This is a genomic window from Falsiroseomonas tokyonensis, assembly GCF_019024325.1.
Classification (GTDB): domain Bacteria; phylum Pseudomonadota; class Alphaproteobacteria; order Acetobacterales; family Acetobacteraceae; genus Falsiroseomonas; species Falsiroseomonas tokyonensis.
On the sequence record NZ_JAFNJS010000008.1, the window covers coordinates 55,997 to 113,099 of the forward strand.

Genomic DNA, 57,103 nt, shown 5'->3' on the forward strand with positions numbered 1-57,103 from the left:
GCCGAGGGCGCCGCCGCCGCCACCCTGTTCTTCGCCGCCCTGACCGGCGGGCGCATCGGCCTCGGCTTCGTGGTGGACCGCATCGGCGCCGACCGGCTGTTGCGCCTGCTGGCGCCCGTCGCGGTGCTGGCGGCGCTGGGCTTCGGCAGCGGCCTGGCGGACCTCGCCTTCATTGGATTGCTGGCGGTGGCGCTGGCGCCGGTCTACCCGACCATCATGGCCCGCACTCCGGCCCGGCTGGGTGCCGCGGCGGCGGCGCAGGCGGTGGGGCTGCAGGTCTCGGCGGCGACGCTGGGGGTGGCGGTGGTGCCGGCGGCGCTGGGCCTGGCGGCGGATCTGGCGGGCGCGGCGGTGGTGCCCTGGCTGCTGGCGGCGATGGCGGCGGTGGTCGGTGTGCTGATCTACCGGCTGCCCACCCGCCGATGATCCTTTTCCGAGTCGGCCTGCTGCTGCTGGCGGCCCCCGCGGCGGCGCAACTGCCGGGCGTGGCGGACAGCACGGCGCGCCGGCCGGCACGGGTGGCGGAGGCGCCCTGGTCCAGCCTCGTGCGGGTGCAGTCCGAGGCCGGCGGCCGCTGTACCGGGGTGCTGATCGCGCCGGACCGGGTGCTGACCGCCGCGCATTGCCTGGTGGCGCGGCGCACCGCGCGACTGCTGCAGCCGGGTCGCGTGCATGTGCTGGCCGGCTACGACCGCGGCGATTTTTCCGCCCATGCCACTGCCACCGCGCTGCGTGTGGGCCCGGGCTTCGACCCCGCCACCAAGGGCCCGGTCGCCGCCGATTGGTCGGTGCTGCGACTGGAAAAAGACCTGCCCGGCCCGGTGCTGCCGCTGGCGGCGCTGCCGGCGCCGGGCACGGCGGCCATGCTGGGCGGCTGGCAGCAGGACCGCGCCCATGCGCTGCTCGCCGATACCGCCTGCCGTATCGAGGCCGCGCCGCGCGATGAAGCGGGCCGCCGGCTGCTGCGCCACGACTGCGCCGGCACGCATGGCGTTTCCGGCGCGCCGCTGCTGGTGCGGCAGGGACCAGGCTGGGCGGTGGCGGGCCTGACGGTGGCGGCCAGCCGCACGGCCCGCGGGGGCCTGGCCGTCGCCGCGCAGGAGGACTGGCTGCGGTAGTAACGCGCCTCAGCCCGGCTGCAGCCGCACCGCGGCAAGGCGCCGCGCCAACACATCGAGGTCGAAGGGCTTGGTGACGACGACCGCATCCTCTGGCAGGGCGACCCGGGCATAGCCGGTGACGAAGACCACCGGCAGTCCCGGGCGGCGACGCTGCGCTTCCTCGGTCATCATGCGGCCGTCCATGCCATTGGGCAGGCCGATATCGGTCACCAGGATATCGGGCCGCAGCCCCTCCTCCAGCAGGCGCAGCGCCGTCGGCCCGTCAGTCGCCTCGACGACGCGATAACCCAGGTCGCGCAGCCGCTCGGCCGCCGGCATGCGCACCGCGGTCTCGTCATCGACCAGGAGCACCGTCACGCCCGGCCGCCCGGCGCGCGGCGTGGGACCGGCATCCTGCGCTTGTTCCGCGAGGGGGGTGGCGGAGCGCGGCAGCAGGAGCTGGATCGTCGTGCCCTCGCCCGGCCTGGAGGCGATGCGCAGTGTGCCGCCGGATTGCCGCACGAAGCCATGCACCTGGCTGAGGCCGAGGCCGGTGCCCTCGCCCTGCGGCTTGGTGGTGAAGAAGGGCTCCAGCACATGTTCCAGCACCTCGGGTGTCATGCCCGTGCCGGTGTCCTGGATGCGGATCGAGACGAAGTTGCCCGGCGCGATCTCCTCCCCCGCGATGACCTCCGCGGCTGGGAGAACCAGGTCCTCGGTGGCGATGGTCAGCTGTCCGCCGCTGGGCATCGCGTCCCGCGCATTGATGGCAAGGTTGAGGATCGCGTTCTCCAGCTCGCTCCCGTCGCAGACCACGTGCCCGGCGCCATCGCGCAGATGGAAGGCGATCTCGATCGCCGGCCCCATGCTGCGGCGCAGAAGGTCGCTCATGCCGTGGATCAGCGCATCGGGATCGAGCGGCCGCGGATCCAGGCGCTGGCGCCGCGCAAAGGCCAGCAGGCGCCGCGTGAGGCCGGCCGCCCGCGCCGTCGCATCACCGGCCACCTGCAGGTAGCGCATCACATCCTCGGCCACGCCCTCGGCCAGGCGGCGCTTCGCCATGGCGAGCGCGCCCGTCACGCCCTGCAGCATATTGTTGAAGTCATGCGCAATGCCGCCGGTGAGGTGGCCGATCGCCTCCAGCTTCTGCGACTGGCGCAGGCTGGCCTCCGCCGCCATCAGCTCGCCCGTGCGTTGCTGCACATGCTGCTCCAGCTCCTCGGCGCTGCGCTGCAGCGCGTCGCGGGCGCGCATCTGGTCGTCGATATTCGAACAGGCGCCGATCCATTCGACCAGGCCGCCCGCAGCGTCGCGCAGCGGCAGGCCACGCGTCTGGAACCAGGCATAGTGCCCGGAACCGGCATGGCGCAGCCGAAAGTCGGCCTCGTAGAAGCCACGCGCCTCCGCCACCTCCCAGGCCGCCCTTGCGGCCGCGCGGTCGGCCGGGTGCACGGCCTCCAGCCATCCCGCATCCTGGCTGGCCGCATCGTCCTGGCCGGTATAGGCGGTCCATTGCGGACTGGCCCAGGTCCAGCGGCCGAGCGGGGCGGAGCGCCAGACGAGCTGGGGCAGGCCCTCCGCCAGGGTGCGGAAGCGCTCGTTCTCCGCCTCCCGCGCGGCGGCCGCCTGCGCCAGGTCCGTCACGTCCTGCACGATGCCCGCCGCGCGGGTGATCGCGCCGGCCGCGTCGCGGATCGGGAAGCCAGTGTCGCGCAGATGCACCAGGCTTCCGTCCACAGGCCGCACCACGCGGTAATGCGCGATGGCCGTCTCCCCGGCCAGGGCGCGCGGCAGCAGGCCGCAAAGCGAATCCCGGTCGTCCGGATGCACGAGATCGCGGAAGCGGCCGAGATCGGCCAGGATGGCGTCGCGTGCTTCGCCAAAAATGCGCTCGAAGGCGGGCGAGAGGTATTCCAGCCGCGTGCCGTCGCCGGAGACGATCCAGAGCACATCGGCCGAGTTCTCGGCAAAGCCGCGAAACCGCGCCTCGCTCTCGCGCAGCGCGTCCTCGGCCTGCTTGCGCGCGGTGATGTCGCTGAACAGGACGGCGACGCGGCGCAACTCCGCCGGCCCGATCCGGCAGGCAGAGACGTCGTACCATCGCCCGAGCGCCGCGGCCCGACGCGTGAAGCGCTCCGCGCCGCCGCCACCTGCGATGCGGCCGTAGATCTCGAACCAGTCCGCCTCATGGTCCGGCATCAATTCGCGCATGCGCCGGCCGATGACGTCGTGCAGGCCGGTGTGGCGCTCGAAAGCGGCGTTCACCTCGATGAAGCGGTAGTCGTCGGGCCGGCCATCCGCGCCGAACAGCACCTCGATGATGCAGCAGCCCTCGTCCATCGCCTCGAAGAGGGTGCGGCAGCGCTGCTCCTTCTCGAGCGCAGCCTTCGCGGCGCTCCGGTCGCGCAGCATCCAGAGCAGACCGGCGGGCGCCTCCGCCTCGCCCGCGCGGATGGCCATCGCCTCGATCGCCGCCCAGACGCGGCGGCCATCCTGCCGCAGCAGCCAGCCCTCACGCGACACGCGCGCGCCCGAAGACGCGGCGGCGATATCGGCAGCCACCGCGCCGCGCGCGCGATCCTCGGGCGGCAAGGCCTCGGCGAAATCCATCGTCAGCGCCTGCGTCGCGTCCCAGCCGAGCAGCTGGCGCGCGCCGCTGTTCCAGGCGAGCACCAAGCCCTCGAGGTCGGTGGTGATGATGGCGCAGTCGATCGCGCTTTCGATCACCGCGCGAAGATCGGCCTCCCGCAGGGCAATGGCGGCGCGCGATGCCACGAGCCCCGCATTGGCGCGTTCCAGCGCGGCGACCGCCGACTGGGCGGCGATCAGCCGGGCCTGCCCCTCCGCGATGCGCTGGCCCAGCGCGGCGCCCATCGCCGCGGCGCGCTTCCAGGCGACCCCGGCATCGAGCTGGGCCGCCGCCGTCCTTGCCGCGCTGGCGGCGCCTTCGCCGGCATGGCTGAGCTGTTCCGCCGTCCGGGCCTCATCGCGCTGCGCCGCCAGGCGCCGTGCCTGATCGAGTTCCTGGCGAAGCCGGGCCACCTCGCCTTCGAGGGCGGTGCGGGCCGCGCGGAGTTGCTCCAGCTCGGATGGCGGGGCGGCCGGTTCAGCCACGGCAGGTCGTCGGCGCCGATCGGCGCCCTTGCGGCAGACGCAGGGTGCGGCGCGTGGCTTTTGCGCTGCGGTTGAGAGCGGAGGTCAGGCGGCGGTGGATCGGGGCGGCGAGCCGCCGCGTCAGCGGGAGGGTGCGGGCCGCAGGGCGTTGCAGGTCAGGTCTCCGGAAAAGTCCGCCGTGGATGCAGCACCGGCACTCCGGGCTTGTCACCCGCTATTGTAACCGCTCGCGAATCGGTGATCGTGTTCGCATTACGAGTCAGGTGGCGGCGGCGCGCGGCAGGATGGCTTGCGCCATCAGGCAGCGCGGGTGCCGGCGGGCGGGCTTGCACCGGGCTGGGCGCCTGCCGGCGCGGGGGCCATCAGCCCCAGCTTGCGCAGCAGCGTATCCCGCTGCACCGGCTTGCCCAGGTAGTCGTTCATCCCGGCCTCCCGGCATTGCCGTTCGAATTCCGGGCCCACGGCGGCGGTCAGGCCGATGATGCGGGCTTCCCGGTTCGGGCCGGGCTGGGCGCGGATGGCGCGGGTGGCCTCCAGCCCATCCATCACCGGCATCTGCAGGTCCATCAGGATGGCGTCGTAGAGCGCACCGCGCGAGGCCTCCACCGCCTGGGCGCCATCCCCCGCCACATCCACCACCGCGCCCGCGCGGGACAGGACGGTGCGCATCACCAGCTGGTTGGTGGCATTGTCCTCCACCAGCAGGATGCGGATCTGCGGCCCTTCCACCGGCTCCGGCACCGGGGCGGGCGGCGCCTCGGGGCGCGGGGTCAGCGCCAGCAGCAGCGCATCGCGCAGCCGGGACGGCAAGGCGGGCTTCAGCAGCAGTCCGTCCAGCACCCCCTGGTGGCCGGCGCCCTGGCCGGCACCCTGGCCCCCTCCCAGACCGGGCGAATGGCCCTGCGCCTCCCGCGGATCGGCGGAGCCGGAGGCGCAGAGCAGCAGCCGCGGCTGGCCGAAGGCCTCCCATTCCTGCCGGATGCGCCGGGCCAGGGCCAGGCCATCCCCATCCGGCAGCTGGCCGTCCAGCACCACCGCCTCGAAGGGCCGGCCCTGGCTGGCCGCGGCCCGCAGCGCGGCGAGCGCCGTGCCGCCATCCGAGACCGCGGCCGCTTCCGCCCCCATCCCGGCCAGCTGGCGCACCAGGATCTCCCGGTTCAGCGGCAGGTCGTCCACCACCAGCACGCGCCGCCCCGACAGGCCCGCCTGCGGCTGCTGCTCGCCCTCCACCCGGCCGATCTTGACCGTGAAGCGGAAGACGCTGCCGCCGCCATTGCGCACGCCGGCCAGCCGCGGCACCGCCTCGATCCCGCCGCCCATCTCCTCCGCCAGCCGCTTGCAGATGGCCAGCCCCAGCCCGGTGCCGCCGTATTTCCGGCGGATCGAGGCATCGGCCTGGGTGAAACGCTCGAACAGCATCGCGATCTTGTCGCGCTCGATGCCGATCCCGGTATCGGAGACGGAGACGCGCAGGCGCCAATAGTCCAGCTCCGCATCCACCGAGATCGCCACCTGGATCCAGCCCGTCTCGGTGAACTTCACGGCGTTGCCGACCAGGTTGAACAGCATCTGCCGGATGCGGCCCGGGTCGCCCATCACCCGCGCCGGCAGGTCGGGCGACAGGGCGCAGACCAGCTCCACCCCCTTGGCCGCGGCGCGCGGGGCAAACAGCTCCACGATCGTCGCGATTTCCGCCTCGATATTGAAGGGCACCGCCTCCAGCTGCAGCGCGCCGGCCTCCAGCTTGGAGAAGTCGAGGATGTCGTTCAACACCATCATCAGGTGCTCGGCCGAGCCCTGGATGGTCTCCGCATAGCGCCGTTGCAGCGAATCCAGGCGCGTATCCAGCAGCAGCCCGGTCATGCCGATCACGCCGTTCATCGGTGTGCGGATCTCGTGGCTCATCGACGCCAGGAATTCCTCCTTGGCGCGGGAGGCGGCGACGGCGTGGCGCTCGGATTCCGTCAGGCGCTGGCCCTGCATCTTCAGCGCCTGCGCCTGGCGCACCAGCAGCCACAGCGCCACCAGCGTGACCACCGCGGCGGCGGCGACGCCGGCGGCCAGCAGCGCGCCCAGGCGATGCGCGCTGTCCAGCACATCCTCCCGGTTGCGCGCCACCTCCACCACGAAGGCGCCCTGCCGGGTGACGGCGAAGGAGGCGACGACCTCCGCCCGGTCCTGGTCGAGGCCCGACCAGGTGCCGGATTCGCGCCGCGGCAGGAAGTCCCGGAAGACCCAGGAGGAGGCGTTCAGCTCCCCCACCCCGTCCACCCGCCCGTCCGATCGCGCCAGCAGCAGCCCCTGGAAGGAATGGATGCGGATGGCGGCGCCGAAGCTCTCGGCATGCCGCCGCGCCACCCCCACCAGATAGTCCGGGTTGAGGATGGCGACGATGCTGCCCAGGAATTCCCCGCGCGGGCCGCGCAGCGCCCGGCCATAGGGAATCGCGTAGAGCCCGCCGGCCTGGCCCACCGCGCGGCCGGAGGGGCCGAGGTAGCGCCCGGCCTCCGGCGCGCCGAGCCGCACCGCCTGGCCGCCGAAGCGCAGCAGGCGGAACCACTCGCGATCCGCCACCGAGGCCTCCCGCAGCCCCTCCACGGAACTCGCCAGGATGAAGCCCTGCGCATCGGTGATCAGCAGCGCGCGCATCTGCGGCACGTCGCGCACCCGCGTGGTGACCTGCCGCGCCACCTGGCCCGGCTCCAGCTCCGCCAGGCGCTCCGTCGCATCCACCAGGACCAGGTCCACCGTCTGCATCGCGCGGGTCAGCTGGTCCGCCAGGCCCGCCGCCACGCCCTGGGTCAGGCGCTCCGCCTCCGCGATGGCGTCTTCCTGGCCGCGATGCATGAGGATGCTGTAGATGCCGACCAGACACAGGGCGACCAGCCCGACGGCAGCCGAGAACAGCAGCCAGGGACGTGGCTCGGAGGGGCGAGGAGCACCGAGGCCGAGCGAACGCCGCAGGGCGGAACGGAGTGGGGTGATGCGCGGGACCATCTTTGCGACAGTTCTTATCGGCCTTTCCGTCTTAATTTGCGAGCGCGGAGACACGGCCCGGGCGCAGATTTTGGATGCGAAACATTACCATCAGCCCATGGGCACGCCTGCCGCCGCGGTCACCCTCGCCAATGCGGCACAATCCCCCCGTCTTTCCACAATCAGGGCGCGTGGTGAGCTGCAGGTCTGCATCTGGCCCGAGTATTTCGCCATCTCCTACCGCAACCCCAGGAATGGGGAGATGGAGGGGTTGGATATCGACATGGCGCGCGCCCTGGCCACGCGGCTCGGCGTGCGCCTCAGCTTCGTCGAGACGAATTTTGCGGAATTCATGGACCGGCTTGAGGATGGCGGCTGCGACATCGCCATGATGGCGGTCGGCGTCACCCCGGCCCGGGCGCGGCGCGTCGCCTTCTCAAAGCCCTATATGGCCAGCCCGGTCTATGCGGTGACCACGCGCACCAATACCCGCATCCAGTCCTGGCCGGATATCGACCGCGCCGGCAATGTGGTGGCGGTGGCCGCCGGCACGGTGATGGAACCGCTGATGCGCGAGACGCTGCGCAATGCGGAGGTTATGGTGGTCGCCCCGCCCCGGACGCGGGAGGGGGAGATCCTGTCCGGCCGCGCCGATGTCTTCATGTCGGACTTTCCCTATACGCGGCGCATGGTGCTGATGCATGACTGGGCGCGCGTGATCGACCCGCCCGGCCGCTTCGGCGATACGCTCTATGCCTATGCCATGGCGCGCGGCGATGCCGCTTGGCTGGCCGAGGTGAATGCCTTCCTGGAGGGCACGCGGGTGGATGGCAGCCTGGCGCGCGCCGCCCAGCGGCACGGGCTGACGCCGATCATGCTGCCCTGACGGTCCTTACGGGTCCGCGATTTCGGGTAGCGGGGCGTCGGGGCGCAGCGCAGAATATATCCCGTCCAAGCCAAAAAGATTCGGGAGGATATGCCCATGCTCACCCGCCGTTCCCTGGCCGGCCTGCTGCCGCTTGGCCTGGCCGCGCCCACCCTGGCCACGCCCGGCCTCGCGACCCGCGCGCTGGCCCAGGCCAACGACTATCCGAACCGGCCGATCCGCCTGATCGTCGGCTTTGCCGCCGGCGGCGGCACCGACCTCACCGCGCGGACCATGCAGCCGAAGCTGCAGGAGGCGCTGGGCGGAGCCAATATCGTCATCGAGAACCGGCCCGGCGCCGGCGGCAACCTGGCGACGGAAATGGCGGTCCGCGCCGCGCCGGATGGCTATACGCTGCTGATGGGCACGATCGGCGCCCTGGCCATCAACCCCACCATCTACAGCAACCTGCCCTTCAACCCGCAGACCGACCTGACGCCGATCAGCATGTCCGGCTCCATCCTGAACGTGCTGGTGGTGCCCTCCGACCGCCCCTGGCGCAGCGTGGCGGAGCTGGTGGCGGCGGCCAAGGCACGGCCGGAGACGCTGACCTATGGCTCCTCCGGCGTCGGCGGGGCGGGGCATCTGGCGGGCGCGCTGCTGGACCAGATGGCGGGCATCAAGACCATCCACGTGCCCTATCGCGGCGGCGGGCCGCTGATGAACGACCTGGCCGGCGCCAAGATCGACTTCGCCTTCTCCACCGCCCCCACCGCCATGCCGCAGGTCGAGGGTGGCCGGCTGCGGGCGCTTGCGGTGCCGACGCTGCAGCGGTCCGAGCTGCTCCCGAATGTGCCGACGGTGGCGGAGCTGCTGCCGGGCTACGAGGTGGGCAACTGGTACGCCCTGGTCGGGCCGCGCGGCCTGCCGCCGGCGGTGGTGGAGAAGCTGAACGCGGCGATGCGCCAGACGCTGACCGATCGCACCATGATCGCGCATCTGGCGCGGCACGGGGTCGATCCGCTGGCCTCGACGCCGGAGGAGCTGGGCCGCTTCATCCGCGACGAGACGGCGAAATGGGCGCCGATCGTGCGTGCCACGGGGGCCTCCGCCAACTGAGGACCGGGTCGGGGCGGCCCCATTTTGGCAGGCCGCCCTTACTCTCGCGCCGGTTTTCCGCTAACCCGCCTGCGCCATGCGCCAATTCCTGGACTTCGAAAAACCCATCGCCGAGCTCGAAGGCAAGATCGAGGAGCTGCGCCGCACCACGGACGCCGGCGGAATCGACGTGGCCGAGGAGGTCAGCAAGCTGCGCGACAAGGCGCACAAGCTGCTCCAGGCGACCTATGCCAAGCTCACCCCCTGGCAGAAGGCGCAGATCGCCCGCCACCCGGAACGCCCGCACGCCTCCGACTACATCAAGGGCCTCATCGAGGACTTTTTGCCATTGGCCGGCGACCGGGCCTTCGCCGATGACAGCGCCGTCACCGGCGGAATGGGGCGGTTCCGTGGGCGCGCGGTCATGGTGATCGGCACGGAGCGCGGGCACGACACCGAGAGTCGCGTAAAACACAATTTCGGCATGGCGCGGCCGGAGGGCTATCGCAAGGCGCGGCGGCTGATGGAACTCGCCGGCCGCTTCGGCCTGCCCATCCTGTCCTTCGTCGATACCGCCGGTGCCTTTCCGGGCATCGAGGCGGAGGCGCGCGGCCAGGCGGAAGCCATCGCGCGGGCCATCGAAGCCGGACTCGACACCCCCGTGCCCTTCGTCGCCACCATCATCGGGGAGGGCGGGTCGGGCGGCGCCATCGCGCTGGCCGCGGCCGACCGAATCCTGATGCTGGAGCATTCGATCTATTCGGTGATCTCCCCGGAAGGCTGCGCCAGCATCCTGTGGCGCGACGCCGCCCAGGCCGCGACGGCGGCCGAGGCACTGCGCCTGACGGCGGAGGACCTGCGCAAGCTCGCTTTGGTGGATGCCGTGGTGGCGGAGCCGCTGGGCGGCGCGCATCGCGACCCGGCCGCCATGCTGGCCGCCGTCTCCCGCCAGATCTGGGACAGCCTGGAGCCGTTGCTGGCGCTGGATGGCGCCACCCTGCGCGCCCGGCGTCGCGAGAAGTTTTTGGAGATGGGGCGCGCGGGGGTCGTCTGACCCGCCGGCGGGTGGTTTGATCCCGCCCGCATGACGCCTCCCCCCGATAGCGGTCCCTCCCCCGCCCCCGCGGCCTCGCCGGCGGAATTGCGGCGGCTGTTCTTCCGGGTGTTTCCGGCCGTGGGGCTGGCGATGTTCGGCGCGGCGCTGGACCAGACCATCGTCGCCACCGCGCTGCCCGCCATCGCCCGCAGCCTGGGCGATGTGGAGCGCATCTCCTGGATCGTGGTGCTGTACCTGGTGGCCAATACCGTGGCCGCGCCGGTCTATGGCCGCCTGGGCGACGCCTTCGGGCGGCAGCGCATGCTGCTGGTGGCGCTGGCCGTCTATGCGGGCGGCGCCACCCTCTGCGCCTTCGCCGGATCGCTGGGCACGCTGGCGGCGGCGCGGGTGGTGCAGGGCTTTGGCGGCGGCGGGCTGATCAGCCTGTCCGTCGCCCTGATCGCGGAGGTGGTGCCGGCGCGCGAGCGTGGCCGCTTCCAGGCCTATATCGCGGCGGTCTTCACCACCGCCTCCGCCCTCGGGCCGCTGCTCGGCGGGCTGCTGGCCGAGCATTTCGGGTGGCGCAGCATCTTTCTTCTCCAGCTGCCGCTGTCCTGCTTGGCCGCCTTCCTGGCGGTGACGCGGCTGCGCGATGCCGCGCGGGGTTCGGCGCGGGGGTTCAGCTTCGACTGGTGGGGGCTGGTGCTGTTCGCGGTCTTCGTCGGGCCGGCGCTGCTGGCGCTGGACCAGGCGCGGCGGCTGGCGGCGGGGCCCTTGATGAACGCGGCCGTCCTGGCGGCGGTGGCGGGGGTCGCGCTGTGGCTGCTGCTGCGGCAGGAACGGCGCGCGCCGCATCCGCTGCTGCCGCTGGGGCTGCTGGGCAATGCCACCGTCTGGCGCTCGAACCTGATGTCCTCCTGCGTCGCCGGGGCCTTCGTCGGCACGGTCGCCTTCCTGCCGATCTATTTCGCCGCGGTGCGCGGCCTGTCCCCCACCGCCGCCGGCCTGGCGCTGCTGCCGCTGTCCGCCTGCGCGGGCTTCGGCGCGATGATCTCCGGCACGCTGCTGGCCCGCACCGGGCTGGTGATGCGCTGGCCGGGCATCGGGCTGAGCCTGTCCACCGCCATGCTGCTGGCCTTTACCTTCGGCCTGGGCGCGCTGCCCCTGCCGCTGATGGCGGCGATGCTCGGGCTGGTCTCGCTCGGCTTCGGCATGTCCTTCCCCATGGTGCAGGTGGTGGTGCAGGTGGCGGCGGGGCCGAAGCTGCTGGGCTCCGCCACCGCCTCCGTCCAATTCACCCGTTCGCTCGGCGCGGCCACCGGCACGGCACTGCTGGGCGCGGTGCTGTTCGGCGCCCTGACGCTGGCGGGGCCGGAGGCGACGCGGCTGTTCGTGCTGCTGGTGAACCAGGGGCCGGCGGCGCTGCAGGCGCTGGACGGGGCGACGGAAGCCGCCTTCCGCGCCGACATGACCATGGCCTTCCGCGCCAGTTTTGCGACCGCTGCGCTGCTGACGGGCTTCGGCGCCTGGATGTCGACGCAGGTGCCGACGCGGCGAGTCTGAGGCGCTGTCGCATTTCTGAGAAACCAACCGTTCTTTAGCCTTTCTCCCCTAATTGTGGCGGGCCCATGCGGGCCGCAGCCCAGCCCGTGCCGGATGCAGGCCCCCCCCTGGCCTCAACCTCCGGACCTGAGCCGCCGCCCCATGATCAAAGCCCTTCTACGCCTCTCCATCGCCCGCAAGCTGGCCCTCGCCTTTCTCGTCGTGATCGTGGCGGCGGGCGGGGCGGGTGGGCTGACCTGGCTGCGCCTCGACGTCATCGAGCAGGCGGCGCGGTGGAATGAGCATACCCACAAGGTGCTGGAACGCGCCGACCAGCTGGTCGGCGCCATGGTGGACCAGGAAACCGGCGTGCGCGGCCATCTGCTGAACGGCGACCCGGCCTTCCTGGAGCCCTATCGGGCCGGCGGCCAGGCCTATGCGCGGGCGCTGGCGGATATCCGCAGGCTGACCTCGGACAATGCGGCGCAGCAGCGGCGGCTGGACGAGGTAGACCGCGCCGCCCAGGCCTGGATGACCGGCCATGCCGCCCGGCAGGTGGCGCTGATGGCGCGCGGCGACGAAGCCTCTCGCGCCGAGGCGCGGCGGATGGAGGAGCAGGGGCTCGGCAAGGCCTCGATGGACGCGCTGCGCGCCAAGGCGGAGGAGCTGAGCGCCGTGGAGGAGCAGCTGCTGGTGCAGCGCACGGCCGACATGCAGCAGGCCTTCACCGATGCGCGGCTGATGCTGGGCTTCGGCACGCTGGCCGCCGCGCTGATCGCCCTGGCCTCCGCCCTGGCCCTGTCGCGCAGCGTGGCGCGGCCGATGTCGCGGCTGGCCGACCAGGTCTCCCGTATCGCGGCCGGGGACCTGACCGTCACGGTGGAAGGCGACCAGCGGCAGGACGAGGTGGGGGCGCTCGCCAAGTCCGTCGCCGTGCTGAAGGAGAATACCGCCCGCGCCCGCGCGCTGGAGGCCGAGGCCGAGGCCGAGCGCCTGCGCGCCGAGGAAGCGCGCCTCGCCGCGCAGCGCGCCATCGCCGATGAGCTGGAGCGCACGGTGGGCAGCGTTTCCGCCACCCTCGCCGGTGCCGCGACCGAACTGCAGGCCACCGTCGGCACCATGACCAGCGGCGCGGAGCGCACCGCCGAGCAGGCGATCGCCGCCGCGGCCGGCGCCACCCAGGCCAGCGCCAATGTCCAGACCGTGGCGGCAGCGACCGAGGAAATGGCCGCCACCGGCGCCGAGATCAATCGCCAGGTGACCGAGGCCGCCGAGACCGCGCGCCGCGCTTCGGAGGAGACGCGCGCCACGGATGCGACGGTGCGGTCCCTGGCCGAGGCGGCAGGGCGGATCGGGGAGGTGGTGCGGCTGATCGGCGATATCGCCGCCCAGACCAACCTGCTGGCGCTGAACGCGACGATCGAGGCGGCCCGCGCCGGCGAGGCCGGCAAGGGCTTCGCCGTGGTGGCGAGCGAGGTGAAGACCCTGGCGTCCCAGACCGCCAAGGCGACCGAGGAGATCAGCGCCCAGATCGCCGCCATGCAGAGCGCGACCGACATGGCGGTGGGCGCCATCCGCGGCATCGCCACGACCGTGGAGCGATCCAGCGAGATCGCCGCCGGCATCGCCACCGCGGTGGAGGAGCAGGGTGCGGCGACGCGCGAGATCGCCCGCAATGTCGGCGAGGCGGCTTCCGGCACCAGCGAGGTCTCGGCCCAGGTCGAGGGGGTGAATGCCGGCATCACCGAAACCTCCGCCGCGCTGCGCGACCTGCGCCAGGGCACGGAAGACGTGGCCCGCCAGGGGGAGACGCTGCGCGCCGAGGTCGGCCGCCTGGTGGGCCGCCTGCGCGCCGCCTGATCGCGCGGCGAAAGGTGGGGGCTGGCCATACCATCGCCTGGATTGGCCGGAGGCCTCCGGGCAGGTCAGCTCCGGGGGCCTCAGGCGCAACCCCGAGATGCGGATCCTGGAGCCGTTTCACCGACACCGAGGACGGTGAAACGGCTCTAGCTTATTGTTTAACCGCATTTTCCGAGTCGCCTTGCGAAGCTGCAAGGCTTGAAAAAGCTCTAGAAAACGTTGCGCCCGGTCATCCCGATCAGAACCGTGCGAAGCATGATCTGGATGTCGAGAAGGATCGACCAGTTGTGGATGTAGTGAAGGTCCAGGTCGATGCTGCGGCGGGCATTGTCAGGCGACCGCAGCGCGAAGCTGCGAAGGCCCAAGGCCTGCGCATGCCCGGTGATGCCGGGCTTGACGCGATGGCGCTCGGCGTAGCGCCGGACAAGGCCGGAGAAGCGCTCGTTGCCGACCAGCATATCGGCCACATAGGGGCGTGGACCCACCACGGACATTTCGCCGCGCAACACATTCAGAAGCTGCGGTAGCTCGTCGAGGCTCGTGCGACGCAGGATTGCGCCCACCCGGGTGATCCGGGGGTCTCTCCGCCCCATCGTGCCGCGGGTCGCATCATCCTGCGGATCGATGTGCATGGTGCGGAACTTGAGGATCTGAAACGGCTGGTTCTCGAAGCCGAGCCGCGTCTGGCGGAAGATGGCCGGGCCCTTGCTTTCCAGGCGGATGGCGGCCGCGATGAGCAGCATCAATGGCGCCAGGAGAACGAGAGCCAGCCCGGCCACCACATAGTCCTGCATGATCTTGAGCAGGCCCTGGGATCCCTTCAGGGGACGCGCCATGACCTCGAGCGCCCGCAGATTGCCCAGGGACACGATGCGCCCCTTGCCATGGGAGGCATCGTTCTGCGGCAGCGAGACCAGGATATCGGCCGAGATCCAGCCGAAATTCTCGATCAGCCACAGCAGGTCGGTCGTAGGGGACGACCGGTCCGCGATGTAGACGACGTCGATGGCATGCTGGCTCGCATAGGGCCCAAGCGCCTCGAGCGGCCCGACCACCGGAATGCCCCCGATCGAGCCCATGGCCCAGTCGTCGCGATGGGCGCGAAACACGCCGCAGAGCTCGTAGGTCTCCACCCCGTCGAAACGCCGCAATTCGTCGATGAGACGGGTGGTCACCTCATTGACGCCAACGATGACGACCCGGCGCCGCATCAGGCGCTTGAGCGCATCGGAGCTTAACCACAAGCCGTGCAGCCGGCGGCTGACCAGAAGGGCCAGCAGGGTCATGCCGAACCAGAGGGCCAGAAACGCGCCGAGGTCCGGCGTGCCCGGGGCAAAGTTGAACAGGGCGATGGAGGTGGCAAGCCAGCCCGGGAGAAGAGCGATCACCAGAAGCAGACCAGACTGCAGATGGTTCGCATAGCGTTCCACCCGGTAGGCGCGCAGGCGCTCCATGATGATCAGGAATATCGCCACCTGGATCAGGGACGATACGAAAACCTTCTGCAGGGACAGCGCCTTGCCGGCATCCAACATGTCGAAGGTGGCGGCGAGCAAGGCCACGGCGAGGACGATGGAGACGTCCGAGAACCGGACGAGCCTGTTGATCAAGCCGAGCGTCCAGCGGATCGCGGTCGCCGGCTTGCCGCCGCCTGCGGCCAGGCCCGCGGATGCAGGCGGCGCCAAAGCCAGCTAACCGCCCTCAGCCTGGGCGCCCAATTTCGAGACAACTTGTTCCGCCCGGTTCCAGACGCGGGCCAAATTGATCGGCCGGCCGCTCAACGCACCATGTCTCCAAGTTTGCGCCTGGGTAGGCAGGCTTTAACCTCTCATACACAGGTACAAGAAGCCCTCGGACGAAACAACGTATAAATTCATAGATTGTTATTAAATTTGAGCATGGCGCCGCGCGCCGAAGGCGCGGCGCGTCCACCGCCATCCCCGCGGCCGGGTTGCCTTGCCCCTTGGTGCCGTGGCTACCAGTAGGCTCCGCGTTCGATCTGGGTGACGGTTGGCGGGGCTTCGGCGCCGCTCGGCCTGACCCAGGCGGGTGTCGCGCTGTCGCGGAAGAACTTTTCCTTGTCCCAGCGCCGGCCACGAATGCCGAACAGGACCTGCGTCGGGCCGCCCATGTGGAAGCCGACCGCACCGCGGCGCTTGGCATGCGCCGCCATCAGGATGGAGATGCCCCCGGCCCCGATCAGAAGCACATCATAGGCTTCTCGCTCGACAGCGGCGATCATCCGCTCAAGTCGCGCTTCCCAGCTTGCGTCGCTGGGCGCCACCAGTCCGGGGGACAGGGGCATTTCGATCGTCCGCAGGTCGAAGGCCGGCAGGACATCGCGACCCGGCCAGATTTCGGCCCGGCGCCGATATTGTCGTTCGATGGTCGTCGCGAAGGGCGATACGACCGTGACCCGCTTCCCCGCGAGGTGCGCCGACCAAGGGTTGTCGAAATACCAGGGATCAAGCGCCTTCAGCTTGATCAGCTTGGCATTCGGCGCGTAGCGCTTCACGACCTGGGCTTCGCCCGAGTAGCCCATGAGTCCCATGATATCCAACTGACCGACAGCCTCGGTCAGCGCCTTGCAGAACCTGTCGAGCGAGGCATCGTCGGCGGGGAACAGGCCGACATTCAGGAACATCTGGTGGCGCAGCCGCGCCGGATAGGGCAGTCCTTGTTGACGTGGCCCCAGGAAGAAGCCGGCTGCCTCCGCTTCAAGTCCGCCGATCTTGCCCACCCCCAACGCGCCTCCGCGCGCCATGGACTCCGCGAGGAGGGTCTGTCCTGCCGCTTCGGACGGAATGACTCGAGCGCCAAGGCTGCGGATCCGGCTGTCCAGGATATGCTGCCGGCCCCACTCGTAAACCGGATGCAACGCATGCCACAGGATGGGGCGGTCGCGCACGAATTGGGCCAAAGCACGCCGGATTTCCATGCGCCTGCGATAACCCAGAGCGAAATTTCTGAACAGTCCCCTTTTTTAAGTGTGACTTGTCGCAAGGATGATGACGGACCTGCGTCATCTTGAACAAGGCACCCCACCCGCGACGGCTGGCTGCATCCGCGCCGTCAGGGATGCGGGGCGACGGTGATCGGCGATGCGTGGCGAAGCTGCGGCGTCTCGGCCAGGCGCTGGCTCTCCGGCAGCGCAGGACTGCGCGCCGCAGGATGGGCCGCCTGGGCCATGCACGAAGATGGCCGATGGGACAGGACGTCTCGTAAGCCGAGACGATTTGCATCAGGCAAAGTTGATCGCTAACTTCGGTTCAAGCAGTTGGTGGCTGGGAACAACGTGGGTGCCATGTCCAGGCGAGCGGGCGATGTGCGTCGGTCGAACCGCCGAGGCACGCACGCCTTTGCCGGCCGGCGCCGAGGCCTGTCCGAACAAGTGGCCGGTTCCACACCCAGGGGTTGCTCACCACCATCATCGAAACGCCGCGCCCGATCTCGGGATCGCGCGCTGATCGTCCCGGCCGAGCAGGATCCCCTCGCCTTCCGCAGGCGCACAACGCGCGCGCGGAAAAGGATGGCGTCCTGATGGATCTGGTTCCGGCCAACGGACGGGGCAGCTCCGCTAGGATCCGGCATGAGTCCATCCCGACCCTGCCGCCCCAGACCGTCACGCTGCTGTCGATCAAGGATCTCGTCACGACGGTCTTCGTTCGGCGCCGCCTGATCCTGCTGGCCTTCATGGCACCCCTTCTGATCGCCACCGCGGCCGCCCTGCTGCTGCCCGTGCGGTGGCCGGCCTCTGGCCTTCTGCTGGTCCAGGTCAGTCGCGAGAACACCGGCGCGCAGGACCTGACCGGCAACGGGCCGACGGTCGTGAGCATCGAGGTCCCCAAGGTCGTGCAGTCCGAGGTGGAGATCCTGCTCTCCGACGTCGTGCTGCGTCGCGCCTTGAGCGGCGATGCGCTGACCAGCATCTTTCCGGATGGCGGCCGGCGGCTTTTCGGTCTGTTGCCGCCGAGCGAGCTCTCCCTCCCGCGGGCTGCGGAACGGCTGCGCCAGGCGCTGCTGGTGCTGTCCTCGAACACCTCCAACGTCGTGCGCGTCCAGGCCTCGCTGCCGCAGCGGGAACAGTCCATCGCCGCGCTGCGCGCCGTCTTCAACGCCTATCTGGCGCACCGCCAGCAGATCTTCGCCCAGTCCGACTCGGCGCTGCTCTCGGTGGAAACGGAACGCATGGCCACGACGCTGCGCGAGTTGGACGAGCAGATCGTCCGCCTGCGGTCCGATCAGCAGATCCTGGACCTGCCGCAGGACATCCTGATGGCCAATCGCCGCATCGAGAATGCGACGACCCGGATCGACGCGCTGGCCGAGCGGAAGGCCGCGACCGATGCGCAGCTGCAGGCCGCCACCCGCCGCCTGTCCGCCTATCCGGCGCGCGTGGTCGCGGCGGCCGAGACGACGAACCTGGCGCCGAATGACGATAGCCGCAACGAGTTGACCCGGCTGCTGCTGGAACGCCAGCGCATGGCCCAGCAATACGCCCCCGATTGGCCGCCGCTGCGGGCCCTGGATCAGCGCATTGCAGCCCTGCAGGACAATATCGCGAGCAATCGCCGGACCCGCTTCGAGACGGTGCGGGAGGTGCGCAACCCGGCCGTGGAGCAATTGTCGCTTCGTATCGCCACGCTGCAGGTGGAAGCCGATTCCATCGGCCGCCAGATGGCCGAGCTGGTAAGCCAGCGCGGAGAGGCGGAGCAGCGCGCGGCAAGCCTTCTCGCAGCGGAATCGATGCTGCGCGACCTGGCGCGCCGCCGCGACGTGCTCGAGACCTCCTTCCGGCAGGTTGCCGGCCGCGAAACCGGCTTGCGCATCTCGGAGGACGCCCGGCGATCGCGCTCACCCTCCGTCATCGTCGCGCAGCCGCCGCAGGCGACGGCCCGCCCCCGCGACCTGCGGGCCGCGCTTCTGGTGGCCGGCCTGTTCGGCGGGCTTGCAAGCGCCGGCGCCGCCGCGGTGCTGCTGACGATCTTTCGCCGCAGCTTCGCGACGACCGATGAGGCCAGTCGCGGACTTGGCTTGCCTGGCCTCGCTTCTATCCCGCCGGGTGCCAAGCTCGCTGGCGGGGCGACCATGCCGCAGATCACCGATCTCGCCGCGATGCTCCTGGATGCGCGGGCGAGTGGTGAGAGGCTTTCGATCGTTCAGTTCGTCGCCACTGGCGACGAGGACGGGCGCAGCGCGATCGCGCTGACCGTCGCGGCCGAATTCGCGCGCGCCCGGAACCTGCGGACGCTGCTGGTCGATCTGCAGTCGGATGGCCGGCCGTTTCTCGCCGCCATGGGGTCGCACCCCGTGCATACGGACCAGGATCCGGAACAGCTGCTCGCCTTCAACACGGCGCTTCCCAATCTCTGGATCGCCTATAATGCACGGGGGAGCCTGCTCGGCGATCCGCATGCCGGCACTGAGCGCACCGTGGCGCTGCTGGAGCGACTTCGGCGGGAGCTGGATGTGGTGGTCCTGGTCGCGCCGACAGATGCCAGTGGATACGCCATGCGACGACTGACGGCGCTGATCGATGTGAATGTCCTGGCACTGCGGGCGGAACGGACCGACAGAGGGGTTGCCAGGGCCGCCTGCAGGGCCGTCCTGGCGGCGGGCGGGCGTCTGGCGGGTTTCGTCATGTCGGGGGAGCGTGCCGTGCTGCCGCCGCGCATCGCCCGGCTCGTCGCATGATGCGCCTTTCGCTGGCCTGCGGCCTGCTGCTGCTCGGCGCCTGCGCCTCGGGCACCAGCAATTTCGAGACGACGCAGTCGATCAATGTCCAGGAGTATCGGCCGGAGGGCTTCGCCCGCTGGACCGACACCCCGGCGCCCTATCGCTTCGGCCCGGGCGACCGGGTGAAGGTGCAGTTCCTGCTGACCCCGGAGGTGAACGAAACCGCGCTGATCGCGCCCGATGGGACGATTTCCATCCGCGTCGCTGGGCGCGTTCAGGCGGCCGGGCTGACGACGCTGGAACTGGAACAGGCCGTCGCGCAGGCCTCTCGGAACGTCCTGACCACGCCGCTGGTCACGGCGGGGCTGGAGGAGGCGGGATCGGCCGTCGTCTTCGTTGGCGGATCCGTGCGTCGGGCCGGCGCCTATCCGCTGACGGGCCGCCAGGGCCTTGTCGAGCTGGTGACCCTGGCCGGGGGCTTCGATGAGGCCGCGCGGATGGACCAGGTCGTGCTGATCCGCCGGTCGCCGGATGACCGCCCGATGCTGCGCACCGTCAATGTCCGGGCCTTCCTGTCCGGCAGGGCGCCCATGACGGATGTGCCGCTGGCCTCCGGCGATATCGTCTTCGTGCCTCGTTCGCGGCTGGGCGAAGTGGGTTTGTGGGTCGACCAGGCCCTCAACCGCATCATTCCCTTCTCCCGCTCCTTCTCCTACGCGGTCAATCGCAACAATCCCACGGGTGGCAATTGACCCTGCGTGAGATCACCCTTCTTGAGAGCATCCCGGTCGCGGCCCTGGATCTTAAGCAGGCGGCGGCGCTGATCTCGGCGCGCGATCCGGCGCTGCCCTTCGCGACGGTCATCCCCATCAACGCGCAGCTTCTCGTCATGGCCAATGCGCCAGGCTCGGCCATCCGGCCCCCCATGGACCAGGCGTGGCTTCGCCTGAATGACAGCCGGATCCTGGCCGCGTTGCAGCGCTGGGCGACGGGCGAGACGGTGCCGCTGGCGCCAGGCAGCGACCTGTGCGTGGAAATGCTGAACCGGGTGATCCGCCCGGATGACGCCGTCACGGTCATCGGCGGCGGTCCCCAGCTTGCTCCCGTGCTGCAGGCGCGCTTCGGGCTGCGCAGGCTGGCGCAACACGAACCGCCGATGGGCTATATGAACAACCCGGCGGCGCGCGATGCCGCGATCCATTTCATCGAGTCACACCCCGCACGCTACATCTTCGTCGCAACCGGGGCCCCCCGGTCCGAGCAGCTGATGGCGGCGGTCGCGGCACGAGGCCTGACGCGGGGCGTCGGCATGGCAGTCGGCAGCGGATTGCTGTTCGCCGCCGGCCTGTCCAAGCGCGCGCCTGCCTGGATGCGGCGATCCGGGCTGGAATGGCTGCACCGGGCCCTGTCGGAGCCGAAGCGGCTCGGCGCGCGCTATGCATCGGATGCGTTGCCGCTGCTGGGCCTGGCGCTTCGCGCCCGGCACGCGCATCGCGCCCGGATGGCTTCGGCATCCTGAAGATGCGTGCGCGGCGGCGGGGCGGCCTCGCCTTCGCGCTGGCCTTCTCCGACCAGGGGCTCTCGGCGCTGCTGTCGCTCGGCACGACGCTGTGGCTCATCCGTCGCGGCACGGCGGAGCAGCTGGCGACCTATGTGTTCTGGGCCAATGCGGCGCTGGTATTGGGCACGGTGATTGGCGCCATGACCACGGTCCACCTCTACCGCCTGCCGCCAACTGCCGGAAGACGGGGCACCGAGCGTGCGATCAATGCGGCGCATCTCAGCCTCACGCTGCTTGCATCCCTCGGCACCTTCCTCGTCGTGACGCTGCTCGGCCCACCCTTCGGTCTTGCTGCGGCCACCCTGTTCGTCGCGGGTTCCCTCATCGGGCTGCATGCGCGCGCCTTGGCCGCGAGCCGCGGGACCATGGTTCATGCCGCGGCCATCTCGGCGGCAGCCATGCTGGCGGTGGGTGCCGCCATCGCCATGGAAGCCTGGCGCAGCCAGTCGCCAGACCTGACGCTGCTGCTGGCCTGCAATGGGCTCGCACAGGCCACTGTCGGGCTATGGGTGGTCTGGCGCCTGTGCGGAGGGTTGGCGGTCGCGGATCTCGGCTTGCCGGCGCGGCGTCGCCAGCTTGTGCTTGCGCGCAGATCGGGCTGGTCGCTGCTGGCGGGCGCCGGGAACGAGGTGTTCACCCGCCTCTACATCTTTGTCGTGCCCGCCTGGTTCGGCGCCACGGCCCTGGCGGCGCTGGCGGCCGCGCAGACCATGCTGCGCCCGGCCACGCTGCTTGCGGGCGCCTTCGGTGCTGCCAGTCGCGGGCCCCTGGTGGCGCGGCGCCATGCGGGGGACACGGCTGGCTTCTGGCGCATCCTGCTGCTCGGCGCCGCCTTCCCGGCGGCCATGACTTTCGTCGCGGGCTGTGTCGTGGCGCTGCTCTGGCCCTGGATATCGGCCCTGATCTTTGGTGGCCGCTATCCGGGGCTTGAGGCAGAGGTGCTGCTTTGGACGGGGGTCCTTGTCCTCGGCTGCTTCTGGGTCGCGGGGCTGGCCGGGCTGCAGGCGCTGGGCCAGCTTCGCCACCTGGCGCAGGCGGAGCTGGGCGGGGCGGCGCTGTGCGGGGTCATGATGCTGCCCATGCTGGTGCTTTTCGGCCCGCGCGGGGCCTTGGTCGCCATGATGATCGGCGGCCTCCTCCAGGTGGTTCTTCTGGCACGGGGGATCCGGCGTGGCCTGTGAGGGGACGGGGTGAACGTCGCAGGCTTGCGCCTTCCCGCTCCATCCCGGGGTTGTTATGAGACCGGTCGGAATTCTTGCGGGGCCTTGTGCCCAGGATGGCTCGTCACATGCTCAAGGCAGCGGCACGCTCGATGCTGCAGTTTCTCGGCCATCGCTACCCGCTCTATAGCGGCTGCGGCACCTTGGCCAATTCTGCTCCATGGCGCTCCATCATGGCGGGGCATGATGAGGAGGCGGTCGCGCGGGTGCGTGGCACCCGGGCCAGGCTGATCGTTCCGGTCCAGGATTTCATCGGCGCGGCTGTCCATTCCTTTGGGGATCTCGACCCCAAGGTGACCTGGGTGGTGCGCAGGATCCTGCGTCCTGGCGACACGGCGCTCGATATCGGTGCCAATCTGGGCCTCGTGGCGGTGGCCATGGCCGATGCGGTGGGTCCGCAGGGGCGTGTGGAAGCCTTCGAGCCGCAGCCACGTTTCGCGGCCCTGGCACGCCGCAGCGCTGCGCTGAACGGCTTCCGACACCTCACGATCCATGACGTCGCGCTTGGGCGTCGCGACGCAACCGTGCAGCTTCATATCCCGCGACATAACAAGGGCACCGCCTCGATCGCCAGGGTCGAAGGCGCGGAGGATGTCATCGAGGTGCCGCAGCGTGCAGCGGGTGCCATGCTGGCTTCGCTGGGCCTCGGGCCGATCCGCCTGCTCAAGATCGATGTCGAAGGCTACGAACCCGAGGTCCTTGGCGGAGCCGAGGCCTATCTGCGGCGCAATCCGCCGGATGCGATCCTGTTCGAGTTGAACGAGTATGCGGGCGCGTTCCACGACCAGCCGCTGGTCGGGCAACTGGCGTCGCTCGGCTACCGGTTCGCCGAGATTCCCAAGTGCCTGTGGCGCATGCGACTTCGGCAGGTTCGGTCCAACGAGCTCGGGAAGCTGGCCAACGACATCCTTGCCGTGCGGCACGATGCGACGGGCGATGCCATTTTTGCCGCGACGAATGCGGCATGACAGACCATCGCAGCAGCAGCAGCCTGTGGTGGCTTCTGCTGTTCTCGATGTTCTTTCAGATATTTCACTACAAGCAGGAAACCGGCCCGCTCTACTACCTGGCAAAGATCTGGCCGCTACTCATCTTTCCGCTGATCGTTTACGGCGTTCTGCTTCAAAAATTGGTCGATCGCGTGCTCTACATCGTGCTCGGCCTCTATACGATGGTTCTGACCCCTTTCCTCTCGATGATCCATCTGTCCAATGGACTGCTGGATGCCATCTTCTCGACGGTCAAGGCCTGGCCGCTGACCTTCTACTTCTCCGTGGCGGGGCTGTTGGTATTGCTCCGGCCGTCGGAAAGTGGCGTGGCGCGTGGTGCGCTCGGCGCGGGATTCATGACATTTGGCGTGCTTGGAATTCTTTGGGTCGTCGTGCCTGAGGAATGGTACCAGCCCACCGTTTTCGGCGCCAATATGTTTTCCTGGGATGAGGGGCGCGGCAATTATATCCGCATGCCCATGATGCTGGCCATGGTGGCGCTCTTCTACGTCGGACATTGCTTTTCGCGGCAATGGCGGCCGTGGCAGTTCCTGCTGCTGGCCGCGGGGCTGGCCATGATGGTGGTGATGTACAAGGCGCGGCTGCCCACCGGCGTGGCTTGCCTGATCCTGCTGATGATCATTGCGATCCGCTTGCCAAAGATCTGGCTATGGGGGTTGGGCGCAGTGTCCACATTGCCTGCCATTGCGCTGATCATCATCTTCGGCCCGCTCGTCCCGGATCTTATCGCCACGACCTTCGACGAATCTCTCTTCATCCGTCTCCGATCTTCACGCATCGCATTGGACTGGATCCTTCAGGATCCCATGCGGCTTATCCTCGGCTCCGGTTCCGTATCGAGTTTTTCCGACCTCACCATGGGGGACTATCTAGGGTACGCGGATTTTTTTCTTGCAGATATCGGCTGGCTCGGCGTGCTGATGGAATATGGGGTGATCGGTACGGGATTGATTGTCGCCATTCATCTTCGCGCCTTGATGGTGACGCGCGCGGTCAGGCGCGGCGATCCCTTTCGAGAGGCGCTGGCGAGTTATGTCTTGTTCGAGATACTGTGTTCCGCGGTCTATTCCGTGATGTATGCGCCAGGGCCCGTGGTCACCGCTGCGGCGCTGGCCTGGTGGTTCTCGCTCCGCGATGACGCCGGCTTGGCGCGAGGGGAGGCCTCGAGAAATCCCCTTCCTGGTATGGGTGGAGAGGGACCCGAACCCGAAGCGCTCGGGTTGCGCGGTCGAACCATTTAGCGGGGGATTTCCGGCCGGGCGAAGGGCACGAGGGATGATGCGCGCGAGGGCGATCCAGCCATCCTGTTCGCTGACAAGCGCGACGACAGTAGCCCAAGCGGCGAGACCTGGGTGACGCTGCCGGCCTGCCGGAGCTACTGGCCGGGCAGAACCGACATCTCCGGCCCAGGTTCAGCCCTGCCCAATTTCGAACTCCGCTTTCGCAAGGAATGCTTCAGCAACCGCCGACAGCTTCCTCGGCTGGCCGCACCCATCGCACTCCGTGCTCTGGGTCAGGCGTTCACTCACCCTGACGTCAGGCCCGCCCGTGGCAGTGCTTGTACTTCTTCCCCGACCCGCAGGGGCAGGGCGCGTTGCGCGGCGTGGCGGCCCAGGTGGCGGGGTCGTTCGGATCCACCACCTGCGCCGTCATCGGCGCACGTGCCGGCTGGGTCGCGGTGCCATAGCCGGCAGGCGGCGGCCCGTCGGCATATTCCAGCTCGTCCAGACCGCCCATGCCGCCCATGGCGCCATCGGGCGCCGGGTGGCGCATGTCCATCACCCGCACCGGCTCCGGCATCGGCGGCGGCGCATCGGGACGGATGTCGATGCGCATCAGCACGCTGGTGGTGCGTTCCCGCAGATCCTCCAGCATGCTGTTGAACAGGTTGAAGGCCTCGGACTTGTATTCGTTCAGCGGGTCGCGCTGGCCATAGGCGCGCAGGCCGATGCCCTGGCGCAGATGGTCCAGCGCCAGCAGGTGTTCCTTCCAGACCGCGTCGAAGATCTGCAGCAGCAGGGACTTCTCGACCATGCGCATCAGGTCGACGCCGACATTGGCGACGCGCGCGGCGTAGCTTTCCTCCGCCGCCTTCACCAGGCGCTCGCGCACCTGGGTCTCGTCGATGCCTTCCTCCTGCGCCCAGGCTGCCACCGGCAGGTCAAGGCCCAGCACGTTCAGCACCTTGTCCTGCAGCCCGGCCAGGTCCCACTGCTCGGGATAGGCGTTTTCCGGGATGGCGGTATCGACCAGATGGCCGATCGTCTCCCGCCGCATCTCAGCCACCGTCTCCGCCACATCCGGCGCCATCATGAAGGACTTGCGCTGGGCATAGACCTCCTTGCGCTGGTTGTTCATGACGTCGTCGTATTTCAGCAGATTTTTACGAGTATCGAAGTTGCGGGCTTCGACCTTCTTCTGCGCCTTCTCCAGCGCCTTGTTGATCCAGGGATGGACGATGGCCTCGCCTTCCTTGAGGCCCAGCTTCTGCAGCATCCCGCCCATGCGGTCGCTGCCGAAGATGCGCATCAGGTCGTCTTCGAGGGACAGGAAGAAGCGGCTGGCGCCCGGGTCGCCCTGGCGGCCGGACCGGCCGCGCAGCTGGTTGTCGATGCGGCGGCTCTCGTGGCGTTCGGTGCCGATCACAAGCAGACCGCCGGCGGCCTTCACGGCGGGGCGGATCGCCTCGACCTCGGCCTTGTGGCGGGCCAGCGCCGCCTCGTATTCCGGGCTGTCGCTATTGCCGACCTCGGCGCGGGCCAGCATGTCGGCATTGCCGCCGAGCTGGATGTCGGTGCCGCGGCCGGCCATGTTGGTGGCGATGGTGACGGAGCCGGGGCGACCGGCCTGGGCGACGATACCGGCTTCCTGCTCGTGGAAGCGGGCGTTCAGCACCTGGTGCGGCACGCCCTTCTGCTTCAGCAGCTCGGAGATCAGCTCCGACTTCTCGATGCTGGTGGTGCCGACCAGCGTCGGCTGGCCCTTTTCCCGCGCCTCGGCGATGAGCGCCGCCACGGCCTCGTATTTCTCGCGCGCGGACTTGTAGACCTCGTCATCGGAATCGATGCGGGCCACCGGCACGTTGGTGGGAATCTCCACCACTTCCAGCTTGTAGATTTCCGCGAACTCATCGGCCTCGGTCGAGGCCGTGCCGGTCATGCCGGCAAGCTTCGGATAGAGCCGGAAATAATTCTGGAAGGTGATGGAGGCCAGCGTCTGGTTCTCGGGCTGGACGGTGACGCCTTCCTTGGCCTCCAGCGCCTGGTGCAGGCCCTCGGAGTAGCGGCGGCCTTCCATCATGCGGCCGGTGAATTCGTCGATGATCACGACCTTGTCCTGCCGGACGATGTAGTCGACGTCCTTGGTGAAGAGGACATGCGCGCGCAGCGACTGGTTGGCGTGGTGCACCAGTGTGACATTGGCGCTGTCATACAGCGCGCCCTCGGTCAGCAGCCCGGCCTCGGTCAGCGCCGCCTCCAGCGCCTCCGTCCCCGCCTCGATCAGATGGACGGTCTTGAACTTCTCGTCCTTCTCATACAGCGAGGTGTCCTTCACCAGCTCCTTCATCACCGCGTTCACGCGCTGGTACAGGTCGCTGCTGTCGTCGGACGGGCCGGAGATGATGAGCGGCGTCCGCGCCTCATCCACCAGGATGCTGTCCACCTCGTCGACGATGGCATAGGCGAAGTCCCGCTGGACCATCTCCTCCAGCCGGTACTTCATGTTGTCGCGCAGGTAGTCGAAGCCGAATTCGTTGTTCGTGCCGTAGGTGATGTCGCAGTGATAGGCCTCGCGGCGCTCCTCGTCCGACTTGCCATGCACGATGGTGCCGGTAGTCAGGCCGAGGAAGCCGTAGAGCTTGCCCATCCATTCCGCGTCGCGGCTGGCGAGATAATCGTTCACGGTGACGACATGCACGCCCTTGGCGGGCAGCGCATTGAGATAGACCGGCAGGGTGGCGACCAGGGTCTTGCCCTCGCCGGTCTTCATCTCGGCGATGCGGCCGTCATGCAGCACCATGCCGCCGATCATCTGCACGTCGAAATGCCGCATGCCCAGCGCACGCTTGGCACCCTCGCGCACGGTGGCGAAGGCTTCCGGCAGGATGTCGTCCAGCGTGCGGCCGGCCGCGAGCTGGGCGCGGAATTCCGCGGTCTTGCCCCGCAGGGCCTCGTCGGACAGCGCGGCGAGCGCGGGCTCCAGCGCATTGATGGAGGGCACCCGCGCCTGGAAGCGCTTCAGCGCCCGGTCATTGGCATTGCCGAAAACGGCGCGGACAAGGCGTTGGAACATCTGGGAAAGCTGTCTCCGACCCGCACTGAGAAGACCAGCAGCGTCACGGGGATCGCGCCCGGGCGTCGGGGGCGCAAGGCCCAATTCGGGCTGGGGCGCGAGGCCGGAGAGATAGGCGCCCGACCCTGCCGCGTCAACGAGAGGCGCCGGAGCGCCCGCTCCGGCCCGCCTTGTGGCGCCCCCCCGCATCGGCCATCTTCCGCCCACCATGACGGAAACCACCCCGATGCGCCGCAAGGCTTCGCTCCTCGCCACCCTGCTGCTGAGCACGGCCCTGGCGGCAAGCCCGGCCTGGGCCCAGGCCCCCGCCGCGCCGGCCCCCGCCCCCGCTGCGGCCCCCGCCGCCGGCCAGGACCCGGTCGTGGCGCGCGTCGATGGCGCGGAAATCCGCCTGTCCGAGCTGCAATCCGAGGCGACCCGCCTGCCGGAGGAGCTGCGCGCCATGCCGGCGCCCATGCTGATGCCGCTGCTGCTGGACCAGCTGATCACCCAGAAGGCGATCACCGCCGCCGCCCGCGCCCAGGGCCTGGCGAACGACCCCGAGGTGCAGGCCCGCCTGCGCCGGGCGGAGGAGGAGGCGCTGCAGCAGGCCCTCATCACCCGCGCCGTGGCGCCGCAGATGACGGATGAGGCGCTGCGCGCCCGCTACCAGCGCGAGGTCTCCGGCCGCCCGGCCGAGGAGGAGGTGCGCGCCCGCCATATCCTGGTGGCCAGCGAGGCCGAGGCCCGCACGGCGCTGGCCGAGGCGCGCCGCGCCGGCGCCGACTTCGCCGAGGTCGCCCGCCGCCGTTCCACCGGCCCCGGCGCGCGGGAGGGCGGCGACCTCGGCTTCTTCAAGCGCGGCGACATGATCCCGGAATTCGCCACCGCCGCCTTCGCCATGCAGCCTGGCCAGATCTCGGAGGCGCCGGTGCGCACCCAGTTCGGCTGGCATGTCATCAAGGTGGAGGAGCGCCGCGCGGTGCCGCCGCCGAGCTTCGAGGATGCGCGCGAGGCGCTGCGCCAGCGCGCCTTCGAGGAAGCGGTGACGGCGGAGGTGGAGCGCATCCGCGGCGCTGCCCGGATCGAGCGCTTCGCCATGGATGGCAGCCCGCTGCCGGCCACGCCCGCCCCCTCCCTGCTCGACGGCGCCGCGCCGCCGGCTGCCCAACCTCGTCGCTAAGAGACCAAAAAGATGGCTGGCAAGGACCTTCCCGTCTCCCCGCTCGCGCTGCCGCTGCCCGAAATGCCCGCCATCCCGGGGGTGCGCCTCGGCTCCGGCCGCGCCGAGATCCGCTACAAGGCGCGCGAGGATGTGACGATGATGGTCTTCCCCGCGGGGACCAGCGTGGCCGGCGTCTTCACCCGCAACAAATGCCCCGGCGCGCCGATCGACTGGTGCCGCGCCGCGCTGAAGGGCGGCCGCGCCCGCGCCCTGGTCGTCACCGCCGGCAATTCCAACGTCTTCACGGGGAAGGCCGGCCGCGAGACCTGTGCGCAGACGGCCAAGGCCATGGCCGAGCTGGCCGGCTGCAAGCCGGGTGAGGTGTTTCTGGCCTCCACCGGCGTGATCGGCGAGAAGCTGCCGACCGAGAAGCTGGTGGCCGCCCTGCCGCCGCTGTTTGGCCAGCTGAAGGATGATGGCTGGGCCGGCGCGGCGCGGGCCATCATGACCACCGACACCTTCCCCAAGGGCGCGACCCGCACGGCGAAGATTGGGGAGACGACCGTCACGGTCAGCGGCATCGCCAAGGGCAGCGGCATGATCGCCCCCGACATGGCAACCATGCTGTGTTTCCTGGCCACCGACGCCAAGGTGCCGGCCGCGGCCCTGCAGGCGATCCTCGCCAAGGGCACCCAGAAATCCTTCAACTGCGTGACGGTGGATAGCGACACCTCCACCAGCGACACGGTGCTGCTCTTCGCCACCGGCGCGGCGAAACACCCGCGCGTGCCGGCCGAGGGCGGCAAGATGCTGAAGGATTTTGCCCGGGCGGTGCATGAGGTTCTCATGGACCTGGCCCTGATGGTCGCGCGCGACGGCGAGGGCGCCCAGAAGCTGATCCGCATCGACGTGACGGGCGCGGTGACCAACAAGTCCGCCCATCGCATCGCCATGAGCATCGCCAATTCGCCGCTGGTGAAGACGGCGATCGCCGGCGAGGACGCCAATTGGGGCCGCATCGTCATGGCCGTCGGCAAGGCCGGCGAGCCCGCCGATCGCGACCTGCTGTCCGTCGGCGTCGGCGGCACCTGGATGGCCCGCGAGGGCAGCGTGGTGCCGGGCTATGACGAGGCGCCGGTGATCGCCCATATGAAGGGGCGGGAGGTCGAGATCACGGTCGACCTGGCGCTGGGCCGCGGCAAGGCCACCGCCTGGACCTGCGACCTGACGCATGGCTACATCGACATCAACGGGTCTTATCGGAGCTAGGCTCGACGAGCCCCGCCGGTCAGGCCTCGACCGGCGGCAGGCCACTCCGCTGCAGGTCGTCCACCGCGGTGCCGATCAGCTCGGCGAAATGCTGCGCCTCCTCGGCCGCCTTTCGCCAGCGCTCCGCCTCCTGGGCCAGGTTGCGCTGCCGGGCGGCGCGCTCCATCGACAGGTACAGGTTCCGCCGGTCCCGCTGCGTCCGGAAGGCGATGCCCAGCGCCTTCTCCAGCGATTCGGCCTGATGCGCCACCAGCGTCCGGGCGCCATAGGCATGGCCGATCTGGCAGCGGAAACGGGGCCAGGGCGCGTCGCCGACCTCGTTCAGCACGCCGCCGCATTCGGGGCAGCCCAGGGCGCTCGGCCGGCCGACGGTGATGATGTCCTCGCTCATGGCCGAGATCTCCTGCCGGGATATGCGCGCCTCGAGCAGAAGCTCGGCGGGGATGGGGACCGGGGGCGGGGCGGGATCCTGCGCCAGGCGCCGTAGCAGTTCCGGCAGCGCGGCCACCGGCAGGCAATGCTCCGCCTCGGCCCGCTCCCGCGCATTCCGCGGCATGTCGGGCCATTCGGCATCCGCCGGGTCCTGCACCACGGTGCGGCCGCCGCAGCGTCGGATCGCCACCAACCCTTCCGAGCCATCGTCCAGCATGCCGCTCAGCACCACGCCGATCACCCTGTTGCCGCAGGAAACGGCGGCGGAGCGGAACAGCGCATCCACCGCCGGCCGGACCCGGTTCTCCTGCGGCCCGCGGCGCAGCAGCATCCGCTCGCCCCGATCGTCGAGGAGCAGGTGGTGGTCCGGCGGCGCGACATAGATGCGTCCGGGCTGGATCAGCTCGCCCTCCACCGGATGGCTGGCCGGCAGCGGGCCGACACGACCCAGGATCTCCGGCAGCGTGCTGCGCGCGCCGGGCGGGATGTGCAGCACGACGAAGAGCGCCGCTGGCAAGTCCGCCGGGAGGCCGCCGCAGAGCGTACGGAGCGCGCCGACGCCGCCGGCCGAGGCCCCCAGGACGATGATGTTGTGATTCACGGGTGGCCCCCTCGGGCGGGCGCATATGCGCTGTACCACCAGGCACAACCCCGGCCGCGCCCTGGGGTTGCCTGGCACGCTCACCATGGCCACCGCGACCATCCTGCCACACTGCGGCAGTTCTGCCGCAAAAGCCGGATCGGGCCATGACGCGGGGGCCTCGATGGCCCATACAGGGGTGCCGCCCCGCCGGTGGGTCGGCACGGAGTTGGACCTGCGACTTCCGCATGGCGATATTCATGGTGCCCCCCACGACGCCCCCCGAGACCCTGGACCTGCCGGGCGACGACCCCGGCAATGACCCCTTGGCCCCCCCGCCCTTCCAGCCGCTGCGCACGGATCGGCTGACGCTGCGCCCCCTGCGGCCGGAGGATGCGGCGGAGCTGCACCGGCTGGTGAATGACTGGGAGGTCGCGAAAACCCTCGCCCGCGTGCCCTTCCCCTATCCGCGGGCGCTCGCCGATGACTGGATCGCCTCCACCCGCGCCCAGATGGCCGAAGGCACCGCCTGGCACCTGGCCATCACCGGGCTGGAACAGGCCGGCGAACCCGGGGAGCGGGAGGTGCTGGTGGGCTGCATCGGCCTGACCCGCAATAGCGCGAAGCGGGAGGCCGAGCTCGGCTACTGGATCGGCCGCCGCTTCTGGGGCCATGGGGTGGGGCCGGAGGCGGCCGCGCGAATCGCCAGCTGGGCGCTGGCCAATCTGGAGCTGGACCGGCTGGTCGCCTCCGCCCTGATCGAGAATGGCCGCAGCCAGGCCGTGCTGCGCCGCATCGGGTTCCGGGAGACCGGCGAGGGCGTGCGCGAATTCCTGGCGCGCGGCGGGACGATGCCGGTAAAACTCTTCGAAATGACCCGCGCCGACCTTCCCCCCGCAGTGGCCGAGGCCGCGCCCGTGCCGGAAGGCGCGGCGCGGCACATCCTGCTGGTCGCCGCCTGCGCGCTGATCGACCCGGATGGCCGCGTGCTGCTGGCGCGGCGGCCGGAGGGCAAGCCGATGGCGGGCCTATGGGAGTTCCCGGGCGGCAAGGTGCATGCGGGGGAGACTCCGGAAGCCGCGCTGATCCGCGAGTTGAAGGAGGAGCTGGGCATCGATGTGGCCGCCAGCTGCCTGGCCCCCTTCACCTTCGCGAGCCACCCGCTGGGCGAGCGGCACCTGGTGATGCCGCTGTATCTCTGCCGCCGCTGGGAAGGCCGGGTGCAGCCGCTGGAGGGCCAGGCGCTGGCCTGGGTGCGGCCGAACAAGCTGGCCGACTACGCCATGCCGCCGGCGGACAAGCCGCTGGTGGCGATGCTGCGGGATTTCCTGTAGCGCGCGCCACCCGCCCGGTGATATCATTCGATGATATCATCTGATCGATAGGCAAGATATGGGCCAGATCCTGATCCGGAACCTGGATGAAGCCGTCATCGAACGGCTCAAGAGCAAGGCGCTGGAACGCGGAACCTCCCTGGAGCATCTGGCCCGAGAGACCCTGACCGAGGCCTCACTCGCCTCCGACCGAGCGGCCTGGATCGCGCGAAGCCGTGCCCTTCGCGCGCAGACGACGCCGGACCCGCAATGGGACAGCACCGCGGAAATCCGCCGGGCGCGCGATGCGCTCGCGGCGCGATGGACGGGTGACGAAGCAGGCCCTGCCGGCTCGTGAAGCGCATCGTCGTCGACGCCTCGGTCGCCGTGGCCTGGTTCGCCGCCGAGGCCGACAGCGACAGGGCGGAACAGGTGCAGAGCAGCGGAGCCGAGCTTCTGGCCCCTAGCCTGCTGCTGGCGGAGATCGGCAATGCCCTGCTGACCAAGGCACGACGCAAGACCGTGCCCCACGGCCACGCCCAGGCCGTATTGGCCGAATTGCGGCGCAGCGGCATGCTGACGCTGTTCGACATGGACATCCTGGCCATGCCAGCCTGCGTCATCGCGGAGCGGCTATCCCACCCGATCTACGACTGCCTGTACCTTGCCCTGGCGCAACGGGAGCAGGCGGAAATCGCCACCTTCGACCGGCGCATGGCCGAATTGGCTGCACGCCTCGCCATCCCCCTCGTCCCGCTGGAACCCCCCGCATGACCGCCGCCGCCAACCCCACCGCCTGCCTGCTGGTGATCGGCAACGAGGTGCTCTCCGGCCGCACCAAGGACGCCAATATCAACTTTCTCGCCAATCGCCTGGGCGAGATCGGCATCCCGCTGCGCGAGGTCCGCATCATCCCGGATGTGCGGGCAACGATCATCGCCACGGTGAACGAGGTGCGGCAAAAGTTCGACCATGTCTTCACCACCGGCGGCATCGGGCCGACGCATGACGACATCACCAGCGAATGCGTCGCCGGCGCCTTCGGCGTGCCCTGGGAACCCCACCCCGAGGCCTGGGCGCGGATGGAACGCCACTACAAGCCCGGCGAGTTCAACGCCGCCCGGCAGCGCATGGCCACCATGCCCCGTGGCGCCACGCTGATCGACAATGCCATCTCCATCGCCCCCGGCTTCACAATGGGCAATGTGCATGTGATGGCTGGCGTGCCGCGCATCATGCAGGCGATGTTCGAATCCCTCGCCCCCACTCTCGCCGGCGGCCCGCCCATCGCCTCCCGCGCCGTGCATGCGGATGGGGTGATGGAAGGGCGGATCGCGGAGGGGCTGGCGGCGATCCAGGCGCGCTGGCCGGATCTCGACATCGGCAGCTACCCCTATTACCGCATGGGCGGCGGCGGCGTGGCCCTGGTCGCCAAGGGCAATGACCCCGATGCGGTGGAGGAGGCGGCGCGCGCCATCACCGTGCTGCTGCGCGCCATGGGCAGCCATCCGGTGCAGGGCGAGCCCCCGGCCTGAGCGAAAGGCTCCAATCCGGTTCGACATCGACCATTGCGGGAAATCCGACCAGTCCCATCTGACATTCCGAGCCGCTTTCCACCTCTGCCTTTCCACAGGGCGCGATGATGCGATGGCAGCCCGCCCTCGCCACATCGAGATGCCGATAGGACCCCGATCTTGAACATCCAGACCCCCGCCCGCAGCCTCGGCGCCCTCCAGCCGGCCACGCCCATCCGCCCGACGCGTGAGGAGGCGGAGGCCGCCGTCCGCACGCTGCTGCTCTGGGCCGGCGACGACCCCTCGCGCGAAGGCCTGCTGGACACCCCCGCCCGCGTGGCCCGCGCCTATGGCGAATTCTTCTCGGGCTACGAGACGGACCCCGTCGAACTCCTCGCCCGCTCCTTCGAGGAGACGGACGGCTATGACGAGATGGTGGTGCTGCGCGACATCCGCCTGGAATCCCACTGCGAGCACCACCTGGTGCCGATCATCGGCCGCGCGCATATCGCCTATATCCCGGACGGCCGGGTTGTCGGCATCTCCAAGCTTGCCCGGGTGCTGGAAGCCTATGCCAAGCGCCTGCAGATCCAGGAGAAGCTGACCGCCCAGGTGGCCAACACCATCGAGCAGGTGCTGAAGCCGAAGGGCGTGGCCGTGGTGATCGAGGCGCAGCACCAGTGCATGACCACCCGCGGCATCCACAAGCCGGGCGTCTCCATGGTCACCAGCCGGATGCTCGGCGCCTTCCGGGACGATGCCTCCACCCGGCGCGAATTCCTCGCGATGATCGGCGCGCCGCGCGCCAGCGCGGAGGCCTGAGGCCCGCTCGGCCGGAGGCGCGCGGCCTGCACCCGCAGCCAGGCGGGTGGGCGGCCGGGCCGCCGATCAGCGCGGGCCGAAGGCCGCCACCGCTTCCCGCGCCACCGCCGCCAGCACCGCCGGCTGCTGCGCCGCCGGGATGGTGGCCTCGGCCAGGTAGGCGGTGACCAGCACCGGCGGCCGCCCGCCCGGCGGCAGCAGCAACCCCACGTCATTGGCGATGCTGCGCCCATTGCTGCCGGTCTTCTCGGCCGCCGTCCAACCCGCGGGCAGGCCCGCGCGCAGCTGCCGATCGCCAGTGCGGTTGCCGCGCAGCCAGGCCATCAGCTGCGCCCGGCCTTCGGCGGCAAGCCCATCCCCCAGCGTCACCGTGCGGATCAGCCCCAGCATCGCCTCGGGCGTCGTGGTGTCGCGCGGATCGCCCGGGATGCCCTCGTTCAGCGCCGGCTCCCACCGGTCCAGCCGGGTCACCATGTCGCCCCAGCGGCGCAGCTGGGCGGTCAGCCCCTCCGGCCCGCCCAGCTGGCCCAGCAGCAGATTGGCCGCCGTATTGTCGCTGAGCGTCACGGCCGCCTCGCACAGCGCCGCCAAAGTGAGGCCCGGGCCATCGGCATGCGCCTCGGTCGCCGGGGAATAGGGCACCAGATCGGCGCGCCGGAAGGGCCGTAGCTGGTCCAGCCGTAGCTGCCCGGCCTCGACGCGCCGCAAGACGGCGGCGGCGGCCAGCAGCTTGAAGGTGCTGCACATCGGGAAGCGCTCCGCACCCCGATGCGCGGCCCGTCGCCCGCTGCCCAGGTCCAGCAGCGCCACGCCCAACCGCCCACCGGTGCCCTTTTCCAGCTCCGCCAGCCTGGCGGTGAGCGCCGCCTCCGGCACCGCCGCCTGGACCCCCCGCCAAGGCATCGCGGTCCAGAGGCCCGCCAGGCCCATACCCGTCATCATGCTACGCCGCCGCATCGTCATCGCCCTCTCTCCAAGGATGGGCAGCCCATTAAAGCGACGATGACCCCTCGACAAACGGGGATTTCTCGGGAAAAGCATGAGAAAATCTTGGGTCTCCGCATGCGGTCGAACCTGCCCCTGAACGCTCTCCGCGCTTTCGAGACCGCGGCGCGCCATCTCAGCTTCACCCGCGCCGGGCTGGAGCTCCGCGTCACCCAGGCCGCCATCAGCCACCAGGTGAAGGGGCTGGAGGAGCTGCTCGGCGTGCCCCTGTTCCGGCGCCTGCCGCGCGGCATCGCCCTGACCGACGAAGGCGCCGCCCTGCTGCCCGAGATCGCGGAGGCCTTCCACCGCCTCGGCCGTGGGCTGGAGCGCTTCGAGGCGGGACAGGCGCGGGAGGTGCTGACGCTCGGCGTGGTCAGCAGCTTCGCCCTCGGCTGGCTGCTGCCGCGGCTGGAGCGCCTGCGCGCCGCCTGCCCCTTCATCGACCTGCGCATCGAGACCAACAACAACCGCGTGGACCTGGCCGGCGAGGGGCTGGACGCCGCCATCCGCTTCGGTGACGGCGCCTGGCACGGGACCGAGGCGATCCCCCTCCTCGACGCGCCATTGGCACCGGCCTGCGCCCCCGCCCTGGCCGCCCGGCTGCGCCACCCCGCGGACCTGGCGGGGGAGACGCTGCTGCGCTCCTACCGCGCCGAGGAATGGCCGCGCTGGTTCGCCGCCCTCGGCCTGGACGCCCCGCCGCTGCGCGGCTTCATCTTCGATTCATCGCTGGCCCTGGCGGAAGCGGCGGCGCAGGGCGCCGGCGTGGCCCTGCTGCCGCTGCGGCTGTTCACCCGCGACCTGCGCCAGGGGCGGCTGGCCCGGCCCTTCGCGGCAGAGGTCAGCCTCGGGCAGTATTGGCTGACGCGGCTGCATTCCCGCGCGCCCAGCCCCGCCATGAGCGCCTTCCAGGCCTGGCTGCTGGAGGAGGCCGCGAAGCCGGCGGATTGAATCCCCCGGACACGCGACCCCACAACCTTCAGCCGCCGGAGGCTGCGCCAGCGTCCGAGGCCGAAAACGCCTCCGCCTCGACCTCGAAGACGAAGCGCGGATCGGCCAGGCCGGCCACGATCAGCAAGGTGCTGCAAGGGCAGATCGGGCCCAGCACCGCATCCCGCTGCGCCCGGAAGGCCGGGATCAGCGCCCGGTCCGTCAGGAAAACCCCCAGCTTCACGATATGCTCCGGCGCCATGCCATGCGCCGCCAGCACCGCGCGCAGATTGCGGAAGGCCTGCGCGATCTGGTCCGCCCCGGCGGCCGCCACCGTCCCATCCGGCGCCACGCCGATCTGGCCGGAGATCACCAGCCGGCGGCCCGGACCCTCGACCAGCGCGGCATGCGCATAGCGCGCGCCCGGGGCATGCACGCCATCCGGATTGCTGAAGGTGACGGTCATGTCCGCGGCGCTCCCCCTGGCAGATCCTCACGCTCCACCGGCACCGGCGCCGGCGCGGTGGGCGTCACGCCCTCCGCCAGCCAGGCGCGCAGGGTGCGACGAAGCTGGAACTCGAATTCCACATTCATCGCCTCCATCGCCTGGCGCACCACCTCCTCCGCCGCCTGGCGGCGCGTCGACGCACTCGCCCCATCGGCCACGGTCTGCACCCGCTGCACCTGCGCCTCGACGAAAGCCACCCGCGTGCCGTCGCCCGCCAGGATCTCCACCCGGCAGGCCAGCTCCACCGCCAGCCGCTCCCCCGGCTCCCCGGCGAACATCGCAGAGATGCCCCCCGACTGCGCCAAAGTCTGGCGCGTGAAACGGGCATTGGTGATGAGGAAACGCGCGCGGCCCTCCGTCCCGATCGGCACCAGCCGATCCTCGGCCATCCGCCGCATCTCGACCTCCGGCCGCACCGGCGCCGGCTCCGCCACCTGGACCGCACCCGGCAAAGGCTGGCCGACCTCGATCTCCAGCACATTCAGCCGCAAGGGCGTCAAATGCCGATACCCCGTCACCAAGGGCGGCAAAGGCGCCAAAGCCTCCTCCCGCGCGGCACAGGCCACCACGCCCAAAGGCAACAACATCGACAGATGGCGGCGCGTCAACATGACCGAAAACCCCCGACCTCAAGCACCCGGTAGTCCAGGCGGCGACGCGGGTCCACCCCGGAGGTTGCGCCTGGTGGTCCATGCAGGAGGGGCGCTGCCCCTCCCGCACCCTCCCCGCCAGGAGGCAGCGGCCTCCTGGACCTCAGGACCTTTGAGCTGAAATGGAGAGGGGCCGGCGGAAGCGCCTGACAGGCGGGCGCTCCGGCCCCTCTCCATTTCAGCTCATGATTCAAAGGGTTCCAAGGGGCCACTGCCCCTTGGCGGGAGGGGTGCGGGGAGGGCAGAGCCCTCCCTGCAAAGCCACCCGCGCCACCCTCAGGCGCGGCCCGCCTTGCCCTCGACTTCCGAGCGTTCGAAGCGGAAATCGACGGCGCAGAATTCGCAGGTCATGGTGATGGCGCCGGATTCGGCCATGTGGTCGAGGTCGTCCGGGCCGAAGTTTTCCAGCACTGCGGCCAAGCGGGCGCGGGAGCAGCGGCAGCCGTAGGACAGGGCGCGGGGGCGGTCGGGGGCCAGGCCTTCGGCGTGGAACAGCCGGTGCAGCAGGCGTTCGGCCGGCAGGGCGTCGTCCAGCATTTCCTCGGGCGTCAGGGTGCCGACCAGGGCCTGGGCGGTGCGCCAGGCGTCGTCCTGGTCGGTTGCGGCTTCGCCGGGGATGCCGCCTTCGGTTGCCACGCGTTCGATGATGAGGGCGCTGGCGCGCCAGCCCCCCAGGGTGCGGCCGCAGGCCAGGCGGACCTCGGTCTGCAGCTGTTCGGAGGTGCGGAAGTAGGTGTCGGTCATCTCCGCCAGGGTTTCACCCTCGATGGCGACGATGCCCTGGTAGCGTTCCATGTCGTCGCCCTGGTCGCAGGTGAAGGCGAAGTAGCCCTGGCCGAGGAGTTGGGCGGCGGTCGGCTGCGGGTGTTCGGCCAGCAGGGCTTCGAGGCGCGCAGGATCGGCCTTGGCATAGCCGCGCAGCGCGCCGGCGTCCGTGCAATCGGCCAGCAACATGGTAACGGGCCCGTCGCCCTTGGCCTGCAGGCTGAAGGATCCCTTGAACTTCAGCGCGGTGGCCAGCGCCGCGGTCAGCGCCAGGGCCTCGCCCGTCAGGCGAAGCACGGCGGGGTGCTGGGCGTGGCGGCCGATCAGTGCATCGGCCAGCGGGCCGAGCTTCACCAGCCGGCCGCGCACCGGGCGCTGGTCCAGGTGGAAGGGCTGCACGCCGCGCGGCACCACCAGGTCGGGCACGGGCGGGCGGTCGTGGTTCAGGAAGGCGGGGGTGGCGGAGGGCCGGGTCGGATCGGTCACGGGCGGAACCATGCATGGGCGCAGCCCGGACGGCCACCCGGTTGGGCGGCGCCGAGGCGATGCGCGGCGGAAGCCAGGATCGCTGCCGGCCATCCGGCAACGCAGCGCGCCGGGCACGCCCCATTGGAAGCTGGGGGGCGGGCCCGGAGAGGATGGCAGGATAGATAGGGAGGCACGGGCCCGCTCACCACCTTGCGGTGGCGGCGGCCGGGCCGGTTCAGAACAGGCGTTCGAGCAGCCCGCGGCGCGGCGGCTGGGCCACGGGGGTCACGCCTTCCGTGGTGTCGCGGCCGAGGGCGGCGTTCTCGCGCAGGCGCTGGGCCTCGCGGTTCGGGTCGACGGCCACGCCGGCCTGGGCGTCGCTGCGCCAGAACATCAGCCGGTCCACCAGGCTGCGCTCCGGCCGGTCGAGGCGGAGGCTCTCGGCATCCACCTGGCTGCGGATGCTGTCATCCACCGGCTGCCCGGCCTGGGCCAGCAGCGCCTGTTCGGCGCTGGAGGGGGCGGCGGCAGGGCGCGTGCCGCCGCCGAGGATGGCGCTGGCGGGGGGCCGCTGGTCCTGCGGCCGGGGGGCGCCCGGCGTGGGCGGCGGCAGTTCCGTCAGCCGCGGCGGCACGGAGAGGGGGGCGCGCGTCGTCACCTGGAATTCATCCGGCGGGTCGCGGGTGAAGCCGAGGGAGCGGGCGGTATCCCCGCCGCAGCCCGCAAGCAGCGCGAGGAGCGGCAGGCCGACCAGGAGAGCGCGGGGCAGGGTGGGGCGAAGCTGGGTCATGGCGTGGAACCCTTAGCCCTGGGTGAAGGCCGGAACAAGGCATCGCCGATCAGCGCGACCACGCCGAGGACGATGGCGGCATCCGCCGGGTTGAAGACGTACCAGTGCCAGCCCCAGGCATGCGCGTCGAAGAAATCCGCCACCGCGCCGAAGCGGAAACGGTCAATCACATTGCCCACCGCGCCGCCGATGACGGCGCCGAGGGCGAGTGCCGTCAGCCGGTTCTCGGCCCGGGCCATCCAGCGCAGCAGGAAGCCGGCGATGGCCAGGGCCAGCAGGGCGAGCACCGCCTGCGACCAGGGGCTGTCGCCGGCCAGCATCCCGAAGGTGACGCCACGGTTCCAGACCATGGTGAGGTCGAAGCCGAAGGGACCGAGCTGGACCAGCGGGATATGGCCGATGACGGGCAGGTCCAGCACGAAGAGCATGTAGTGCTTGCTGGCCTGGTCGATGGCCAGGACCGCCAGCGCCAGGGTGAGGCCGAGGCGCATCATGGGGTGTTGGGGGCGGAATGCCCCCACCCCGACGCTCCCCCGCTTACGCAGGGGAGGGAGGCACTCCGACGCAGGCGATCTCCCTCCCCCGTGGCAACGGGGGGTCGCGGCGCTGCCGCGACGCCGAAGGCTGGTCGGGGTGGGGGCAAGGTCATGCGCGCCATCACCCGACCACCGCCTCGCAGCGCCGGCACAGCGTCGGATGCGCCAGCGAGAGCCCGACCTCCGGCAGCACGCGCCAGCAGCGGTCGCATTTCTGGCCCTCGGCGACGGTCACGGCCGCATCCGGCGTCTCGGCCGGTGCCAGGCTGGCCTGGGAGACGATGAGCACCTCCGCCCATTGCTCCGCCGTCAGCACATTGGCGGGGTCGCCTTCTGGCAGGGCCAGGGCGGCGTTGGCCTGCAGGGAGGCGCCGATGGTGCCGGCGCGGCGCAGCTCCTCGATCGCGCCGGTCACGTTGCGGCGGAAGCCGCGCACCGCGGCCCAGCGCGCCGCCAGCGCCTCGTCCCGCCATTCGGCGGGAATCGTCGGCCACTCGCGCAGATGGATGCTGTCCGTGTCGCTCGGGAAGCGCGCCAGCCAGCTTTCCTCCGCCGTCGCCACCAGCACCGGCGCCAGCCAGGCGGTCAGGCAGCGGTGCAGCTGGTCGATCACCGTGCGGGCAGATCGCCGGCGCAGGCTTTCGGGCGCATCGCAGTAGAGGCTGTCCTTGCGCACGTCGAAATAGAAGGCGGAAAGGTCCGTCGCGCAGAAGGCGTGGATCTCGGGGTAGACGCCGGTCCAGTCGTGATCGCGCACGGCCTGGCGCAGGCGGGCGTCGAGCTCCGACAGGCGGTGCAGCACCCAGCGCTCCAGCTCCGGCAGCTCCGCATGTGGCACGATCTCGACCTCGTCGAAGCCGTGCAGATTGCCCAGCAGCCAGCGCAGCGTGTTGCGGATGCGGCGATAGAGCTCGCTCTGCTGCTTCAGGATTTCCTTGCCGATGCGCTGGTCCTCGGTGACGTCGGTGTTCATCACCCAGAGCCGCAGCAGGTCCGCGCCGTGGTCCTTCACCACATCCTGCGGTGCGACCACATTGCCCAGCGACTTCGACATTTTCCGCCCTTGTTCATCAAGGACGAAGCCGTGGGTGAGAATCGCCTTGAAGGGCGCGACTCCGCGGGAGCCGACGGATTCCAGCAACGAGGAATGGAACCAGCCGCGATGCTGGTCCGAGCCTTCCAGATACAGGTCCGCCGGGAAGGGCAGGCCGCGCTCCGGCGTCAGGACGAAGGCGTGGGTGGAGCCGGATTCGAACCAGACATCGACGATGTCCATCACCTGCTCATAGGCCGCCGCGTCGCGGCCCTCGCCCAGGAAGCGCTGCGCGGCGCCGGGCTGGTACCAGGCATCGGCGCCCTCGGTGCGGAAGGCCGCGACGATGCGCTCCATCACCGCCGGGTCGCGCAGCGGCTCACCGGTCGCCTTCTCGACGAAGACCGGGATCGGCACGCCCCAGGCGCGCTGGCGGCTGATGCACCAGTCGGGACGGACGGAGACCATGCCGCCGATGCGGTTGCGGCCGATGTCGGGGACGAAATGCGTTGCCGCGATCGCCGCCATGGATTTCTCACGGATAGCGTTGGCGTCATCCATCGCGATGAACCACTGCGGCGTGGCCCGGAAGATGACGGGCTTCTTGGAGCGCCAGCTATGCGGGTAGCTGTGCGTCAGCTTCGACTTCGCGACCAGCGTGCCCATGGCGGTGCAGGCCGCGTAGACGGCATCATGCGCCTTGAAGACATGCTGGCCGGTGAAGCCCGGCGCATGGATGGTGAAGGTACCGTCGTCGCCAACGGTTTCCGGCACAGGCAGCCCATGCGCACGGCCCAGAAGAAAATCGTCCTCGCCATGGCCGGGGGCGATATGGACGAAGCCGGTGCCGGCCTCCGTCGTCACGAAATCGCCAGGCAGCAGCGGCACCGCGAAATCGTAGCCGCCGGGCGCGCCGTCCCAGCCGGCCAGGGGATGCGCGGCGATGGCGCCTTCCAGCTCGGCGCCCTTCAGCAGGCGCTTCACGCTATGCGCGGCCAGGCCCGCATCCTTCTCGAATTGCGGCAGCAGCGGCAGCGCGACCAGCAGGTCCTCGCCGGGCACCAGGGCGCTGCCCTCCGCCACGCCGCCGACATGCACCAGCGCATAGTCGATCTCCGGCCCATAGGCGACGGCGCGGTTGCCGGGGATGGTCCAGGGCGTGGTGGTCCAGATCACCACCGAAGCGCCGGCCAGGTCCGCCGCACCCGCCTGCTTCAGCCGGAAGCGCGCCCAGAGCGTGGGCGAGACATGGTCGTGGTATTCGATCTCCGCCTCGGCAAGCGCGGTCTTCTCCACCGGGCTCCACATGACGGGGCGCAGGCCGCGATAAAGCGACCCGTTCATCAGGAACTTGCCGATCTCGCCGGCGATCACCGCCTCGGACGGGAAGTCCATGGTGGCATAGCGGCCGTCCCAGTCGCCCAGCACGCCGAGGCGCTTGAACTCGTTGCGCTGCACATCCAGCCAGTGGGTGGCATAGGCGCGGCATTCGGCCCGGAAATCCAGGATCGGCACCGCGTCCTTGTCCTGGCCCTTGGCGCGGTACTGCTCCTCGATCTTCCATTCGATCGGCAGGCCGTGGCAGTCCCAGCCCGGGACGTAGTTGGCATCGAAGCCGGCCATCTGGGCGGCGCGGTTGATCACGTCCTTCAGGATCTTGTTCAGCGCCGTGCCGATATGCAGCGGGCCATTGGCATAGGGCGGGCCGTCATGCAGCACGAAGGGTGGGCGGCCCTTCGACGCCTCCCGCAGGCGGGACCAGAGCTTCGTCTCCTCCCACCGCGCCAGCCAGGCGGGCTCGCGCTTCGGCAGGTCGCCGCGCATGGGGAAATCCGTCTTCGGCAGGAAGACGGTCCCGCGATAGTCGCGCGCGGGCTCGGTGGTGACCTCGGGAGGGGCGTCGTTCATGGGGTGCGTCTCAATCTGCCCAGCGAGGGGGGCCGGAAGGGGGTGCCGGAAGGGGCTGGCGCGGAAAACCCGGCCCTATTGGGCCGGGCGGATAATTCGGAGGCCGGACATCCCGCGGAACATGCCACTTATATGCGGATGCGGGCCGGTTGGGGTCAAGGATGCCCCGCTCACCCGCCCCAGCCCAGCGCCGCCAGCCCGGCATGCATCCCCCAGGCGGCCCCCACCCCGGCCAGGATGGCCGCCGCCATGTTGCGGGTGGCGAGCTGCAGCGCGATCACCACCACCGCCCCCGCCCAGGCCGGGGGTCCGCCGGCCAGCAGCGGCGGCGTGACATAGGCGACGAAGAGGCAGCCCGGCAGGTGGCGCAGCAGCGCCTGGACGAAGGGCGGCGGCCGCACCGCCCGCAGCACCGCATAGCCGCCGGCGCGGCTGGCATAGGTCACCAGCGCCATGCCGAGGATCGCCAGCAGGACATCCAGCCTTATTTCCAACCCGGCATCCCCCGCCCGCGCAGCTCGATCCAGGCGCCCAGCCCGGCGCCTGCGAAACTGCCCAGCAGCAGCGGCAGCGGCACCGGCAGAGCCGCCCGATGCGCCGCCAGCGCCACCAGCCCGGCCACCAGCCAGGGCAGCCCATCCACCCGCGCCCCGCGCCACAGCGGCACCAGGATGGAGAGGAAGGCGGCGATGGAGGCGAAGAACAGCGGATGCCCCGGCGGCACCCGCAGCATCCCGCCGCCCAGATGCCCCAGCGCCACCGTCGCCACCCAGGAAATCCAGATGCCGAGGCCGATCCCCAGCAGATAGCCCGCATCCCGCCCGCCGGCCCGCTGGTCCGCCACCGCCATGGCGAAGGAATGGTCCACCAGGGTCGCCAGCGTGCCCCAGAGCTTCCAGCCGCGCAGCCGGTCCAGCCAGGGCGCCAGCGCCGCGCCCATCGGCGCCATGCGGATATTCACCACCAGGGTCGCGATGGTGGCCGCGAGGATCGGCGCCGGGTCGGTCCACAATTCCAACGCCACCAGCTGCGCCGCGCCGGCGAAGACGATGGTGGTCATCAGCATGGTCTCGGCGAAGGACAGGCCCTTGGCGGCGGAGAGCACGCCGATCACCACCCCGAAGGGCAGCATCCCGATCCAGAGCGGGATGCTGGCCACGAAGCCCCGCCGCACGCCGATGCGGGTGAAGACGACGCGCTGCCGCGGAGGGGCTCGGGGCGGAATGGCCATGGCCTCAGCCCCGCTTGAAGGCCAGAAGCCGGTCCTCGGCCTCGTCCGGGTCCATGCGCAGCGCGGTTTCCGCCGTGCCGCGGGCGAAGCCGGCGCGGGCCAGCGTCGCCAGCGCCTTCAGCCGCGCCTCGGGCGGCGCCTCGGCCTCGCCGAAGGGGCCCAGCCGGCGGCGGCGGCAGAGCGCCAGCGCAGCATCGATCTCCGCCGCCTCGCCCTCCGGCAGCGCCGCCGCGGCGGTCTCGGCGGCCACGCCCTTCTGCGCCAGATGCGCCAGCGTGGCGCGGCGGGACCGGCCGCTGCGCAGCAGGCGCCGGGCGCGGCTTTCGGCGAAGGCGGCGTCGTCCACAGTGCCGGTTGCTGCCATCTGCCGCGCCACCAGGGCGGCGGCCTGCTTGGCGGCCGCGACCAGCGGCGCGATCTCCGTCATGCCGAAGGCCTCCGCCGCGCGCGCCCAGCGGTCCACGCGACGCTGCAGCACGCGCCGCAGCCCGGCCTCGGTCGCCGCATGCCGCGCCAGATGCGCCACCGCCGCCTCCCGCAGCCTGGCCTCGCCGGGGGGCGGGCCGGGCGGGCGCGGCGGCGCGTCGGGGTCGCGGGCCGGCCTGCGGGGGGCGCCGTGCGCGGGCCGGGGATGCTGTCTCATCGCCGGCATCCTGGCATGGCGGGTGGGCGCTTGGCGACCTCGCGGGACAGGCGCCGCCCCTCCGGGCCATGGAACCTCCGCCGCCAAGCGCAAGCCAGGCGCCTCAGAAACAACAGCGCACCTCGAAACCTTTTTCCATCTGCCGGCGTTGGGGGGACAGGCACGGAGCGCCCGGCGCGCCGGTCAGAACAAGGAGCCAGCCACATGCTGAATGCCAAGACTTTCCTGTCCATGTCGACCGCGGCGGCGATTGCCTGCGCCCCGGTTCTCGCCTTCGGCCAGACCGCCCCGGCGCCGACCGCGCCGCGCACCGGCGTGACCAGCCAGGCGCCGGATGGCGCCCCGGGCAACCCGCCTTCCACTGCCACGCAGCGCGCCCTGGATTCCGTGACCGGCAACCGCACGAATGCCGACGGCACCGGCAACAACCCGCCCGGCACCGCCGCCGGCCGCGCGATCGATCGCGCCACCACGCCCGACACCGCCCGCACCACGACCGCGCCGGCCACCGCCACGGGCGCGACGACGCCGACCCTGTCGGTCGACAGCATGACCCTGCGCGAGAGCCGCCGGGCCAGCCAGATCATCGGCTCCAATATCTACAACGAGGAAAACAACTCGATCGGTGAGGTCGATGACCTGATCGTGCCGCGGGCCGGCGGGTCCCCGGTGGCGGTGATCTCGGTCGGCGGCTTCCTCGGCATCGGCGCCAAGCTGGTGGCCATCCCCTATGAGCGCCTGACCCATGACGCGGAGCGCAACCGCTGGGTGCTGCGCGGCGCCACCAAGGACAGCCTGCAGTCCCTGCCGGCCTTCACCTACGACAACGCGGCGCGCCGCGGCTGATTTCGCCAAACAAGGAAGCACCTGATATGAAGAAGTCCCTGATTGTGATGGCGGCGCTGCTGCCCATCGTGGCCTGCGCCCAGCCGGGCAGCCGCGATGGTACGGCCGGCAACCCGCCCTCCACCGCCACCCAGCGCGCCTATGATGCGGCGACCGACAGCCCGCGCACCAGCGCGGACGGCACCGGCAACAACCCGGCCGGCACGGCGGCGGAGCGCGCGCTGGACCGCGCGGCGGGGACCAATACCTCTGGCGCCTTCCCGCGCCAGTCGGACGGCCGCCCGGGTAACCCGCCCGGCACGGCGGCGGAGCGGGCTTATGACCGCGCCACCGGCTCCAACACCTCCGGCGCCTATCCGTCCAACAGCGGCGGCGTGCGGCAGTAACTTTCGGCACTGCGTGACCAAGGAAGCGGCCGGGCTTGTCCCGGCCGTTTCTGCGTTTGGGCCTGGGCTGGTGCCGGTCTGGCCCCCACCCCGACCCTCCCCCGCAAGTGCGGGGGAGGGAGACAAGCTGCTCCCTCCCCTGCGAGGCGGGCCGGCAAGGCCAGCCCGCAGCATGCCCCGGCCGACGCATGCGCGCCCCGCTTCCGGCGCAGGGCGCTGGCGCGCAGGTGCTTTGACCGGCCGCCGGGAATCGTGCAGTTTCCTTGGCTTCCGCGCTCGCCTTGGCGAATGGCGCCTGGCCGCGCGGCGTGACGGAGGATGGATCGCGTGATCCCCGCCCTGATGCCGACCTACAACCGTGCCGACCTCGCCTTCGAGCGGGGCGAGGGCGCCTGGCTGTGGAACTCGGACGGGCGACGATTCCTCGATTTCGGCGCGGGCATCGCGACCAGCAGCCTCGGCCATGGCCATCCGCACCTGACCAAGGTGATCGCGGAACAGGCGGCGAAGGTGATGCACGTCTCCAACCTGTACCGCGTGCCGCAGGCCGAGGAGCTGGCGGCGCGCCATGTCGCGGCCTCCTTCGCGGATTCTGTCTTCTTCTGCAATTCGGGCGCCGAGGCGAACGAAGGCATGGTGAAGGCCGTCCGCAAATATCATGCGGAGACCGGCCACCCCGAGCGCTTCCACATGATCTGCTTCGAGGGCGCCTTCCACGGCCGCACGCTGGCCATGCTGTCCGCCACAGGCAACGCCAAGTACCTGGCCGGCTTCGGCCCGCCGGTGCAGGGTTTCGACCACGTCCCCTTCGGCAATATGAATGCCGTGCGGGACGCCATCGGCCCTCAGACCGCCGGCATCATGATCGAGCCGGTGCAGGGCGAGGGCGGCGTGCGCCCGGCAGACCTGCGCTTCCTGCGCGAACTGCGTGCCGTCTGCGACGAATACGGCCTCCTCCTCGCCCTGGACGAGGTACAGACCGGCATGGGCCGCTCCGGAAAACTCTGGGCGCATCAATGGGCGGGGATCGAGCCCGATGTGATGTCCTCCGCCAAGGGCATCGGCGGCGGCTTCCCGCTGGGTGCCATCCTGGCGAAGGAGAAGGTGGCCAAGCACCTGAAGCCCGGCACCCATGGCACGACCTATGGCGGCGGCCCGCTGGCCTGTGCCGCCGGCAATGCCGTGCTGGACGTGGTGCTGGCGCCCGGCTTCCTCGACCAGGTGGATGGCGTGGCGCGCCTGCTGTGGCGTGGCTTGCTGGACCTCGCGCAAAAACATCCGACGGTGATCGAGGGTGTGCAGGGCGCCGGCCTGCTGCTCGGCCTGAAGCTGCGGCCGGAGGTCAACAACGGGGAGATGCAGGCCGCCGCCGTGGTGGAAGGCCTGCTGACGGTGGCCGCCGGCATGAACGTGCTGCGCCTCGCGCCCCCGCTGATCATCACGGAGGCCGAGGTGGCGGAGGCGCTGCGCCTGCTCGACCGCACTTGCCTGCGGTTGACCCCGAGCGCGTCGCAGGTCGCGGCGAAATGAGCGCGGCGCTGAAAAGCGTGGCGGGAGGGGGCAGCCCCTCCCCGCGTCATTTTCTCGAATTGATGGACCTCGATTCCGCGACCTTGCGCCGGATGCTGGACCTGGGCGTGCAGGCCAAGCGCGGCCAGGTCCAGGGCAAGCCGCTTGCGGGAAAATCCGTGGCGCTGATCTTCGAGAAGCCCTCCACCCGCACCCGCGTCAGCTTCGAGGTCGGCATCCGGCAGCTCGGCGGCGATGCGATCGTGCTGAGCTCGCGCGACATGCAGCTCGGCCGCGGCGAGACCCCGGCGGACACCGCCCGCGTCCTGTCCCGCTACGTCGACGCGATCATGCTGCGCACCGACAATGTCGCAAAGATCCGGGAGCTGGCGGAGCATGCCACCATCCCGGTCATCAATGGCCTCACCGATGTCTCGCATCCGTGCCAGCTGATGGCGGATGTGATGACCTTCGAGGAGCATCGCGGCCCGATCGCCGGCCAGGTGGTGGCCTGGACCGGCGACGGCAACAATGTGGCCCAGTCCTTCATCCAGGCCGCCGCCCGCTTCGGCTTCACCCTGCGGCTGGCGACGCCGCCCGAGCTCGCCCCGCCCGCGGACCTCATCGCCTGGGCGCGGGCGGAGGGCGCGAAGATCGAGCTGACCACGGATCCGCAGGCGGCCGTCGCCGGCGCGCGCTGCGTGGTGACGGATACCTGGGTCTCGATGTCCGACGAGACGGCGCAGCAGAAGCTGAACCGGCACAACCTGCTGGCGCCCTACCAGGTGAACGACGCGCTGCTGAAGCACGCCGCGACGGATGCCATCGTCATGCATTGCCTGCCCGCCCATCGCGGGGAGGAGATCACCGATGCGGTGATGGATGGCCCGCAGAGCGTCGTCTTCGACGAGGCAGAGAACCGCCTGCATGCCCAGAAGGGCGTGCTGCTATGGGCGCTCGGCCTGGGCTGAGGGGGTTCGGGCCTCGCCCGGCGCAGCGCGCCGGGCGGCGACCCAGCCGAGGCAGCCGAGCATCGCGACCAGCGGCACCACGGGCAGCAGGTAGCGCTGCTCCAGATGCACCGGCAGGTGCATCCCAAAGTAGCCGCCGATCACCAGCCAGGCGCCGAGCGCCGGCCAGGCGCGGGCATCGCCCCGCCAGGCCAGCAAAGCCGGTGCCAGGATCGCGCCGGCGGCCAGCGCATAGCCGATGACGCGGCTGCCGAGCAGCGCCAGCAGCAGCAGCGCCGCCGACGGCGAGCCCTGCCGAGCCGCCTGCCACAGCGCCTCCGGCCTTCCGAACCAGGGGCGGGGTTCGCCGAATTGCCGGTGCAGCTCCGCCACCATGTCCACCGGCATGAAGCCCACGCCGAACATTTTTGTGGGCAGCCGGACGACCATGGCGCGCAGCATCTCGGCCGGGTGGCGTCGCCAGGCGCGGGCATAGCGGTCGCTGGCCGTCGCCGCGATCTCGGGGGCGGTCATGCCGGCGGCGAAAAGCCGGGCATTCAGCGGGTCGATCCCGGCATAGCCCAGCCGGCCCACCGTCTCCCGCGCCGTGGTGTCGTACAGGTCGTCGCCGTCGAAGACCGGCAGGCCGCGGGCCACCAGAGGCAGCAGCGCCTGCACCATGACGATCTGCCGGCTGGTGGACAGCACCGCGACGCCGGCCCGGCGCTGATGCTCCGCCAGCAGCGCGCCGGCGGCCAGCAGCACCGGCAGCAGAACCAGCGCCATGCCGGCCAGGGCGCGGGCCGGGCGGAAGCCGGCGGCGCCGCGCCCGGCGGCGATCGCCGCCGCGGGCAGATAGGCCAGCGCCAGATGGGCCGTCGCCTCCCGCACCAGGGTGGCCAGGCCGAGCAGGACGCCGGCGATCAGCACCGGCCCCAACCCGCCCGGCCGGACCCCGGCGCGCCAAAGCAGCAGCGCGGCACCGCCGGCCAAAGCGGTGTGGATCGCATCGGTCATGACGGAGATCTGCGCCAGCACGGCATGGCCGGTGGCCGTCAGCAGCGCCGCCAGCAGGGCCAGGCCGGGCGCCAGGCCGAGCGCCCGCGCCGTGCGGTGGGCGAGTACGGCCAGCAGCGCCAGCGCCAGCATCTGCAGGCCCACCAGCAGCGCCGGCCAGTGGGCGGGCGCCAGGGCCTGCAGCGCCGCCAGCAGCGCCGGATAGCCCGGGGTGCGGAACAGCGCGGCCGGCGCCGGCCCCTCGCGCAGCAGGGCCTCGCCCACCGGCAGCGGGCCGGCGCGTAGCGCCTCGGCATAGGCCAGGTAGGTGGCGCTGTCCGGCGTGACCAGCAGGCCGAAGCTGGCAAAGGCCAGCAGCGCCGGCAGCGGGGAGAGCAGCGCGACCAGGCCCGTCGCCCACCAGCCGCCCGATGCCGCCGCCGCCCCCGATCGCATCGCCGCCGCCCATTCCGATCACGCGCCGGTTACCACCGCGGCGTGGCCGGCGTCGAGCCGGCGGACGCGGTGAAGGATCGCTTTGCCAAAGCGGCGCGCGGGCCCATCTTGTCGGCATGACATGCCTCACCCGTCGCGCCGCCCTCCAGGCCGCCGCCGCCGCTGCCGCCATCGCCGGCACCACCCCCGAGGCGCTGGCCCAGGCCGCCGCCGCCCCGCCCCCCTCCGCCGCCGCGCTGGCGGAGCGCCCGCTGTTCGGCGCCACGCTGCGGACCCTGCCGAACGGGCTGCGCGTGGCGCATGTGGAACAGCGCCGCGCGCCGGTGGTGGCGCATTACGCCTATGTCGCGGCCGGCGGCGGGGAGGATCCGCCGGGCCTGTCCGGCATCGCCCACTACCTGGAGCACATGCTGTTCAAGGGCAGCAGCCGCGTCGCCTCCGGCGAATTCTCGCGCCGCGTGGCGCGGGAGGGGGGCAACGACAATGCCTTCACCTCCCGCGACGTCACCGGCTATTTCCAGCATGTCGAGGCCAGCCGGCTGGACCTGGTGGCCATGATGGAGGCCGACCGCTTCGCCAGCGCGCTGATCCCGGCGGCGGAGATGGAATCGGAGCGCCAGGTGATCCTGGAGGAGCGCGCCCAGCGCACCGGATCCTCCCCCCGCGCCCTGTTCTTCGAGGAATTCGCCGCCGCCATGTGGGGCCGCCAGCACTGGCACGGCCGCCCCATCATCGGCTGGGAGGAGGAGATCCGCGCCATCAGGCACGAGGATCTGATGGCCTTCTTCCGCGCCCGCTACGCCCCGGGCAATGCGGTGCTGGTGGTGGCCGGCGCCGTCGACGGCCCGGCCTTCTGGGACGAGATCACCGAGCATTGGGGCGCGGTGCCCGCCGGCCCCGCCGTGCCGCGCGACCGCGCGCCGCCGCCGCGCGAGATTCCCATCCCCCGCCTGGTGAAGAACGACCCGCGGCTGCGGGGCGAGGCGACCTTCATCCGGTCCTGGCAGGCGCCGACGCTGACCGCCGGCGAGACCCGCCACGCCGACCCGCTGGAGGTGCTGCGCCACCTGCTCGGCGGCGGCCAGGGGTCCCGCCTACACCGGGCGCTGGTGGAAGGCGGCCTCGCCTTGGCCGTGGGCGCCAGCTACGACGGCGATACGGCGAGCTGGGGCGATTTCGACATCGCCGTGACCCCGCGGCGGGAGGTGCCGCCGGAGCGCGTCGAACAGGCCGCCATGGCGGAGGTGAAGCGCCTGCTGGACGAGGGCGGCCCGACCGAGGCCGAGGTGGCGCGCAGCATCCGCCAGCTTTCGGCCGGCGCGCTGCTGGCCCTCGACGGGCTCGGCGCCGCGCCGCGCATGATCGGCGGCGCGCTGGCGGTCGGCCTGCCGATCGAGGCGGTGGAATTCTGGCCCCGCCGCATCCGCGCCGTGACGCGGGACCAGGTGGCGGCGGCCGCCGTCACGGTGCTCGGCCAGGCGCCCTCGGCCAGCGGGTGGTTGCTGCCCGAAGGGGTCCAGGCGCCGGCGGAGGTCCGGGTATGAGCGGCAGCTTCAGCGTCGAGATCCAGGTCGTCACCACCCCCGGTGGCCAGACGGCCTGGCTGATCGAGGACCATTCGGTGCCGGTCGTCTCCCTCGCCTGGGGCTGGGATGGCGGTGCCGCGCTGGATGCGCCGGAGCATGCCGGCGCGCTGGCCATGGGCGCCGCCCTGCTGACCGAGGGGGCGGGCGAGCTCGACATGCTCGCCTTCGCCGATGCGCTGCGCGATTCCGCCATCGGCCTGGGCTTTTCCGCCCAGCGCGACGGCTTCGAGGGGTCCTTCCGCGCCCTGCTGCCGGCGCTGCCCGAGGCGGTGCGCCTGGCCAACCTGGCGATGCGCGCGCCGCGGCTGGAGCCCGATGCCATGGCCCGGGTGCGCGCCCGCGCCATCGCCAGCGCGCGCGCGGCGCTGGAAACGCCGCGCGGCCAGGTCGGCCGCGCCTTCTGGGCTGCCGCCTATCCGGACCACCCCGCCGGGCGCCCCCCCTCCGGCACGGTGGAGACGCTGACCGCGCTGCCGGAACAGGCGATCCGCGACGCGCTGGCGCGCCAGCTGCGGGCCGGCGGCGTGCAGGTGGCGGCCAGCGGCGCCATCACCGCGGCGCAGCTGGCCGAGATCCTGCCCCAGCTTTTCGCCGGCCTGCCGGCCGCGCCGCCGCCCAGCGCCCCGCCCCTGCCCGCCTTCACCCGCTTCGAGCCGCTGGTGGTGCCGGTGGTCTCGCCGCAATCGGCCATCCAGTTCGGCCAGCCCGGCCTGCCGGTGAACGATCCGGATTGGGAAGCCTTCCAGGTGGTGCTGCGCATCCTGGCCGGCGGCGGTTTCTCGTCGCGCCTGATGGAGGCGGTGCGGGTGCAGCGCGGCCTGACCTATGGCATCGGTGGCGGGCTGGATACGCTGTTCGGCCGCGGCGTGGTGGTGGGGTCTTCCGCAACCGACAATGCCAAGGTGGCGGAGACGCTGGCGGTGACGCGGGCCGAATGGGCGCGCATGGCGGCCGAGGGCCCGACCCAGGACGAGCTGGAGGATGCCGTGGCCTTCCTGACCGGCAACCTGCCGCTGCAATTCACCGATACCCGCCGCATCGCCGGCACGCTGCTGGCCCTGCAGCGCAACGGCCGGCCGCTGGACTGGCTGGAAGGCCGCAACGCCCGGCTGCGCGCCCTGACCCGCGAAGGCACCACCCAGGTAGCGGCGCGGCTGCTGAAGCCGGAGGCGCTTTCGGTGGCGGTGGCGGGGCAGCCGGTCGGCCTCTAAGGCACCATCCGATCGCACTGAATCAGTGCTGTCGGATTTCCTGCTTTGGAAGCAATGACTTCCAGAGCAGGCGATCCGTCCGAAAGGACGGATCGTGCTCCGGCCCCGGTCGGCGCGCCGCCCGCGCCCCCCGCCCGCGGGGCGGCACCAGCGCCGCGACCCGCTGCGCGACGCCTTGCCTCAGCCCTGGCAGGTGGTGCGGATTCCGGCCTGCATTTCGCCCACCGTCGGCTGCGGGCCGCTGATCCGGCCCAGCGCGATGGTGATCTCGCCGTTCGGCGAGAGAAGCTGGCGGCGGGCCGCATCCACCGGATTCGTCACATTGTTGATGCCGGTGAGCCAGATCTGCATCGTCTGCCGGGTCGAGGTGAAGTTCCTCGCCGTCACCTTCCAGAGGAAGGTCGGAGGGCTGGACGGGCCGACCGCCACCCTTTCCTGGAACGGAACGCCAAGGGTCAGCACCTCGGCACAGGGGCGGGCCTGGGCGATGGCGGGCAGCAGGGCAAGGCCGAAGCCGGTGAAGAGAAGGCGTTTCATCTCGATGACTCCGCGTGCCGGTGCCGGAACAATGCCGAAGCGGCGCGCAGGGTGCCAAAAGGTGGTGCCTACCGTGCCCATCGGCCCTGCCGATGGCTGCCCACCGCGAACGGGATCGGCAGCACCGAGGCTGCGGCGCATCCCAGCCGGCAGGCCCCAGGGTCCGGGTGACGCCCCTCTCCCATCCCCGGCGGGTTACCGCGCCAGCAGCGCCGCCAGCGCGCGGCCGAGCTGCAGCTGCGTATAGGGCTTCACCAGCCGCGGCGGCCCCTCCCCATCCGGCCAGGGTCCGGCGTAGCCGGTGGCCAGGATCACCGGCAGGCCCGGCCTTTCCCGCGCCAGCCGCGCCGCCAGAACCGCGCCCGTCATGCCCGGCATCGCGTGGTCGGTGACAAGGGCCACCGGCCGCGCCCCGGCGGCCAGCATACGCAGCGCCTCCTCGGCCGATTCGGCCGTCTGCACCTCGTAGCCCAGGTCGGCCAGCAGGGCGGCGGTGCTTTCCAGCACCAGCGGCTCGTCATCCACCAGCAGCACCTGGCCGCTGCCGCGCGGCGCCTCACCTTCCCGCCCCGCCACCACCGGCGCCGGCGCCTCTGCCGAGACCGGCAGCCAGAGCGTGGCGACAGTGCCGCGGCCCGGCGCGCTTTCGATCTCCAGGGCGCCGCCCGACTGGTGCGCCAGGCCATGCACCATGGACAGGCCCAGCCCGGTGCCCTGTCCGGGACCCTTGGTCGAGAAGAAGGGCTCCACCGCGCGGGCCAGGGTGGCGGCATCCATGCCGGTGCCGGTATCGGCAACGGCGACTCGCAGGTAGCGCCCCGGCGTCAGGTCCGGCACCGCCTGGCCCGGTGCCTGCGGCGGAACGCCCGGATCCACGACCTGCGCATCCAGCCGCACCACGATGCGGCCGCCATCCGGCATGGCGTCGCGCGCATTCACCACCAGGTTCATCAGCGCCAGTTCCAGTGCATGCGGATCGACCAGCGCCGGCGGCAGGTCAGCGGGCGCCTCCACCGCCAATTGGATGCGCGGCCCGGCGGAACGGCGCAGCAATTCCGACAGCCCCGCCAGCAGCGTGGCCAGATCCACCGGGCAGGGGTTCAAATCCTGCCGCCGGGCGAAGGCCAGCAGCCGCTGGGTCAGCTGCGCGCCGCGCTCCGCCCCCAGCGCGGCCGCGTCCAGGTGGCGCAGCAGCTGCGGCGTCGCCGCTTCCCCCAGCCGCTTGCGAGCCAGCGCCAGGTTGCCGAGCACCGTCATCAGCAGGTTGTTGAAGTCATGCGCCACGCCACCGGTCAGGCGGCCCAGCACCTCCATCTTCTGCGCCTCCAGCAGCTGCGCCTGGGCGGCCTTCAGGCTGGAGACGTCGCGCGCTTCCGGCACCAGGAGGGAGACGAGGCCATCCTCGTCCCGCACCGGCTTCACCGAGAAGTCGATCGCCAACGGCAGGCCATCGCCGCCGCGCATCGCCAGTTCCCGCCGCACGAAATGACCGGCGGCGGCGTGGCGCACGGCGTCGCGCACCGCGGCGCGGATGCCGGCATCCTCGGGCCACCAGGGCGCATCCCAATAGGGCCGGCCCATCACCTCCGCCGCCGTCACGCCGCCCAGCCGCAGCATGGCGTCATTCGCCTCCAGCACCGTGCCGTCGGGGGAGAGCAGGCCGATGAACTGGAAGGTGGCGTCGAAGATGCCGCGGAAGCGGGCCTCGCCTTCCCGCAGCCTGGCATTGGCATCGGCCAGCGCGCCGGTGCGTTCCGCCACGCGGCGTTCCAGCGTGGCATTGGCCTCGGCCAGGGCCTGCGCCTTCTGCCGCCGGTCGGTGACATCCAGCGCGATGCCGAGCATCCGGCGCGGCTGGCCATCGACGCCGCGCCGCACCTCCGCCCGCACCGCGATCCAGCGTTCCGGCCGCAGCTGCGCCAGGCGGAACTCCGCCTCCAGCGGCACCTCGCCGCGCACCGCCGCGGTCAGCGCCGCGGCAAGCGCCAGCCGGTCCTCCGCCTGCACCCCGCGCAGCGCGGCGCGGGCGGAGATGCGGCGGCGCGAGCGCAGGCCCCAGTCATCGAAGACATCGCCGATCAGCGTCAGCCGGCCCTCCCGCAGGTCCCAGTCCCAGAGGCCGATGCGCCCGGCCTTTTCCGCCAGGCGCAGCCGCGCCTCCCCCTCCTGGACCGAGGCGAGCAGCTCCTCGCGCTCGGCCAGTGCCGCGGCCAGGGCGCCGCCGCGTTCCTCGGCGGAATGCCGCGCCGCGCGCTCGCGCCGGTCCGAGTGCAGCGCGGCCAGGGCGAGCACGCCCGCCATGGCGGCGGACAGGCCGAAGATCAGCCCGTTGCGCAGCAGCCGCCGGCGGAAGGGTTCCAGGACATGCGACCGCGCGATGGCGGCGGAGGCCACCACCGGCATGCCGGCCGCCGCCTGCCAGGCCAGCAGCCGGACCACGCCCCGCTCATCCGTCACCTCCCGCATGCCGGCGGGGCCGCGCGGCGGGCCGGACTCGCCATGGGTGCTGCCGGTCGCGGCCAGCGGCCAGCGCATCACCGTGGTCCCGTCCTGCCGATCGATCTGCAGCAGCGCATCGGGGCCGAGTTGCAGACGCTCCGTCCCCGCGCCGAAACGCTCCGCCGAGATGGCCGCCACCACGGCGCCGCGGAACTCGCCGCCGGCGCCGCGCAGCCGGCGGGCCCAGGCGAAATGCCAGCCGTCGACCGGCGCGCCATGCATCAGCCCCAGGACATGCCCCGTTGCACCTTCGCGCAGCGTGGCGAACCAGCGCTGTTCGGCCTGGGACAGGCCCACCATCCGGCGGTCGCGGCTATTGGCCCGGATCCGGCCCTGGGCGTCGGTCACCCAGATTGCCTCCACCTCCGGCGTGCCGGTGGCGATCTCGCTGAGCTCGGTCCAATTGGCGCCGCGCAGATCCTCGAGGTCCACCCGGTCCGCCAGCTGCGCGACCCGTGCCGTGGCGAGTTCCGCGATGCGCAGCACGTGGTTGGCCTGCTGGGCCAGCAGCGAGGCGCTGTTCTGCGCATCGGCCCAGCCCTGGTCCAGCGTGGCGCGGCGATCCGCCAGGCTGGCCGCGACGAAGAGCCAGGCCGCGATCAGCGCGAAGGCGGCTAGGCTCAGCGCCAGCCAGCGCCCCGCCTGCCCCCCGCCTTCGGACCGCTCCGCCGCCTTCTCCCGCGCCAAGACCTCTCCATCCCCCATGCGACATTATTGCTCATCCGGCCTGCAGGGGCCCAGGGGCGCCCGAGGCCGCTGAAACGGGCAGCGCCGAGATGGTGTCACTTCGTCCCTGCTAAACCATTTCAGCTTCGTTTCATGCGGCTGCCCTGCGCAAGGAAAAGCTGCGCGCGCCTTCTGCGCGGCGAGGCCGCCTGGGAAACCGGGCTGCCCTGAGGCAGAAGATGCCCTATCCAGGGCCCGGGACCGAAGCGCCGGGCTGGGGTGCGGTCATCGGGCCCGGCATTGGCGGGAACAGCCCAGAAGGGGAATGAAGGCGATGCAGCAAGCCGGATCTGCGGCATGGGAAGCGGTGGCGGCGCTGGCCCGCCAGCCCGGCGCGGCCAGCATCCGGCGGCTGCTGGAGGCGGATCCGCTGCGCGCCCGCCGCTTCGGCTTCCGTGCCGCCGGCCTGCTGCTGGACCTGTCCCGCACCTCGCTGACCGAGAAGGTGCTGGCGGCGCTGCTGGAACTGGCGGCGGCGCGCGACCTGGCGGGCTTCCGCGACGCCATGGCGGGTGGCGCGCTGGTGA

At 71.1% G+C, this 57,103-nt stretch carries 47 protein-coding genes (2 of these 47 cut by a window edge); 28 read left to right on the forward strand and 19 right to left on the reverse strand.

The features are described 5' to 3' along the window. Positions 1-426, forward strand: partial view of an MFS transporter gene (locus tag J3S20_RS23065; protein WP_216838992.1) — the 3' end only. The gene continues 696 nt to the left of window position 1, outside the view; the window shows 426 of its 1,122 coding nt (coding positions 697-1,122); its start codon lies off the left edge, out of view; the stop codon is at positions 424-426. Further along, positions 423-1,118 carry a trypsin-like serine peptidase gene (locus tag J3S20_RS23070; RefSeq protein WP_216838993.1) on the forward strand — a complete coding sequence of 232 codons (696 nt, stop codon included), beginning with the start codon at positions 423-425 and terminating at the stop codon, positions 1,116-1,118. The genes J3S20_RS23065 and J3S20_RS23070 overlap by 4 nt, the downstream gene beginning before the upstream one ends. Before the next feature lie 9 nt (positions 1,119-1,127). Here the strand turns inward: J3S20_RS23070 and J3S20_RS23075 are convergent, their stop codons facing one another. Together J3S20_RS23075 and J3S20_RS23080 are read right to left on the reverse strand one after the other, a co-directional pair. Further along, positions 1,128-4,214: a PAS domain S-box protein gene (locus J3S20_RS23075; protein ID WP_216838996.1), complete on the reverse strand. Its 3,087-nt coding sequence runs from the start codon at positions 4,212-4,214 to the stop codon at positions 1,128-1,130. Between the two features lie 297 nt (positions 4,215-4,511). Next, entirely contained in the window at positions 4,512-7,211 is a 2,700-nt protein-coding gene (locus J3S20_RS23080) for a hybrid sensor histidine kinase/response regulator (RefSeq protein WP_216838998.1), read from the reverse strand. Between the two features lie 97 nt (positions 7,212-7,308). Between J3S20_RS23080 and J3S20_RS23085 the strand changes: the two genes are divergently transcribed. From J3S20_RS23085 to J3S20_RS23105, 5 genes are all read left to right on the forward strand, one after another. Further along, complete coding sequence (locus J3S20_RS23085; RefSeq protein WP_216839000.1) at positions 7,309-8,076, forward strand: substrate-binding periplasmic protein; 768 nt, start codon at positions 7,309-7,311, stop codon at positions 8,074-8,076. A gap of 96 nt (positions 8,077-8,172) precedes the next feature. Then, entirely contained in the window at positions 8,173-9,174 is a 1,002-nt protein-coding gene (locus J3S20_RS23090) for a Bug family tripartite tricarboxylate transporter substrate binding protein (RefSeq protein ID WP_216839003.1), read from the forward strand. A gap of 76 nt (positions 9,175-9,250) precedes the next feature. Further along, positions 9,251-10,207: an acetyl-CoA carboxylase carboxyltransferase subunit alpha gene (locus tag J3S20_RS23095; protein ID WP_216839004.1), complete on the forward strand. Its 957-nt coding sequence runs from the start codon at positions 9,251-9,253 to the stop codon at positions 10,205-10,207. 30 nt (positions 10,208-10,237) lie between these two features. Then, positions 10,238-11,752 carry an MFS transporter gene (locus tag J3S20_RS23100; RefSeq protein WP_216839006.1) on the forward strand — a complete coding sequence of 505 codons (1,515 nt, stop codon included), beginning with the start codon at positions 10,238-10,240 and terminating at the stop codon, positions 11,750-11,752. Between the two features lie 141 nt (positions 11,753-11,893). Then, the gene (locus tag J3S20_RS23105) at positions 11,894-13,591 is read left to right on the forward strand and encodes a methyl-accepting chemotaxis protein (protein WP_216839008.1); all 1,698 of its coding nucleotides are present in this window, start codon (positions 11,894-11,896) and stop codon (positions 13,589-13,591) included. A gap of 209 nt (positions 13,592-13,800) precedes the next feature. Here J3S20_RS23105 and J3S20_RS23110 read toward each other — a convergent pair whose 3' ends face one another. Next, on the reverse strand, positions 13,801-15,276 hold the full coding sequence (locus tag J3S20_RS23110) for an exopolysaccharide biosynthesis polyprenyl glycosylphosphotransferase (RefSeq protein ID WP_246603194.1): 1,476 nt from the start codon (positions 15,274-15,276) through the stop codon (positions 13,801-13,803). A gap of 290 nt (positions 15,277-15,566) precedes the next feature. Next, positions 15,567-16,529 (reverse strand): hypothetical protein, encoded by a 963-nt coding sequence (locus J3S20_RS23115; protein ID WP_216839011.1) that lies wholly within the window; start codon positions 16,527-16,529, stop codon positions 15,567-15,569. A 602-nt stretch (positions 16,530-17,131) separates the two neighbouring features. On the opposite strand from J3S20_RS23115, the gene J3S20_RS23120 reads away from it, so the two are divergent. From J3S20_RS23120 to J3S20_RS23145, 6 genes are all read left to right on the forward strand, one after another. Continuing rightward, entirely contained in the window at positions 17,132-19,285 is a 2,154-nt protein-coding gene (locus J3S20_RS23120; RefSeq protein WP_216839013.1) for a Wzz/FepE/Etk N-terminal domain-containing protein, read from the forward strand. Continuing rightward, a complete protein-coding gene (locus tag J3S20_RS23125; RefSeq protein WP_246603195.1) occupies positions 19,282-20,019 on the forward strand; it encodes a polysaccharide biosynthesis/export family protein in 738 nt (245 codons plus the stop codon). The genes J3S20_RS23120 and J3S20_RS23125 overlap by 4 nt, the downstream gene beginning before the upstream one ends. After that, positions 20,016-20,786 carry a WecB/TagA/CpsF family glycosyltransferase gene (locus J3S20_RS23130; RefSeq protein ID WP_216839015.1) on the forward strand — a complete coding sequence of 257 codons (771 nt, stop codon included), beginning with the start codon at positions 20,016-20,018 and terminating at the stop codon, positions 20,784-20,786. Before J3S20_RS23125 ends, J3S20_RS23130 begins: the two co-directional genes overlap by 4 nt. Positions 20,787-20,788: 2 nt before the next feature. Then, the gene (locus J3S20_RS23135; protein ID WP_216839017.1) at positions 20,789-22,009 is read left to right on the forward strand and encodes a polysaccharide biosynthesis protein; all 1,221 of its coding nucleotides are present in this window, start codon (positions 20,789-20,791) and stop codon (positions 22,007-22,009) included. A 107-nt stretch (positions 22,010-22,116) separates the two neighbouring features. Beyond that, on the forward strand, positions 22,117-23,016 hold the full coding sequence (locus J3S20_RS23140; RefSeq protein ID WP_216839019.1) for an FkbM family methyltransferase: 900 nt from the start codon (positions 22,117-22,119) through the stop codon (positions 23,014-23,016). Beyond that, positions 23,013-24,299 (forward strand): hypothetical protein, encoded by a 1,287-nt coding sequence (locus tag J3S20_RS23145; protein ID WP_216839021.1) that lies wholly within the window; start codon positions 23,013-23,015, stop codon positions 24,297-24,299. The genes J3S20_RS23140 and J3S20_RS23145 overlap by 4 nt, the downstream gene beginning before the upstream one ends. 295 nt (positions 24,300-24,594) lie before the next feature. Here the strand turns inward: J3S20_RS23145 and secA are convergent, their stop codons facing one another. Further along, positions 24,595-27,351 carry a preprotein translocase subunit SecA gene (gene secA, locus J3S20_RS23150; RefSeq protein WP_216839023.1) on the reverse strand — a complete coding sequence of 919 codons (2,757 nt, stop codon included), beginning with the start codon at positions 27,349-27,351 and terminating at the stop codon, positions 24,595-24,597. 208 nt (positions 27,352-27,559) lie between these two features. Between secA and J3S20_RS23155 the strand changes: the two genes are divergently transcribed. Further along, entirely contained in the window at positions 27,560-28,513 is a 954-nt protein-coding gene (locus tag J3S20_RS23155) for a peptidylprolyl isomerase (RefSeq protein WP_246603196.1), read from the forward strand. A gap of 12 nt (positions 28,514-28,525) precedes the next feature. After that, complete coding sequence (gene argJ / locus J3S20_RS23160) at positions 28,526-29,764, forward strand: bifunctional glutamate N-acetyltransferase/amino-acid acetyltransferase ArgJ (protein WP_216839025.1); 1,239 nt, start codon at positions 28,526-28,528, stop codon at positions 29,762-29,764. A gap of 19 nt (positions 29,765-29,783) precedes the next feature. On the opposite strand, the gene J3S20_RS23165 is transcribed toward argJ, so the two are convergent. Continuing rightward, complete coding sequence (locus tag J3S20_RS23165) at positions 29,784-30,797, reverse strand: chemotaxis protein CheB (protein ID WP_343215281.1); 1,014 nt, start codon at positions 30,795-30,797, stop codon at positions 29,784-29,786. 239 nt (positions 30,798-31,036) lie between these two features. Here J3S20_RS23165 and J3S20_RS30955 point away from each other — a divergent pair, with 239 nt between their 5' ends. The 5 genes from J3S20_RS30955 to folE all read left to right on the forward strand — a co-directional run bounded on the left by J3S20_RS30955 (position 31,037) and on the right by folE (position 34,425). Further along, positions 31,037-32,110 carry a bifunctional GNAT family N-acetyltransferase/(deoxy)nucleoside triphosphate pyrophosphohydrolase gene (locus tag J3S20_RS30955; protein WP_216839027.1) on the forward strand — a complete coding sequence of 358 codons (1,074 nt, stop codon included), beginning with the start codon at positions 31,037-31,039 and terminating at the stop codon, positions 32,108-32,110. A 58-nt stretch (positions 32,111-32,168) separates the two neighbouring features. Next, positions 32,169-32,447, forward strand: a complete 279-nt coding sequence (locus J3S20_RS23175) for a FitA-like ribbon-helix-helix domain-containing protein (RefSeq protein WP_216839029.1) — start codon at positions 32,169-32,171, stop codon at positions 32,445-32,447. Then, positions 32,444-32,863 carry a type II toxin-antitoxin system VapC family toxin gene (locus J3S20_RS23180; protein WP_216839031.1) on the forward strand — a complete coding sequence of 140 codons (420 nt, stop codon included), beginning with the start codon at positions 32,444-32,446 and terminating at the stop codon, positions 32,861-32,863. Before J3S20_RS23175 ends, J3S20_RS23180 begins: the two co-directional genes overlap by 4 nt. Beyond that, positions 32,860-33,624, forward strand: coding sequence for a competence/damage-inducible protein A (locus J3S20_RS23185; protein ID WP_216839033.1), 765 nt, complete (start codon positions 32,860-32,862; stop codon positions 33,622-33,624). Before J3S20_RS23180 ends, J3S20_RS23185 begins: the two co-directional genes overlap by 4 nt. A gap of 159 nt (positions 33,625-33,783) precedes the next feature. After that, a complete protein-coding gene (gene folE / locus J3S20_RS23190) occupies positions 33,784-34,425 on the forward strand; it encodes a GTP cyclohydrolase I FolE (protein WP_216839035.1) in 642 nt (213 codons plus the stop codon). Positions 34,426-34,491: 66 nt separating this feature from the next. On the opposite strand, the gene bla is transcribed toward folE, so the two are convergent. Continuing rightward, positions 34,492-35,367 (reverse strand): class A beta-lactamase, encoded by an 876-nt coding sequence (gene bla / locus J3S20_RS23195; RefSeq protein WP_246603197.1) that lies wholly within the window; start codon positions 35,365-35,367, stop codon positions 34,492-34,494. 120 nt (positions 35,368-35,487) lie between these two features. Here bla and J3S20_RS23200 point away from each other — a divergent pair, with 120 nt between their 5' ends. Further along, positions 35,488-36,363 carry a LysR family transcriptional regulator gene (locus J3S20_RS23200; RefSeq protein ID WP_216839039.1) on the forward strand — a complete coding sequence of 292 codons (876 nt, stop codon included), beginning with the start codon at positions 35,488-35,490 and terminating at the stop codon, positions 36,361-36,363. Positions 36,364-36,391: 28 nt separating this feature from the next. Here J3S20_RS23200 and J3S20_RS23205 read toward each other — a convergent pair whose 3' ends face one another. From J3S20_RS23205 to J3S20_RS23245, 9 genes are all read right to left on the reverse strand, one after another. After that, on the reverse strand, positions 36,392-36,808 hold the full coding sequence (locus J3S20_RS23205; RefSeq protein WP_216839041.1) for a RidA family protein: 417 nt from the start codon (positions 36,806-36,808) through the stop codon (positions 36,392-36,394). Next, on the reverse strand, positions 36,805-37,461 hold the full coding sequence (locus J3S20_RS23210) for a hypothetical protein (protein ID WP_216839043.1): 657 nt from the start codon (positions 37,459-37,461) through the stop codon (positions 36,805-36,807). Before J3S20_RS23210 ends, J3S20_RS23205 begins: the two co-directional genes overlap by 4 nt. Positions 37,462-37,776: 315 nt before the next feature. Next, the gene (hslO, locus tag J3S20_RS23215; RefSeq protein ID WP_216839045.1) at positions 37,777-38,763 is read right to left on the reverse strand and encodes an Hsp33 family molecular chaperone HslO; all 987 of its coding nucleotides are present in this window, start codon (positions 38,761-38,763) and stop codon (positions 37,777-37,779) included. Between the two features lie 205 nt (positions 38,764-38,968). Then, on the reverse strand, positions 38,969-39,523 hold the full coding sequence (locus J3S20_RS23220) for a DUF3035 domain-containing protein (RefSeq protein ID WP_216839047.1): 555 nt from the start codon (positions 39,521-39,523) through the stop codon (positions 38,969-38,971). Beyond that, complete coding sequence (gene lspA, locus J3S20_RS23225) at positions 39,520-40,017, reverse strand: signal peptidase II (protein WP_216839049.1); 498 nt, start codon at positions 40,015-40,017, stop codon at positions 39,520-39,522. The genes J3S20_RS23220 and lspA overlap by 4 nt, the downstream gene beginning before the upstream one ends. 163 nt (positions 40,018-40,180) lie before the next feature. Then, on the reverse strand, positions 40,181-43,000 hold the full coding sequence (ileS, locus tag J3S20_RS23230) for an isoleucine--tRNA ligase (protein ID WP_216839050.1): 2,820 nt from the start codon (positions 42,998-43,000) through the stop codon (positions 40,181-40,183). Positions 43,001-43,170: 170 nt separating this feature from the next. Further along, complete coding sequence (locus J3S20_RS23235; protein WP_246603198.1) at positions 43,171-43,494, reverse strand: AzlD family protein; 324 nt, start codon at positions 43,492-43,494, stop codon at positions 43,171-43,173. After that, positions 43,485-44,231, reverse strand: a complete 747-nt coding sequence (locus J3S20_RS23240) for an AzlC family ABC transporter permease (RefSeq protein WP_216839052.1) — start codon at positions 44,229-44,231, stop codon at positions 43,485-43,487. The genes J3S20_RS23235 and J3S20_RS23240 overlap by 10 nt, the downstream gene beginning before the upstream one ends. A gap of 4 nt (positions 44,232-44,235) precedes the next feature. After that, positions 44,236-44,874: a RecX family transcriptional regulator gene (locus J3S20_RS23245; protein WP_216839054.1), complete on the reverse strand. Its 639-nt coding sequence runs from the start codon at positions 44,872-44,874 to the stop codon at positions 44,236-44,238. 204 nt (positions 44,875-45,078) lie between these two features. Here J3S20_RS23245 and J3S20_RS23250 point away from each other — a divergent pair, with 204 nt between their 5' ends. From J3S20_RS23250 to argF, 4 genes are all read left to right on the forward strand, one after another. After that, positions 45,079-45,720, forward strand: coding sequence for a PRC-barrel domain-containing protein (locus tag J3S20_RS23250; protein ID WP_216839056.1), 642 nt, complete (start codon positions 45,079-45,081; stop codon positions 45,718-45,720). Between the two features lie 26 nt (positions 45,721-45,746). Continuing rightward, positions 45,747-46,106 (forward strand): hypothetical protein, encoded by a 360-nt coding sequence (locus J3S20_RS23255; protein WP_216839058.1) that lies wholly within the window; start codon positions 45,747-45,749, stop codon positions 46,104-46,106. A 327-nt stretch (positions 46,107-46,433) separates the two neighbouring features. After that, on the forward strand, positions 46,434-47,636 hold the full coding sequence (locus J3S20_RS23260) for an aspartate aminotransferase family protein (RefSeq protein ID WP_216839060.1): 1,203 nt from the start codon (positions 46,434-46,436) through the stop codon (positions 47,634-47,636). Further along, positions 47,633-48,586, forward strand: coding sequence for an ornithine carbamoyltransferase (gene argF, locus J3S20_RS23265; RefSeq protein ID WP_216839062.1), 954 nt, complete (start codon positions 47,633-47,635; stop codon positions 48,584-48,586). Before J3S20_RS23260 ends, argF begins: the two co-directional genes overlap by 4 nt. Here the strand turns inward: argF and J3S20_RS23270 are convergent. Beyond that, the gene (locus J3S20_RS23270; RefSeq protein WP_216839064.1) at positions 48,563-50,017 is read right to left on the reverse strand and encodes a hypothetical protein; all 1,455 of its coding nucleotides are present in this window, start codon (positions 50,015-50,017) and stop codon (positions 48,563-48,565) included. The genes argF and J3S20_RS23270 overlap by 24 nt on opposite strands. Before the next feature lie 116 nt (positions 50,018-50,133). On the opposite strand from J3S20_RS23270, the gene J3S20_RS23275 reads away from it, so the two are divergent. Together J3S20_RS23275 and J3S20_RS23280 are read left to right on the forward strand one after the other, a co-directional pair. Further along, positions 50,134-51,561 (forward strand): M16 family metallopeptidase, encoded by a 1,428-nt coding sequence (locus tag J3S20_RS23275; protein WP_216839066.1) that lies wholly within the window; start codon positions 50,134-50,136, stop codon positions 51,559-51,561. Continuing rightward, positions 51,558-52,814, forward strand: a complete 1,257-nt coding sequence (locus tag J3S20_RS23280) for a M16 family metallopeptidase (protein ID WP_216839067.1) — start codon at positions 51,558-51,560, stop codon at positions 52,812-52,814. The genes J3S20_RS23275 and J3S20_RS23280 overlap by 4 nt, the downstream gene beginning before the upstream one ends. Positions 52,815-52,994: 180 nt before the next feature. On the opposite strand, the gene J3S20_RS23285 is transcribed toward J3S20_RS23280, so the two are convergent. Further along, positions 52,995-53,351, reverse strand: coding sequence for a hypothetical protein (locus tag J3S20_RS23285; protein WP_216839068.1), 357 nt, complete (start codon positions 53,349-53,351; stop codon positions 52,995-52,997). A gap of 195 nt (positions 53,352-53,546) precedes the next feature. Further along, positions 53,547-56,555, reverse strand: a complete 3,009-nt coding sequence (locus tag J3S20_RS23290; RefSeq protein ID WP_216839069.1) for an ATP-binding protein — start codon at positions 56,553-56,555, stop codon at positions 53,547-53,549. 295 nt (positions 56,556-56,850) lie between these two features. On the opposite strand from J3S20_RS23290, the gene pgi reads away from it, so the two are divergent. Continuing rightward, positions 56,851-57,103, forward strand: the start of a protein-coding gene (pgi, locus tag J3S20_RS23295) for a glucose-6-phosphate isomerase (protein WP_246603200.1). It continues 1,376 nt past the right edge of the window; 253 of the gene's 1,629 nt are visible here — the first part of the coding sequence; the start codon lies at positions 56,851-56,853; the stop codon falls past the right edge of the window.

Excerpts from the sequence above, each read along its gene's own strand:
- J3S20_RS23070 (WP_216838993.1), top strand. The coding sequence starts at position 423 with ATGATCCTTTTCCGAGTCGGCCTGCTGCTGCTGGCGGCCCCCGCGGCG.
- J3S20_RS23080 (WP_216838998.1), bottom strand. The coding sequence starts at position 7,211 with ATGGTCCCGCGCATCACCCCACTCCGTTCCGCCCTGCGGCGTTCGCTC.
- J3S20_RS23085 (WP_216839000.1), top strand. The coding sequence starts at position 7,309 with ATGGGCACGCCTGCCGCCGCGGTCACCCTCGCCAATGCGGCACAATCC.
- J3S20_RS23090 (WP_216839003.1), top strand. The coding sequence starts at position 8,173 with ATGCTCACCCGCCGTTCCCTGGCCGGCCTGCTGCCGCTTGGCCTGGCC.
- J3S20_RS23095 (WP_216839004.1), top strand. The coding sequence starts at position 9,251 with ATGCGCCAATTCCTGGACTTCGAAAAACCCATCGCCGAGCTCGAAGGC.
- J3S20_RS23100 (WP_216839006.1), top strand. The coding sequence starts at position 10,238 with ATGACGCCTCCCCCCGATAGCGGTCCCTCCCCCGCCCCCGCGGCCTCG.
- J3S20_RS23105 (WP_216839008.1), top strand. The coding sequence starts at position 11,894 with ATGATCAAAGCCCTTCTACGCCTCTCCATCGCCCGCAAGCTGGCCCTC.
- J3S20_RS23115 (WP_216839011.1), bottom strand. The coding sequence starts at position 16,529 with ATGGAAATCCGGCGTGCTTTGGCCCAATTCGTGCGCGACCGCCCCATC.
- J3S20_RS23120 (WP_216839013.1), top strand. The coding sequence starts at position 17,132 with ATGGATCTGGTTCCGGCCAACGGACGGGGCAGCTCCGCTAGGATCCGG.
- J3S20_RS23125 (WP_246603195.1), top strand. The coding sequence starts at position 19,282 with ATGATGCGCCTTTCGCTGGCCTGCGGCCTGCTGCTGCTCGGCGCCTGC.
- J3S20_RS23135 (WP_216839017.1), top strand. The coding sequence starts at position 20,789 with ATGCGTGCGCGGCGGCGGGGCGGCCTCGCCTTCGCGCTGGCCTTCTCC.
- J3S20_RS23140 (WP_216839019.1), top strand. The coding sequence starts at position 22,117 with ATGCTCAAGGCAGCGGCACGCTCGATGCTGCAGTTTCTCGGCCATCGC.
- J3S20_RS23145 (WP_216839021.1), top strand. The coding sequence starts at position 23,013 with ATGACAGACCATCGCAGCAGCAGCAGCCTGTGGTGGCTTCTGCTGTTC.
- secA (WP_216839023.1), bottom strand. The coding sequence starts at position 27,351 with ATGTTCCAACGCCTTGTCCGCGCCGTTTTCGGCAATGCCAATGACCGG.
- J3S20_RS23155 (WP_246603196.1), top strand. The coding sequence starts at position 27,560 with ATGACGGAAACCACCCCGATGCGCCGCAAGGCTTCGCTCCTCGCCACC.
- argJ (WP_216839025.1), top strand. The coding sequence starts at position 28,526 with ATGGCTGGCAAGGACCTTCCCGTCTCCCCGCTCGCGCTGCCGCTGCCC.
- J3S20_RS30955 (WP_216839027.1), top strand. The coding sequence starts at position 31,037 with ATGGTGCCCCCCACGACGCCCCCCGAGACCCTGGACCTGCCGGGCGAC.
- J3S20_RS23175 (WP_216839029.1), top strand. The coding sequence starts at position 32,169 with ATGGGCCAGATCCTGATCCGGAACCTGGATGAAGCCGTCATCGAACGG.
- J3S20_RS23185 (WP_216839033.1), top strand. The coding sequence starts at position 32,860 with ATGACCGCCGCCGCCAACCCCACCGCCTGCCTGCTGGTGATCGGCAAC.
- bla (WP_246603197.1), bottom strand. The coding sequence starts at position 35,367 with ATGATGACGGGTATGGGCCTGGCGGGCCTCTGGACCGCGATGCCTTGG.
- J3S20_RS23200 (WP_216839039.1), top strand. The coding sequence starts at position 35,488 with ATGCGGTCGAACCTGCCCCTGAACGCTCTCCGCGCTTTCGAGACCGCG.
- J3S20_RS23205 (WP_216839041.1), bottom strand. The coding sequence starts at position 36,808 with ATGACCGTCACCTTCAGCAATCCGGATGGCGTGCATGCCCCGGGCGCG.
- J3S20_RS23210 (WP_216839043.1), bottom strand. The coding sequence starts at position 37,461 with ATGTTGACGCGCCGCCATCTGTCGATGTTGTTGCCTTTGGGCGTGGTG.
- hslO (WP_216839045.1), bottom strand. The coding sequence starts at position 38,763 with ATGGTTCCGCCCGTGACCGATCCGACCCGGCCCTCCGCCACCCCCGCC.
- J3S20_RS23220 (WP_216839047.1), bottom strand. The coding sequence starts at position 39,523 with ATGACCCAGCTTCGCCCCACCCTGCCCCGCGCTCTCCTGGTCGGCCTG.
- lspA (WP_216839049.1), bottom strand. The coding sequence starts at position 40,017 with ATGATGCGCCTCGGCCTCACCCTGGCGCTGGCGGTCCTGGCCATCGAC.
- ileS (WP_216839050.1), bottom strand. The coding sequence starts at position 43,000 with ATGAACGACGCCCCTCCCGAGGTCACCACCGAGCCCGCGCGCGACTAT.
- J3S20_RS23240 (WP_216839052.1), bottom strand. The coding sequence starts at position 44,231 with ATGGCCATTCCGCCCCGAGCCCCTCCGCGGCAGCGCGTCGTCTTCACC.
- J3S20_RS23245 (WP_216839054.1), bottom strand. The coding sequence starts at position 44,874 with ATGAGACAGCATCCCCGGCCCGCGCACGGCGCCCCCCGCAGGCCGGCC.
- J3S20_RS23250 (WP_216839056.1), top strand. The coding sequence starts at position 45,079 with ATGCTGAATGCCAAGACTTTCCTGTCCATGTCGACCGCGGCGGCGATT.
- J3S20_RS23255 (WP_216839058.1), top strand. The coding sequence starts at position 45,747 with ATGAAGAAGTCCCTGATTGTGATGGCGGCGCTGCTGCCCATCGTGGCC.
- argF (WP_216839062.1), top strand. The coding sequence starts at position 47,633 with ATGAGCGCGGCGCTGAAAAGCGTGGCGGGAGGGGGCAGCCCCTCCCCG.
- J3S20_RS23270 (WP_216839064.1), bottom strand. The coding sequence starts at position 50,017 with ATGCGATCGGGGGCGGCGGCGGCATCGGGCGGCTGGTGGGCGACGGGC.
- J3S20_RS23275 (WP_216839066.1), top strand. The coding sequence starts at position 50,134 with ATGACATGCCTCACCCGTCGCGCCGCCCTCCAGGCCGCCGCCGCCGCT.
- J3S20_RS23280 (WP_216839067.1), top strand. The coding sequence starts at position 51,558 with ATGAGCGGCAGCTTCAGCGTCGAGATCCAGGTCGTCACCACCCCCGGT.
- J3S20_RS23285 (WP_216839068.1), bottom strand. The coding sequence starts at position 53,351 with ATGAAACGCCTTCTCTTCACCGGCTTCGGCCTTGCCCTGCTGCCCGCC.
- J3S20_RS23290 (WP_216839069.1), bottom strand. The coding sequence starts at position 56,555 with ATGGGGGATGGAGAGGTCTTGGCGCGGGAGAAGGCGGCGGAGCGGTCC.